The 57671-nt window shown below is 56.9% G+C and carries 50 protein-coding genes (1 of these 50 only partly in view); 27 read left to right on the top strand and 23 right to left on the bottom strand.

Annotation, left to right across the window (positions count from 1 at the left end):
• Positions 1-166 precede the first annotated feature (166 nt).
• The 9 genes from ACEN2T_RS03365 (at position 167) to ACEN2T_RS03405 (ending at position 11619) form a co-directional block, all read left to right on the top strand.
• On the top strand, positions 167-1537 hold the full coding sequence (locus ACEN2T_RS03365) for a UbiA family prenyltransferase (protein ID WP_442116408.1): 1371 nt from the start codon (positions 167-169) through the stop codon (positions 1535-1537).
• The gene (locus ACEN2T_RS03370) at positions 1534-2847 is read left to right on the top strand and encodes an FAD-binding oxidoreductase (protein ID WP_099602969.1); all 1314 of its coding nucleotides are present in this window, start codon (positions 1534-1536) and stop codon (positions 2845-2847) included. The genes ACEN2T_RS03365 and ACEN2T_RS03370 overlap by 4 nt, the downstream gene beginning before the upstream one ends.
• Positions 2844-3584, top strand: a complete 741-nt coding sequence (locus tag ACEN2T_RS03375; RefSeq protein ID WP_122754470.1) for an SDR family oxidoreductase — start codon at positions 2844-2846, stop codon at positions 3582-3584. Before ACEN2T_RS03370 ends, ACEN2T_RS03375 begins: the two co-directional genes overlap by 4 nt.
• A 40-nt stretch (positions 3585-3624) precedes the next feature.
• Positions 3625-5727 carry a hypothetical protein gene (locus tag ACEN2T_RS03380; RefSeq protein ID WP_122754469.1) on the top strand — a complete coding sequence of 701 codons (2103 nt, stop codon included), beginning with the start codon at positions 3625-3627 and terminating at the stop codon, positions 5725-5727.
• A 28-nt stretch (positions 5728-5755) separates the two neighbouring features.
• Entirely contained in the window at positions 5756-6703 is a 948-nt protein-coding gene (locus ACEN2T_RS03385) for an NAD-dependent epimerase/dehydratase family protein (RefSeq protein ID WP_099602972.1), read from the top strand.
• 2 nt (positions 6704-6705) lie between these two features.
• Complete coding sequence (locus ACEN2T_RS03390) at positions 6706-7992, top strand: NAD(P)/FAD-dependent oxidoreductase (RefSeq protein ID WP_122754468.1); 1287 nt, start codon at positions 6706-6708, stop codon at positions 7990-7992.
• Positions 7989-8390: a GtrA family protein gene (locus tag ACEN2T_RS03395; protein WP_099602974.1), complete on the top strand. Its 402-nt coding sequence runs from the start codon at positions 7989-7991 to the stop codon at positions 8388-8390. Before ACEN2T_RS03390 ends, ACEN2T_RS03395 begins: the two co-directional genes overlap by 4 nt.
• A 324-nt stretch (positions 8391-8714) precedes the next feature.
• On the top strand, positions 8715-10889 hold the full coding sequence (locus ACEN2T_RS03400; RefSeq protein ID WP_122754467.1) for a hypothetical protein: 2175 nt from the start codon (positions 8715-8717) through the stop codon (positions 10887-10889).
• 580 nt (positions 10890-11469) lie between these two features.
• The gene (locus ACEN2T_RS03405; RefSeq protein ID WP_158234824.1) at positions 11470-11619 is read left to right on the top strand and encodes a hypothetical protein; all 150 of its coding nucleotides are present in this window, start codon (positions 11470-11472) and stop codon (positions 11617-11619) included.
• On the opposite strand, the gene ACEN2T_RS03410 is transcribed toward ACEN2T_RS03405, so the two are convergent.
• The 3 genes from ACEN2T_RS03410 to ACEN2T_RS03420 form a co-directional block, all read right to left on the bottom strand.
• Positions 11616-13082 carry a hypothetical protein gene (locus tag ACEN2T_RS03410; RefSeq protein WP_442116312.1) on the bottom strand — a complete coding sequence of 489 codons (1467 nt, stop codon included), beginning with the start codon at positions 13080-13082 and terminating at the stop codon, positions 11616-11618. The genes ACEN2T_RS03405 and ACEN2T_RS03410 overlap by 4 nt on opposite strands.
• Positions 13083-13327: 245 nt before the next feature.
• Positions 13328-14224 (bottom strand): DMT family transporter, encoded by an 897-nt coding sequence (locus ACEN2T_RS03415; protein WP_442116313.1) that lies wholly within the window; start codon positions 14222-14224, stop codon positions 13328-13330.
• A gap of 64 nt (positions 14225-14288) precedes the next feature.
• The gene (locus ACEN2T_RS03420) at positions 14289-15914 is read right to left on the bottom strand and encodes a methyl-accepting chemotaxis protein (protein WP_442116314.1); all 1626 of its coding nucleotides are present in this window, start codon (positions 15912-15914) and stop codon (positions 14289-14291) included.
• Positions 15915-16302: 388 nt separating this feature from the next.
• On the opposite strand from ACEN2T_RS03420, the gene aceK reads away from it, so the two are divergent.
• Positions 16303-18024, top strand: coding sequence for a bifunctional isocitrate dehydrogenase kinase/phosphatase (aceK, locus tag ACEN2T_RS03425; protein ID WP_442116315.1), 1722 nt, complete (start codon positions 16303-16305; stop codon positions 18022-18024).
• A gap of 42 nt (positions 18025-18066) precedes the next feature.
• Here the strand turns inward: aceK and ACEN2T_RS03430 are convergent, their stop codons facing one another.
• Complete coding sequence (locus ACEN2T_RS03430; protein WP_442116316.1) at positions 18067-18816, bottom strand: hypothetical protein; 750 nt, start codon at positions 18814-18816, stop codon at positions 18067-18069.
• Between the two features lie 55 nt (positions 18817-18871).
• On the opposite strand from ACEN2T_RS03430, the gene hrpA reads away from it, so the two are divergent.
• The 4 genes from hrpA to ACEN2T_RS03450 all read left to right on the top strand — a co-directional run bounded on the left by hrpA (position 18872) and on the right by ACEN2T_RS03450 (position 25113).
• The gene (gene hrpA, locus ACEN2T_RS03435; RefSeq protein WP_095185390.1) at positions 18872-22783 is read left to right on the top strand and encodes an ATP-dependent RNA helicase HrpA; all 3912 of its coding nucleotides are present in this window, start codon (positions 18872-18874) and stop codon (positions 22781-22783) included.
• A 329-nt stretch (positions 22784-23112) separates the two neighbouring features.
• A complete protein-coding gene (locus ACEN2T_RS03440) occupies positions 23113-24234 on the top strand; it encodes a beta-ketoacyl-ACP synthase III (RefSeq protein WP_032887699.1) in 1122 nt (373 codons plus the stop codon).
• Between the two features lie 37 nt (positions 24235-24271).
• A complete protein-coding gene (locus tag ACEN2T_RS03445) occupies positions 24272-24886 on the top strand; it encodes an RNA polymerase sigma factor (RefSeq protein ID WP_032887701.1) in 615 nt (204 codons plus the stop codon).
• Positions 24880-25113: an anti-sigma factor family protein gene (locus ACEN2T_RS03450; RefSeq protein ID WP_032887702.1), complete on the top strand. Its 234-nt coding sequence runs from the start codon at positions 24880-24882 to the stop codon at positions 25111-25113. Before ACEN2T_RS03445 ends, ACEN2T_RS03450 begins: the two co-directional genes overlap by 7 nt.
• 120 nt (positions 25114-25233) lie before the next feature.
• Here the strand turns inward: ACEN2T_RS03450 and ACEN2T_RS03455 are convergent, their stop codons facing one another.
• Entirely contained in the window at positions 25234-26580 is a 1347-nt protein-coding gene (locus ACEN2T_RS03455; protein WP_032887704.1) for a putative porin, read from the bottom strand.
• Between the two features lie 283 nt (positions 26581-26863).
• Between ACEN2T_RS03455 and ACEN2T_RS03460 the strand changes: the two genes are divergently transcribed.
• Positions 26864-27988 (top strand): GNAT family N-acetyltransferase, encoded by a 1125-nt coding sequence (locus ACEN2T_RS03460; RefSeq protein WP_032887706.1) that lies wholly within the window; start codon positions 26864-26866, stop codon positions 27986-27988.
• Between the two features lie 12 nt (positions 27989-28000).
• Here ACEN2T_RS03460 and aqpZ read toward each other — a convergent pair whose 3' ends face one another.
• The 5 genes from aqpZ to ACEN2T_RS03485 all read right to left on the bottom strand — a co-directional run bounded on the left by aqpZ (position 28001) and on the right by ACEN2T_RS03485 (position 33250).
• A complete protein-coding gene (gene aqpZ, locus ACEN2T_RS03465) occupies positions 28001-28702 on the bottom strand; it encodes an aquaporin Z (RefSeq protein WP_442116317.1) in 702 nt (233 codons plus the stop codon).
• A 325-nt stretch (positions 28703-29027) separates the two neighbouring features.
• Complete coding sequence (locus ACEN2T_RS03470) at positions 29028-30860, bottom strand: ABC transporter ATP-binding protein (RefSeq protein WP_095185393.1); 1833 nt, start codon at positions 30858-30860, stop codon at positions 29028-29030.
• An 81-nt stretch (positions 30861-30941) separates the two neighbouring features.
• A complete protein-coding gene (locus ACEN2T_RS03475; RefSeq protein ID WP_032887711.1) occupies positions 30942-31505 on the bottom strand; it encodes a peptidylprolyl isomerase in 564 nt (187 codons plus the stop codon).
• A 3-nt stretch (positions 31506-31508) separates the two neighbouring features.
• Positions 31509-32312, bottom strand: a complete 804-nt coding sequence (locus ACEN2T_RS03480) for an alpha/beta fold hydrolase (RefSeq protein ID WP_032887712.1) — start codon at positions 32310-32312, stop codon at positions 31509-31511.
• A 14-nt stretch (positions 32313-32326) separates the two neighbouring features.
• Entirely contained in the window at positions 32327-33250 is a 924-nt protein-coding gene (locus tag ACEN2T_RS03485) for a LysR family transcriptional regulator (protein ID WP_442116318.1), read from the bottom strand.
• 49 nt (positions 33251-33299) lie between these two features.
• Between ACEN2T_RS03485 and ACEN2T_RS03490 the strand changes: the two genes are divergently transcribed.
• From ACEN2T_RS03490 to ACEN2T_RS03505, 4 genes are all read left to right on the top strand, one after another.
• A complete protein-coding gene (locus ACEN2T_RS03490) occupies positions 33300-33614 on the top strand; it encodes a hypothetical protein (protein ID WP_032887716.1) in 315 nt (104 codons plus the stop codon).
• 151 nt (positions 33615-33765) lie between these two features.
• The gene (locus tag ACEN2T_RS03495; RefSeq protein ID WP_095185395.1) at positions 33766-34368 is read left to right on the top strand and encodes an FMN-dependent NADH-azoreductase; all 603 of its coding nucleotides are present in this window, start codon (positions 33766-33768) and stop codon (positions 34366-34368) included.
• 211 nt (positions 34369-34579) lie between these two features.
• Positions 34580-35455 (top strand): carboxylate/amino acid/amine transporter, encoded by an 876-nt coding sequence (locus tag ACEN2T_RS03500; protein WP_032887720.1) that lies wholly within the window; start codon positions 34580-34582, stop codon positions 35453-35455.
• 68 nt (positions 35456-35523) lie between these two features.
• Positions 35524-35940 carry an Lrp/AsnC family transcriptional regulator gene (locus tag ACEN2T_RS03505; RefSeq protein WP_032887722.1) on the top strand — a complete coding sequence of 139 codons (417 nt, stop codon included), beginning with the start codon at positions 35524-35526 and terminating at the stop codon, positions 35938-35940.
• 28 nt (positions 35941-35968) lie between these two features.
• On the opposite strand, the gene ACEN2T_RS03510 is transcribed toward ACEN2T_RS03505, so the two are convergent.
• From ACEN2T_RS03510 to ACEN2T_RS03535, 6 genes are all read right to left on the bottom strand, one after another.
• Positions 35969-36646 carry a phenylalanine--tRNA ligase beta subunit-related protein gene (locus tag ACEN2T_RS03510; protein WP_032887724.1) on the bottom strand — a complete coding sequence of 226 codons (678 nt, stop codon included), beginning with the start codon at positions 36644-36646 and terminating at the stop codon, positions 35969-35971.
• Between the two features lie 4 nt (positions 36647-36650).
• Entirely contained in the window at positions 36651-37868 is a 1218-nt protein-coding gene (locus tag ACEN2T_RS03515; RefSeq protein ID WP_032887726.1) for an ATP-grasp domain-containing protein, read from the bottom strand.
• A 12-nt stretch (positions 37869-37880) separates the two neighbouring features.
• Entirely contained in the window at positions 37881-39062 is a 1182-nt protein-coding gene (locus ACEN2T_RS03520; protein WP_442116319.1) for an MFS transporter, read from the bottom strand.
• A 5-nt stretch (positions 39063-39067) separates the two neighbouring features.
• Positions 39068-39385 carry a Rieske 2Fe-2S domain-containing protein gene (locus ACEN2T_RS03525; RefSeq protein ID WP_032887730.1) on the bottom strand — a complete coding sequence of 106 codons (318 nt, stop codon included), beginning with the start codon at positions 39383-39385 and terminating at the stop codon, positions 39068-39070.
• Positions 39386-39397: 12 nt separating this feature from the next.
• Positions 39398-40621 carry an iron-containing redox enzyme family protein gene (locus tag ACEN2T_RS03530; RefSeq protein ID WP_233896885.1) on the bottom strand — a complete coding sequence of 408 codons (1224 nt, stop codon included), beginning with the start codon at positions 40619-40621 and terminating at the stop codon, positions 39398-39400.
• Positions 40622-41012: 391 nt separating this feature from the next.
• On the bottom strand, positions 41013-42299 hold the full coding sequence (locus ACEN2T_RS03535) for a mechanosensitive ion channel family protein (RefSeq protein ID WP_442116320.1): 1287 nt from the start codon (positions 42297-42299) through the stop codon (positions 41013-41015).
• 193 nt (positions 42300-42492) lie between these two features.
• Here ACEN2T_RS03535 and ACEN2T_RS03540 point away from each other — a divergent pair, with 193 nt between their 5' ends.
• Positions 42493-43839: a DEAD/DEAH box helicase gene (locus ACEN2T_RS03540; protein WP_017735367.1), complete on the top strand. Its 1347-nt coding sequence runs from the start codon at positions 42493-42495 to the stop codon at positions 43837-43839.
• A 49-nt stretch (positions 43840-43888) separates the two neighbouring features.
• Here the strand turns inward: ACEN2T_RS03540 and ACEN2T_RS03545 are convergent, their stop codons facing one another.
• Complete coding sequence (locus ACEN2T_RS03545; protein WP_122754460.1) at positions 43889-44164, bottom strand: hypothetical protein; 276 nt, start codon at positions 44162-44164, stop codon at positions 43889-43891.
• A gap of 156 nt (positions 44165-44320) precedes the next feature.
• Between ACEN2T_RS03545 and ACEN2T_RS03550 the strand changes: the two genes are divergently transcribed.
• Positions 44321-44710, top strand: a complete 390-nt coding sequence (locus ACEN2T_RS03550) for a hypothetical protein (RefSeq protein WP_032887737.1) — start codon at positions 44321-44323, stop codon at positions 44708-44710.
• Between the two features lie 42 nt (positions 44711-44752).
• On the opposite strand, the gene ACEN2T_RS03555 is transcribed toward ACEN2T_RS03550, so the two are convergent.
• The 3 genes from ACEN2T_RS03555 to ACEN2T_RS03565 all read right to left on the bottom strand — a co-directional run bounded on the left by ACEN2T_RS03555 (position 44753) and on the right by ACEN2T_RS03565 (position 46794).
• Complete coding sequence (locus ACEN2T_RS03555) at positions 44753-45619, bottom strand: DUF6279 family lipoprotein (protein ID WP_442116321.1); 867 nt, start codon at positions 45617-45619, stop codon at positions 44753-44755.
• Between the two features lie 66 nt (positions 45620-45685).
• The gene (locus tag ACEN2T_RS03560) at positions 45686-46408 is read right to left on the bottom strand and encodes a TorF family putative porin (protein WP_122754458.1); all 723 of its coding nucleotides are present in this window, start codon (positions 46406-46408) and stop codon (positions 45686-45688) included.
• A 206-nt stretch (positions 46409-46614) separates the two neighbouring features.
• A complete protein-coding gene (locus ACEN2T_RS03565; RefSeq protein ID WP_003193095.1) occupies positions 46615-46794 on the bottom strand; it encodes a hypothetical protein in 180 nt (59 codons plus the stop codon).
• A 322-nt stretch (positions 46795-47116) separates the two neighbouring features.
• Here ACEN2T_RS03565 and ACEN2T_RS03570 point away from each other — a divergent pair, with 322 nt between their 5' ends.
• From ACEN2T_RS03570 to ACEN2T_RS03580, 3 genes are all read left to right on the top strand, one after another.
• The gene (locus ACEN2T_RS03570) at positions 47117-47953 is read left to right on the top strand and encodes a CvfB family protein (protein ID WP_032887742.1); all 837 of its coding nucleotides are present in this window, start codon (positions 47117-47119) and stop codon (positions 47951-47953) included.
• Between the two features lie 113 nt (positions 47954-48066).
• Positions 48067-48465 (top strand): DUF2177 family protein, encoded by a 399-nt coding sequence (locus tag ACEN2T_RS03575; RefSeq protein ID WP_032887744.1) that lies wholly within the window; start codon positions 48067-48069, stop codon positions 48463-48465.
• Positions 48466-48664: 199 nt separating this feature from the next.
• Entirely contained in the window at positions 48665-50107 is a 1443-nt protein-coding gene (locus ACEN2T_RS03580; protein WP_442116322.1) for an NCS1 family nucleobase:cation symporter-1, read from the top strand.
• On the opposite strand, the gene ACEN2T_RS03585 is transcribed toward ACEN2T_RS03580, so the two are convergent.
• On the bottom strand, positions 50019-51224 hold the full coding sequence (locus tag ACEN2T_RS03585; protein WP_442116323.1) for an MFS transporter: 1206 nt from the start codon (positions 51222-51224) through the stop codon (positions 50019-50021). The genes ACEN2T_RS03580 and ACEN2T_RS03585 overlap by 89 nt on opposite strands.
• A gap of 104 nt (positions 51225-51328) precedes the next feature.
• On the opposite strand from ACEN2T_RS03585, the gene ptrR reads away from it, so the two are divergent.
• The 3 genes from ptrR to ACEN2T_RS03600 all read left to right on the top strand — a co-directional run bounded on the left by ptrR (position 51329) and on the right by ACEN2T_RS03600 (position 55449).
• Entirely contained in the window at positions 51329-52222 is an 894-nt protein-coding gene (ptrR, locus tag ACEN2T_RS03590) for a putrescine utilization regulator PtrR (RefSeq protein ID WP_122757010.1), read from the top strand.
• A 143-nt stretch (positions 52223-52365) separates the two neighbouring features.
• Positions 52366-52488: a PA1414 family protein gene (locus ACEN2T_RS03595; RefSeq protein WP_003193089.1), complete on the top strand. Its 123-nt coding sequence runs from the start codon at positions 52366-52368 to the stop codon at positions 52486-52488.
• A gap of 903 nt (positions 52489-53391) precedes the next feature.
• A complete protein-coding gene (locus tag ACEN2T_RS03600) occupies positions 53392-55449 on the top strand; it encodes an FAD-dependent oxidoreductase (protein WP_442116324.1) in 2058 nt (685 codons plus the stop codon).
• Between the two features lie 63 nt (positions 55450-55512).
• Here the strand turns inward: ACEN2T_RS03600 and ACEN2T_RS03605 are convergent, their stop codons facing one another.
• Together ACEN2T_RS03605 and ACEN2T_RS03610 are read right to left on the bottom strand one after the other, a co-directional pair.
• Positions 55513-56895, bottom strand: a complete 1383-nt coding sequence (locus tag ACEN2T_RS03605; protein ID WP_442116325.1) for a sodium:solute symporter — start codon at positions 56893-56895, stop codon at positions 55513-55515.
• Between the two features lie 33 nt (positions 56896-56928).
• Positions 56929-57671 carry the 3' portion of a purine-cytosine permease family protein gene (locus ACEN2T_RS03610; RefSeq protein WP_122754453.1) on the bottom strand. Its footprint extends 769 nt past the window's final position, so only the last 743 of its 1512 coding nucleotides appear in the window; the start codon falls outside the window, past its right edge — the gene reads right to left on this strand; it ends in the stop codon at positions 56929-56931.

Raw genomic sequence — 57671 nt, forward strand, 5'->3', positions numbered from 1 at the left:
GGCACTGTGTTTGAGTATGCCTTAGCGTTTGCTTCCCGTTATTTTCATAAGTTTATTTTGTAGTAGGTTACCCAATGTTCAGGGAAGAGTTCTCGTGACTGTCCATATTGCATCTCCCGGCTTTCCGCTAGTTGTCGATCTCGACGGTACGCTGCTGCGCTCCGACATGCTGCTGGAAACAGGTATGGCTTTTGTCCGCCATAAGCCCTTGAGTCTATTCAAGGTTTTTGGATGGCTGACCAAGGGAAAGGCTGTCCTGAAAGAGGAGCTCGCCCTCGCCAACCCTATTGATGTCAGTGTCTTACCTTTCGATCCGGTAGTGATTGAGCTGATCGAGGATGAGCGATGCAAAGGTCGTACCATTGTTCTGGCTACGGCCAGTCATCACAGCCTTGCCGAAAGTATTGCAGAGCACCTCCAATTATTTGACTTGGTGCTGGCGTCGGATGCCAACCGCAACCTGTCAGCTCATCGCAAGAGAGACCTTCTGGTCGAGCAGTACGGCGAGGGTGGCTTCGATTACGTGGGCAACTCCCATGATGACATCCTCGTGTGGGCTTCAGCCCGCAAGGCCTATGTCGTCAACCCGGAGTCAGGCGTTGAGCGTCGAGCTCAGTCCCACGGTAATGTGCAACAAGTCATTCATTCCAATACATCTGGTCTAAAAGACTGGCTGAAGGCTTTTCGGCTTCACCAGTGGATGAAGAATGCGCTGATTTTTGTTCCTCTGATCGCGGCTCACCAACTGACCAGCCCATTGCTCCTATGGCAGGGCATTCTGGCCTTTTTGTTTTTTGGGCTCTGCGCGTCAAGTGTCTATGTGCTCAATGACTTATTAGATCTCGCAGATGATCGACATCATCACTCCAAAAGAAACCGACCATTTGCGTCGGGACGATTGTCGATCAAATACGGAGTGCTCGTCTTTCCACTACTGTTGCTTGGCGCTTTTGCCGGCGCCATATGGCTATTGCCTTGGGCGTTTTCTGGCGCGCTCGTCGTTTATTACATATTGACGCTGGCCTATTCGCTTTTATTGAAGCGACAAATGGCTATCGACGTGATCGCACTGGCCGCTCTCTATACCTTGCGCATAATTGCAGGGGCGGCAGCATTTGGATTGGCGCTGACCTTCTGGATTCTGGCGTTTTCAATGTTCATTTTCTTGAGCCTCGCGCTGGTTAAGCGTTACGCAGAGCTACGCGAAGCGAAGCGAAAGGGCGATACCGGGAAGACTCGTGGTCGAGGCTATTACCCGGCGGATCTGGAAATGATCTCCTCGTTGGGAGCCTCTTCCGGCTATCTGGCGGTCATGGTGTTGGCGTTGTACATCCACGACCAGGCCACCACTGGCCTTTACGCCCATCCGCAAGTCATTTGGTTGGCCTGCCCGTTGCTGCTGTTCTGGATAACCCGAGTGTGGATGCTCACGCATCGCGGACAAATGCATGACGATCCCGTGGTGTTCGCGATCCGCGACCGTATCAGCTTGATTGTCGGCGCATTGTTTGGGCTGGTGTTCTGGGTGGCTGCATGAGCCGTGCGCTTTATTCCTGGGGCTGCTATCCGCGTACGCCTCAAACTGCACACGCGTTTAGCTGGCTTAGCGACGTCGCCGCTCTACGGGATGCAGTGGTCGCGGCGCAGGGCAGCACGCTGCCCTATGGTAACGGACGCAGTTATGGCGACAGTTGCATGGCCGATAGCAATCATGTTTTGCATATGCGAAGCCTTGATCGCTTCATCCAGGCCGACTGGCAGCAAGGCATTGTTACCGCCGAAGCAGGTGTAACCCTCGCCGAGATACTGGCAATCGCTATACCACAAGGCTGGTTCTTGTCCGTCACGCCAGGCACGCAGTTCGCAACACTAGGCGGTGCGATTGCGAACGATGTCCACGGAAAAAACCATCACCTGCGCGGCACTTTCGGCAACCACGTACGTTCCTTCGGTTTGTTGCGACACAACGAAGAACATCTGAGCTGTTCCCCAACTGAAAATACAGAGCTTTACGCTGCGACCATTGGCGGCCTGGGCCTGACGGGGATTATTACCTGGGCGCAAATTCAGTTGATCCCGATTCGCGCGAGCCAGATAGATAGCAAAGTGGTTCGATTCGAGAACCTGGCGGAGTTTTTCAATTTGTCCGCTGAACTGGATCATCAGCATGAATACAGTGTTGCCTGGATCGATTGCCTGGCGAAGGGCCCCCAGACTGGGCGCGGTGTATTCATCGTGGGTGACCATGCCCGTTATGGCTCACTGGAAGTGGACGCGCGGACAAAGTTGAGTGTTCCGCTGACACCGCCAATTTCCCTGATAAACAATCTGTCCTTGCGTGCCTTCAATGATTTGTATTGGCGGGTACATCCTGCGCAGAGCACACGCAAACGTAGCAGCTACGAACCGTTTTTTTATCCATTGGACCGCATCCTGCATTGGAACCGTATTTATGGCCGCCGTGGGTTCCAGCAGTACCAGTGTGTGATTCCTGACGCAGTCGCTGACGTGGTCATGCGCGACCTGCTGGGCGCTATTGCCGAGTCAGGGCAGGGCTCGTTTCTAGCCGTGCTCAAACGCTGTGGAGACATCGCTTCTCCGGGCCTGCTTTCGTTTCCGCTGCCTGGAACTTCCCTGGCCCTCGACTTTCCCCACAAGGCGGATCTGGCGCGTCTGTTCACCCGGTTGGATGCCATCGTTCGCGAAGGAGGAGGGCGTCTGTACCCGGCCAAGGATGCTCACATGAGCGGCGCCGATTTTCGCCAGGCCTATCCTGGCTGGGAGCGACTGGAAGCGTTGCGTGATCCCTCGCTGAATTCCCACTTTTGGAAACGAGTTACTCAATGAAACGAATTTTGATTATTGGCGCTACATCGGCCATCGCCACTGCTTGCGCTCGCCTTTGGGCAGAACAAGGCAGCGAGTTCTTTCTCGTCGCTCGCAGTGCCGACAAGCTCGCACAAGTCTCGGCGGATCTCACCGCGCGCGGTGCAAAAACAGTGACTGTTCACTGCATGGATGCCACCGATTTTGCTGCCCATGGCCCGATGCTCGAAAGCTGTGCCGCTACGCTGCAACAAATTGATGTTGCGCTCATAGCACACGGTACTTTGCCAGATCAAAAAGCGTGTGAGCGGGATGTCTCTGTTGCATTGGCAGAGCTCAGCAACAACGGAACGTCGGTGATTGGTCTGCTCTCGCTTCTTGCCAATCAATTTGAGACCCAGCGCTGTGGCACGTTAGCGGTGATCTCATCTGTGGCAGGCGACCGCGGCAGGCCTTCGAACTACCTTTATGGTACGGCGAAAGCGGCGGTGTCGACCTTCTGTGAGGGGTTACGCGCGAGGATGTTCAAGGTCGGCGTGCATGTGATGACAATCAAGCCGGGGTTCGTTGACACGCCTATGACTCGTGGTCTGGCCTTGCCGGCTGCGCTGCTGGCGACGCCAGAACAAGTGGCGGCTCTTATCATCAAAGGCGTTGAAAAGCAAAAAGACACACTGTATGTGCCGGGGTTTTGGCGCCTAATCATGCTGATTATAAAAAGTGTACCAAGTGTAATTTTTAAAAGGCTCAACCTTTAATTTTATCTTGTTGCGTTGGGCTTTATTGGGGAGGGATATTTTGAAATCTAATAGTATTCGTAATTTTACGGTCGCCGCGTTGCTTCTATGCATTGCCATCGTAATAACTTCACTCATAGGCGGTGTAATTTCATTTTCCCCCGTGCCCTATTGGGACATGTGGGACGGCTATATCGATTTCTACACAAAAGTGTCTGAGGGTAATTATGCCGCTTGGTGGGCGTCGCATAACGAGCATCGAATTGTACTATCCAGACTTTTCTTCTGGAATGACATCCGCTGGTTTGGTGGGTTAAGTTACTCACTTATCCTTATAAACTACCTGCTTGCAGCGGCGGGCTGCCTGGTGTTTGTCAAGTTTCTAAGTGAGGCGTTTAAACACCTTCCGAACAAAGCCACTCGCCCTTTCTTCATGTGTGTACTGGTAAGTTGGTTGTTTTGCTGGAGCCAATACGAGAACTTCACGGTCGGCTTTCAAAGCCAATTTTTTATGGCGCAGTTGTTGCCGCTGTGTGCTTTCTATTTTATTTATAAAATGTCCAGCGTTCCGCAAAAATCCACGCGTTACTTTGTCTGTGCTGTGCTGTTTGGGGTGCTCGCGGTCGGTACCATGGCGAATGGTGTTATAACCATGCCTCTTTTGTTGCTGTATGGCGTGTTCTGCAGGATCGGCTGGCGTAGAAATGCGATTGTAGGTGTCCTTGCGGTCGTTTGCATAAGCTTTTACTTTTATAAGGCACCGGTGAAAGAAGGTTCTTTGCTGCGTACCTTGTTGAACGATCCATTGGGGATTGCACACTACATATTTGTCTACGTAGGCAGCCCGTTTTATTATATTGCACCTTTTTCAGAAAATTCGCTGAAGGTTGCTGTTGCGGCTGTTGCTGGCTTTTTACTTATTGTTGTCATCGCTGCCCAGGCTTATTTGACTATTCGCTCCAGCCAGAAAAACTACCTTCATCTCAGTCTGCTGTTATTTGTTCTTTATATCGGTGGGACGGCGCTGGGGACTGCGAGCGGACGCCTGGAGCTGGGCGTCGAGCAAGCGTCGAGTAGTCGATATACTACTCCGGCGCTCATGTTATGGGCCGCCCTGTTTGTCATGATGATGCCGATTTTGTCTCGTTGGGCCGAAAAATATCGCGTTATACTCCCAATTTTCTTAATGCTCTCAATTGCTTTGTTGCTGGGACAGTCACGCGCGCTTGGGGCGAAGAGCGATGAGCATTTCGAGCGGCTCGTTGCGGCTTTGGCACTCGAACTCAATGTCAGTGATAAAGCCCAGATCAATTATGTTTATCCGAGAGTTGATCGGGCTCTTCATGTTGCCCAAAGCGCATCTGAACATAATATCTCTATCTTTGGTATTAAACCTATTCTTGGTGCTCAGCGAAAAATCGGTACCTTGAGTAATCGCACTGATGGAAAACAGTGTTTGGGAAGTGTCGAGCAAATCACCCCTATTGTGGGGGAGGAACGTTGGGCCGCGATCAGTGGTTGGATCTATGATGAAGCCTCTGAAACGGTTCCGCGCTCAGTTGTTATCCTCGATCAAAAAAATATTGTTGTGGGTTACGCGGTGACTGGTGGTAGCCGAAGTGATATAGCCGAAATTGAGGGGGCCAGCGCTGCTAACGCTAAGCTCAAGGGCTATGTACTCAAAGGTAGCCTTGGTGGTCAGTTGAAGATCATCTCCAGCGGTTCGTGTTACTTCAATGTATTGTCTACCCCCATTCTGTACAGCTTCAGTCTGGTCAACCCAGGTGTGAATGCCACTGCTGTGACAACTTCGGATGTCGTACAGGGAACAGAATGGAGTGGCACTGACTCGTGGCACTCCAAGATTGATGGGCTGACGGTGATGGGGAGCTGGCGGCAATCAGATGCTGATACAGGGTCGATTGTGCTACGCCTCAAGCGAGGCGATAAGTTGCTGTATAGATCAGGTCCCACAAGCGGTCGCCAGACACTTCAGGTGAACGACGAGCCGAATAGCTTCTCTGTTCTTCCAATTGCCACTGAATGGGCAGCATTGGATTTTTCCGATAAGCGATTCCCTGAAAGTTTCACCATAAAGATTTCAGATAACGGCGATGCTTGGGGCGAGTGGTCTGCGATAGCGCTTAAGACTGATCACAACTAAATTTTCGCCCACGAGTGAGGCAGATTCAATGCAAGCAACACTGAACAAAAAAATTATTCTTCCCGGCGGTGCCGGCCTCGTGGGCCAAAATCTGGTTGCCCGGTTCAAGGCAAAGGGCTACACCGATATTGTGGTGCTGGATAAGCACCGCGCGAACCTTAAGGTGCTGAAGCAGGTTCAACCCGATGTAACTGTTGAGTATGCCGACCTTGCTGAGCCAGGCGAATGGCAGCGCCACTTCGTAGGTGCCGACGTCGTCGTGATGCTTCAGGCGCAGATTGGTGGTCTCGATTATCAGGATTTTGTGCGCAATAACGTCGATGCCACTGCGTTGATTCTTGAAGCCATCAAGTTGAACGATGTTCCTTGCCTGGTGCACATCAGTTCGTCTGTTGTGGAGTCCCTGGCAGATGACTTTTATACGAGGACTAAAAAAGATCAGGAAAAGATGGTGCTCGACAGCGGTATCCCATGCCCTATCCTGCGTCCGACCCTGATGTTTGGCTGGTTTGACCGTAAGCATTTGGGTTGGCTGTCGCGCTTCATGAAGAAAGTCCCGGTTTTTCCGATTCCAGGACATGGCCGCTATATGCGTCAACCCCTGTATGTGGGTGACTTCAGTAATGTAATCATCAGTTGCATAGAAAATAATATTAAAGACGGCATCTACAATATTTCAGGGCATGAAAAAATCGATTATATCGATATGATTTGTGTCATCAAAACGGCCATAAAAGCCAAAACCCCGATTGTGCGCATTCCGTACACATTGTTCTACGGCTTGATCTGGATGTGGGGGTTGTTTGATAAAAACCCGCCCTTCACGACTCAGCAGTTAGCAGCGTTGAGTACCAAAGACGAGTTCGAAGTAATCGATTGGCCGGGTATTTTCGGAGTTCCGTACACACCCTTTGCCGAAGCGGTGGAAGAAACATTTAACGATCCAACTTACGGCAAAGTGGTTCTGGAGTTTTGAGTATGGGGCAGCGAATTGCGGTATTGGGTGCGGGTCCTATGGGGCTTGCCGTAGCGTACCAATTGGCACGTGACGGGCACACGCCAGTTATTTTTGAGGCGGATGATCGTGTCGGTGGTATGACGGCAGCGTTTGATTTTTCCGGTTTGACCATTGAACGTTATTACCACTTTCATTGCATTTCCGACCATGCGTTCCTCACCATGCTGGATGAGTTGAGCCTGGCGGATCAGATGCGCTGGGTGGAAACCAAGATGGGTTATTGGTATCAAAACCGCCTTCAGCCATGGGGTAATCCCATAGCGCTGCTCAAGTTCAAGGGGTTGAGTCTGGTTGCCAAGGTTCGCTACGGCCTGCACGCTTTTCTTTGCACAAAGCGTAATGACTGGAAGCCACTGGACGATGTTGAGGCCACAGGCTGGATCCGTCGCTGGGTAGGTGAAGAGGCCTGGGAAGTCTTGTGGCGTCGGTTGTTCGATTACAAGTTCTATGGCTACGCCAGCAACCTTTCTGCCGCCTGGATCTGGAGCCGTATTCGCCGCATAGGTCGTTCCAGATACAGTCTGTTCCGCGAGAAACTCGGTTATCTGGAAGGCGGCTCAGAGACACTGTTGCAGGCCATTAAGCGGGACATCGAAGCCCATGGCGGCGATATCCGTTTGAAGGCGCCTGTCACCAAAGTGCTGATGGAAGGTGGGAAGGTTCATGGGGTCGAGGTAAATGGCGTAATTGAGCACTTCGACAAAGTGATCAGTACCATTCCATTGCCTTACGTCCCAAAGGTGATGCCGGATCTGCCCGATGACATTCTCGAGCGCTTCAAGGCACTGAAGAATGTGGCCGTGGTTTGCGTGATTGCAAAGCTGCGTAAACCACTGACCGAAAACTTTTGGCTGAACACCAACGATCCGGATATGGATATTCCCGGCCTAGTCGAGTACAGCAATCTGCGACCTCTGGATCAGCACATTGTCTATGTGCCGTTCTATGTACCCGGCGAGCATCCGAAATTCGCTGAGCCGGATGAGGTTTTTCTCGACAAGGTTCGCCGGTATTTCAAAAAGATCAATCCAGCGCTGACGGACGATGACTTTATCGACCTGCGTGCCAGTCGTTATCGGTACGCACAGCCGATTTGTGATCCTAGTTATCTGGACCGGCTGCCTCCCGTATCGCTGCCGGTGGTTGGGCTATGGGTGGCGGATACGTCGTATTACTATCCTGAGGATCGCGGTATCTCTGAGAGTATTGATTTTGGTCGGAAGATGGCACGGGATGCAGTCAAGTGATTCAGCAATTCATGTCCCGGCAGTTCTTGACGTTTCTGTTCACCGGTGGAACCGCAGCAGTTGTGAACTTCGGCTCACGAATCATTTATAGCCATTGGGTTGGTTTTTCGACTGCGGTAATCCTGGCTTATATCACCGGCATGATTACTGCGTTCGTGCTGGCGAAACTTTTTGTTTTCAAAGAAAGCGAACAGTCGGTGCAACGATCAGCCGTAATTTTCGTTCTTGTCAATATCGTTGCTGCGCTGCAAACATGGTTGATTAGTATGGGGCTGGCGTTTTATATCTTGCCAGCGTTGGGCGTACAGGCGTTTATAGATGAGATTGCTCACGCGGTCGGTGTTGCTGTGCCAGTATTCACCAGCTATTTGGGGCATAAACGCTGGTCATTTCGTTGAAGTACTGAAGTGTTGCCACTCATCGCTACTGCCAGCGTTACTTAAAACCTGGCAGTTATTAGCGATATGTGTGAGACGGCGCTGTTCAAATGGCGTGATATACCTATGCCCGGTTGTTTGGAAAGTAAGACGGTTCGATTGCCGCATGCAATCTAAGATTTGGAGAGATAGTCAATGAGCAGTGCCGGGACAGCCCCCATAATGTCATCACGGAAAATATGGATAGCGTCATGCGTACTTTTGCTTATTTCTGTGCTGATAACCTTCGTTTCGTTCGCCCCGCATATGCCTGAAAATGCTCTCGACCCTTCATGGATGTGGGGTATGAGCTATGCAGTTGATAACGGTATCAGCCTCGGTAATGATATGGTTTTCACATATGGTCCGCTGGCTAATGTGTACACTTGGGTATATTCCTTAAAGTACGGGAATTTTTATTTTATATTGTCTCTGTATCTCGCTGTTGCTATGTATTTTGGTATTTGGTCAATCTTTGTTGATCGACGTCGCGTTATTCCAGTCATCATGTTGGTTTTGGTTTTTGCGTGGTTCGGAGATCGCAAGGACGCTTTTTTCATGGTGATGCCCATTATCGTACTGTTCAATGTAATTGGATCGAACTTAGAAGGGGAGAGGTGGAAGGGGCGTCGTCTATATGTGTTTATAGCTTTACTTCCTGTCTTTGGGATACTGCCTCTGATCAAGCTCAGTTTTTCGGTGATTTGTGGCTTCAGTGCATTAATCGCAATTTTGCTTTTTGTGCTTCAGCGTGAGTACAAGGCGATAGCTGCAGTCTTACTGATTCCTGTGATCACACTTATTAGCTTGTGGGTAGTAGTTGGGCAGAAGCTAAGTGATCTTCCCATGTATGTTTTTAATGCTCTTCCAATTATTTCAGGATACACCGAGGCTATGGCTATCTACGGGAGCCTGGTAATTCCTGCTGTCGCATTAGTTGGGTCCGTGGTTGTTCTATTCGGTATCTTGAACTCTGCGCGATTGTCCAAGTTGCTCGTAGCTACTGTGGCAGTACTGGGCGGCACTTACCTATTCCTGCTATTCAAGGCTGGCTTCGTTCGGCAGGACACGCACCCTGCGATGATGGGTATTGGGATTATGACTCTCGCCTTACTGGCTTGGCCCCTGATCCACTCATTACGCACTCTCGGTACAACGGTTATCGCGATTGTCTTGGGCTCTGCAGTGGCTTTCGTGAGCCTGTCCACCCATCCTGTTGGAGTCACCAATTACTTTTTATCGCGCGCTGAATCGAGCTTGAACGGCGCTTTGATTCGAGTATTGGACCCGGATGTGTTAGCTGCAAATTTCAAGGCGGCCAAGCAGGAAATTGCGGTAAGTGATCCCATTCCTAAATTGAATGGCTCTACCGACGTCTACTCTTACGGACAGGCTGCTTTACTCGCGTCTGATAACGAGTGGTCCCCCAGGCCGATTTTCCAAAGCTACTCGGCGTATACGCCTGCACTACTTGAAAAAAATGCCAATTTTCTTCAAAGCAACCGAGCGCCGAAAAATATAATTTTCAATATAGAGCCCATCGACGGGCGCCTCGCTTCTCTAGAGGATGGCGCAAGTTGGCCTGCACTGTTTCAGCAGTATGAGCCCCAAGCGTTGGCTGGTAAAAGAATCATCCTCTCTCGCAATAACAATCCTGCGCCAACGCTCGTTGATCTTGGGCAGGCTGATACTCGAATGGGGCAACCGGTCAAGATTCCTGACTTTGACGGGCAGGTGTACATGACGGTTAAAGTCAGGCCGAGTATGCTGGGTAAACTCAAATCCTTACTGTTCAAGCCCAGCTATCTTTTAGGTCGGGTGACATTGAAAAGCGGCCAAATTCTGGAGTACCGTGTTATTTCAGGAATGATGCAAACACCGTTCCTGGTATCACCACTGGTCGAGAGTTCGAAAGAGTTTTTGTCCATGTATGTGAGTGCTGAGTTTATTGATATCAAGAAGGTCGACAGTATCGCGATATACAGTACAAAAGATAATGACCGTGGTTGGCTGGATGCGGTAGGTGTGAAGTTCTATGGCATGAAAAACCCGCACAGTAGACGCGCCAGTGAGTTGTTGAATATTGCTAAGCTCAAAGCGGCTACCCAACCAGTATTAGCGGAGTGTGTTGGCTCATTGGACGCTATCAATGGTAGTCCGGTGGTGAAGGGAGCTGCCAAGGTCAATAATTTCATTTCCGTCCGAGGTTGGAACGCCGAGAAAGCCGATTCGAACATGGACAATGTTCAGCGTGTTGTCTTTTTAAGTGGGGATAAGGGCTTGCTCATGGCGAATATTAACAGTGAGCCGCGCGTGGACGTGGCCGATCACTTCAAAGCACCGCAAATGCTGATGGCGGGGTATTCCGGCTATGTTGATGTGACCGACCTGCAAGGCCGTTATGAGCTGACCACTGGGATTGAGCGCAATGGACAGGTCATCCGCTGTCCCCAGCCGCCGGTTGAGATCTTCGTCAAGTAAAGCTCACCGTAACCGGGTCGCGATCGAGGACAAGTATGACGGGAAGGCCTATCTTGGGCTCCAGCTTTATACTCCCCGAACTAATACACTGTAGGGGGGAACGCCCTACAGTGCCGTGACTGAGTAAACGATCCATCACCCACGCATTCAAAACCTCAACTTGAAATCTGATGCTCTGCTCCGATCCTTTTCTGGAGCCAGCCCCTCATGAGGCGACCCGGCGCCAAAGTCAAAAAGTGTACCTCTATCCCTAGCCCGTCGACGTCCAAAAGTCTATCGATGGCCTCGCTGCTTTGGTCGTGCTGTTATCAAAGTAGCGGTGTTCGGCCCTGTGCTTTTCGTCTTTCTCAACAAGCCATGCAACTGGTCGAAGATATTGTATTAGGAGCGCAACTGCTTCTGCCTTTGGCTCAAGCGCCTCGAATCCGAACGTTTTAAAACATCGCCTAGGCCTGCGAAGAGGTGATCGTCCTGGCTGTTCTGGAACTTAACTGGTTACTCGACGGTTTTTACCTTTGGCGTAATCGCCCTCATCAGGTTTTGAACACACGCTAAGTAGGCTGACGGTGCAGTCCGGGCCATGATTTCGCTGCCCGACGACATTCCGGATAATCCTGTTTTGCCCAAGCAACTGTTGCTTGAGGCGCTCAGCCGTCAGGAAGAAGTGCCCGGGCTTATCAAACCCACATCGTCGTTGGCTCCTCGCAACTCGAATGCCCGTGCGCTTTAGAAGCACGCTATCACTGGTTTGTCTAATGATATTGTGGAGCTGCTGCCGGTTGTTTCAATGTAGAGGTCGATCGGCCTTTTACTTTTTTTGAATGCAATTTGCACGCGCGCCTCACCAGCATTGTAATACCGGCTGATGCTTTCAAACTTGGAGCGTCCCTCACGCCGCCACTTTAACGTAACATACTCCCCCTTAGGGAGCGTAAGGCTTACGGCGTAACCTACGTTACGGCTGTTCTCGCAAATGTGTTCGACCAATTTTGTTATTCCGGCTGCAATAGCTGGGCCATCAGCTGATATACCCGGTATTTGGCCAGATTTAGTAATTTGTATTGAGTACCCTACGTCATCCGCTCCGAGTGGAGCGGTGGGGATTTTCAAGTCTTTTTCGAATTTAGAGAACTTCGCATAACCTCGATAATTGGTGTCGGTCTGCTTGATAGTATGCAGGGAGAATATAAGTACATATCCCAAGGCTATAAAGGTAGTTCCATTTAAAACGGTAATAGTCCTAATGTTGTTAAACGTGGCGATTATGATTAGGGCGTAAGGTACTACAAAATATCGACCGCCATTCAACAGCGGACTCAATGCCTGAGGCATGCCCTTCAGTGAGTAGAGTGCTGCGATAAAGGTAGCGAGGCCGCAAGCAACTAACGGCCATGAACCTCGGGCGGGGCGAATCATGGTTGCTAAAAATCCAACCCAAAATACTGAGGATGCTATGCGAGTTAAGAGGTTGTCCGATCCAAACGTTAAGAACGTGATCAGACTCGAAACCCAATGATCGATGATGGGATCAAGCTCTTGCGCGTTCCTAGGGTTGTTAAAAAGGACTACTGTTTGTAATGCTGCACCGATTGTGATGGTGGCCAGGAGCGCATATCGCTTATGGCGCACGCATTGAATGGCGGCGATAGGTAAAAAAAGTATTGAAAAAGGCCCGGTTAACGAAAGAACGGCGACGACTGGGATGGATCGATTTCCGAACGCCCAAGGCATTGATGCGATGACAGCCAGGACACAGCCAAGCCACCACTGAGAATTGGTAAGATTTAGAAAGGTTTCTCCTGAGTGAGGTTGTAGCAACGCAGCAAGCGGGACCATAAAGCTGATTAGTGCAAAATGTGGCCGGTCAGCCATTACTCTTCTTACTGACCAATACAACATAAGGGTGGAGAGCAGCCATCCACTGAAAAATATTATTGGTATCAGTGGAGCATTCACGACTGTTGCTAGAAACGCAAAAAGCCGTGGAAATAGGTGCAAGTACCCTGAGTAAGGATGAAACAGAGAGTAGAGCCCTAAGTGAACGGCCTTTGGATAAAATTCGGCACCGTCCTCCGCCCAGAGCGAGTTGCTGGCAAAATCAAGCATCCCGTAGCGTAACGACATCAGGGCCAGCACAGCCACGGCGAATAGGAGGAACTGCGTGCTGGCACGGTGTTTTTTGAAGATTTCCATATCAGTTATCCATTAACTTATAAGCCTGCCTATCGGGTATTGATGTTGCTGTGGGGGCCGGCCGTTGATCATCGGTGATTGCCACTGCGCCATCTTCCTGCGCCGTTGAAGTTTGGCCTGTGCCGGCGGGCTCGGCACCATACCTCCTGCGATACGGGGAAGCAACGGTCATTGAGCATGTAGGTTCGAGCACCGCAGATTGACTGGAAACCCAGTAAATTTGTCATTAAAAGTCGTGGCAAAAATTACCGGGCCTTAGCCACCTTCCCCACCCGCAACACCAACCCCAACGCCCCCCCAATCAACACCCCGCCGTATAGATGCGCCATCGATAACGGTTCGTCGAGCAACAACGCCCCCCACAGCACCCCAAACGGCGGAATCAGGAAGGTAGTGGTCATCGACCTCACCGGTCCAATAGCCGTCAGCAACCGGAAGTACAAAACGTACGCCAACGCCGTACACCCCAACCCCAACCCGAGCAACGATGCCCACACCTCCCAGCCACCCCAGCTCGCGGGCGGATGCAGGGCGGCGCTGTAGGCGAAGAGCGGCAACAGAAACAACGTCGCGCCGAGCATGCTGCCCAAGGCGGACAGGCGACTGTCCAACCCGCCACGCTGGTCCAGCCAACGCCGCGCGAGGAAGCCGGCGAAGCCGTAACAGGTGGTCGCCACCAGGCAGGCCACTGCGCCCATCAACAGCTCAAGGTCAAAGGCCACCGGCCCGGCGCGCGTGAGTACGCCTACACCAAGCAGGCCAAGGCTCACCCCGGCGATTTTTGAAGCGGTGAGCCGTTCGCTGAAGAACAGCCCGCCGATCAATACGCCCATCAGCGGCGTAGTGGCATTGAAGATCGCCGAGTAACCGGCCGGCAGCACTTGGGCGGCCACGGAGTACATGGTCGCCGGGATCCCGGAGTTGATCACGCCGAGCAACAGGACTGTCTTGAACTTGCCCTGGAAATCCCAGCGCACTCGCATTACTGCCAGCATCACCAGCAGGCCGACAGCGGCAATCGATACGCGGAAAAACGCGGTCGGCACGGGGCCGATTTCCGGGGCGATGATGCGCATGAACAAAAAGCTCGCGCCCCAAATGGCAGCCAGCCCCAACAGGTACAGGGTGTCGACAGGTCTCACGGAATATTCCTACATCAATAAGGCCGCGAGTGTTGCCCAGTCACCTGTCCGACACAATCACTGTTTACACGACAAACCGCGTCACCAAACCGTTGAGGTCCACTGCCAGGCGCGACAATTCCTGGCTGGCGGCCGAGGTCTGGGTAGCGCCGGCGGCGGTCTGGGTGGACAGGTCGCGGATATTCACCAGGCTGCGGTCCACTTCGCGGGCCACCAGCGCCTGTTGCTCGGCGGCGCTGGCAATCACCAGGTTGCGCTGGCTGATCTGCGAGATGGCGGCGGTGATTTTCTCAAGGGCGCTGCCGGCGCTGTTGGCCCGTTGCAGGGTCTGGCCAGCGTGCTCTGCGCTGCTGTTCAACGCTTCGACGGTGTCCTGCGTGCCTTGCTGGATACCGCTGATCATCTGCTCGATTTCTTCGGTGGAATCCTGTGTGCGCTGCGCGAGGGAACGCACCTCGTCGGCAACCACCGCAAAACCGCGCCCGGCTTCACCTGCGCGCGCCGCTTCAATCGCAGCGTTGAGGGCCAGCAGGTTGGTTTGCCCGGCAATCCCACGGATGACTTCCAGCACCTTGCTGATGTCCTGGGCCTGTACCGCCAGGCCTTCGGCTTTGTTCGAGGCGCCGAGTACTTCATCCACCAGGTTCTGGATCGAGCTGATGGTTTCGCTGATCTGGTAGTGGCCGTGCTTGCTGTCTTCATCCGAGGCCTGGGACGCTTCGGCGCTAGACACCGCATTGCCCGCCACTTCGTCCACGGCCGCGCTCATCTGGGTAACGGCGGTGGCGGCCTGTTCGATTTCATCGTTTTGCGCTTGCAGGCCGCGCGTGCTCTGTTCCATCACCGAGCTCATTTCTTCGGCGGCCGAGGCCAGTTGTTGCGCCGATTCGCTGATCCCACGGATGGTGGTCTGCAACTGCGTCTGCATGGTGACCAGGGCGCCAAGCAGTTGGGCCGGCTCATCATTGCCGCTGACGTTGATCGGTTGGCTCAAGTCGCCGGCGGCGATGGTGCGCGCCACGGACAGCGCCTGGCTGAGCGGCGCGGTGATGCTGCGGGTCAGCAGCCACGCCAGCAGCAAAGTGGCGATCAGTGCAATCACGATGATCAGGCCGACCACCCATTGCGCGCTCGAATACATCTGTGCGGCGGAGTCCGCGGCGGCTTCGACACCGTTCTGATTGAAGACGATCAGCTTTTCCAAACTCTGGGTGAGGAGGGTGCCTTGAGTCGCAAGGCGGTTGTTGAGCAGGTCAATAGCGTCTTGTTGCTGATCCTTATCGATCAAATCAACCATTTGGCCGACGATCGCCAGGTAGCCGGCCACGTCGGTTTTGACCTGCTTGAGCATCTCGCGCTCTTCGTCATTGGTCAGCAGGGTTTCATGGCGGGCCAGCAGGGTTTGCAGTTCGTTGCGCTGCAGGGTGATCAGGTTTCTGCTGTTGTCACGCACCCGGGACTCATCGGTGGTCACCAGGCGCAAAGCCTCCAGGCGGATACTGGCCGCGAAGGCCGCGCTGTCGTGGATATTCTCGATGCTCGGCATCCACGACTGCTCGATGACCAGCGCGCTTTCGCGCAGCTTGGCCATCTGCCCCAGGCCGAACAGGCCAACAATCACCAGCAAGCTGGCCAACACCCCAAAACTCAGACTGGCACGCAGACCGATCCTCATGTTCCTCAATGACATCTCAATGCTCCTTGGGCAATTAGAACCTGCTCCCGGATCGGTCTTTTGACCTTGTTAGGGTGGGAGAGGGCGCGCTGTATATCAAAGTGCCATCAAGGTGGTAATCGGGGTTTCCCTTAGTTGGATCCAACGCTTGAGGCGGGATCAAAATTGGAATTGGCACCGCTATTTCTGGCACCAAGTGCCAAGCCCCGCCGTTAGCGGCTATTGGTCAAACGGATGACGACTAATAGGTGTTTTTATTGACCGTATGGTCGAATTAAAAAAATTGAAAACAAATGTACGATGTGAACGAAGTTGTACAACGCAGCGCAAAAAATCAGCCTTCTCCTGCTTACATACACTGGCTAAGCTCAGGGCTTCCCGATGCTCGTTCGAGGTTTTCCGCATGTCGCAACCCACGCCCGCCCTCGCTATCGCCCGCACGATCCTCGACGGCTTCGACGATTACCGTGAGCACTTTCGCCAGATCACCGATGGCGCCCGCGAGCGTTTCGAAAAGGCGCAGTGGCAGCAGGGCCAGGCGGCGTCCGCGGCGCGGATCAACCTGTACGAAGAGAAGGTCTCTGAGGTGATCGCTGGCCTGCGCGCCCGTTTCGAAGACACGGACTTACTGGATGTCGACCTGTGGCCCTTGGTCAAAAGCGCCTACATCGACTTGATCGACCTGCGTTTCGACGATGAGCTGTCCGAGACTTGGTACAACTCGATCTTCTGCGGCCTGTTCAGCCACGACCTGATCAGCGACGGCTGCATGTTTATCCACACCACTCGGCCCAGCCTGCGTCGGGCGCGGGCAGCGCAGACCCGCACCTATACGCCCGCCGGTAAAATCGGCGAGATGCTTGCGCAGATCTTTGCGGACTACCGTTTCAGCGAGCCCTACGCCGATCTGAACGCAGACCTGCAGCGCCTCGAAGCGCAATTACGGGAAAACCTGCCCGATTGGGTGTGCAAGGACCCGGACCTCAAGGTCGAGTTGTTTTCTTCGGTGCTCTACCGCAACAAAGGCGCCTATCTTGTAGGTCGCCTCTACACCCGAGAGGAACAATGGCCCCTGGTGATTCCGTTGTTGCACCGCGAAGGGCAGGGCATCCAGATCGATGCGTTGATCACCGACGAAGCCGATGTGTCGATCATCTTTTCGTTTACGCGTTCCTACTTCATGGTCGACGTACCGGTGCCCGCGGAGTTCATCGGTTTCCTCAAGCGCATCCTGCCGGGCAAGCACGTTGCCGAGCTGTACACCTCTATCGGCTTCTATAAGCATGGCAAGTCGGAGTTCTATCGCGCGCTGATCAATCACCTGGCCACCACCGACGACCAATTCATCATGGCGCCGGGCGTGCGTGGCATGGTCATGAGTGTGTTCACGCTGCCGGGCTTCAACACCGTGTTCAAGATCATCAAGGACCGCTTTTCACCGTCGAAAAACGTCAACCGCGCCACGGTCATCGAGAAGTACCGGCTGGTCAAAAGCGTCGACCGTGTGGGGCGCATGGCCGATACCCAGGAGTTTGCCGACTTCCGTTTCCCCTTGAGCAAGTTCGAGCCCGAGTGCCTGGCCGAGTTGCTGGAAGTCGCCGCCGGCACCGTCGAAGTAGAGGGCGACACCGTGCTCATTCGTCACTGCTGGACCGAGCGGCGCATGACCCCGCTCAACCTGTACCTCGAAAACGCCAACCCCGCCCAGGTGCGCGAAGCCCTGGAGGACTACGGCTTGGCCATCAAGCAACTGGCGGCGGCGAATATCTTCCCCGGCGACATGCTGCTGAAGAACTTCGGCGTCACCCGCCACGGCCGCGTGGTGTTTTATGACTACGACGAAATCTGCTTTCTCACCGAGGCCAATTTCCGCCACATCCCCGAGCCACGCACGCCCGAGGATGAAATGGCGTCGGAACCCTGGTACTCCATCGGTCCGCTGGACGTGTTTCCAGAAGAATTCCCGCCGTTCCTGTTCGCCGACGCCGGGCAGCGCAAGCTATTTGATGAATTGCATGGCGAGTTGTACAACGCCGACTACTGGAAGGGGCTGCAAGAAGCGATTCGCGCGGGGAAGGTGATTGATGTGTTTCCGTACCGACGCAAGGAGCGCGGTTACTCCTGAAGGGCGAGGTATGCTGGAACCCCCGCCCTGAGTCGGCTGGCGTCAGACGATGACACATACGCCCTTGGTTGCCTCCACGCCCATGCTCCTTAAATGTTGCAGCGCGGGCCTCAAGTCACTTTGCTTGGGTAAGTAATGGCCTGACGTATTGGATAGACAGACTTTCCCCAGCAGGTTTTTTTTCATGTACCCGGCACTGACGATCTTCTGCGACTGACCGGGGCCAGCGCCGATTTCGGCAATGGCGGGGTGAGACATCCACTTGGGTGGCACGTTTTTGTCGATGTTGCCGACTACCAATTGGCCGCCTTGGGTAAGCACAAACTTATTCAACGAAGTTGGTTTATCCAGGATGTTCAGGTCTTTTGGCTGATTGACGTTCACCAACTGACCTCTGGGGTTTTTGGGGTTCAGCGCCGCGCCTGCCAGGTGCAGCTCCGCATTCAGGTCCCGCGCTTTTGTATTGTTCAGCAGCGCATAGCCAACGGAAGTGCAGCAGGGTAACGGCGAGCCTTTATAAGGCGTGACGTCGTGATGTGTGTTGGCGTGTGAATGCGAGAAACTGCCGCTGGTAGAGCGATGGGGATCAATAGGCATACGAAATCCTCTTGGGGGGGGGCAGATTTGAACCCCGCGTCGCTCGCTCAATACATCGGATTTCAGCTTTAACGCGTGGGAACGGTGGTCGGATTTTTGTAGGAACCGTCCTTGTGATGGGGCTGCCAGCGCCGTTACCCGATGACGCAACGTCTCCCGTCCTGTCGAAATCTGCGACAATCGCGTCCATTCCATCGACTGATGCTGCGCAGGCCTCACCTGCCTCACCCAAAAGACCCTTGCCGCCCTGATGACTGACCAAGCGCCCGCTATTGACCAACTGCTGAAAAACCTCGATCACGCCATGCTCGCCGACCGCCACCGCTTGCGGCGGCAGTTGCTTGAGCTGCGCAAGAAGCCCGACGAGGAAAAACTGGCGCAGTGGGTCACGCGCATGCAGGCGTCCTGCGCCCAGGTCACGGCACGGCGCGCCAGCCTGCCGGTGATTCGCTACGACGACAGCCTGCCGATTGCCGCCAAGCGCGACGAGATCAAGGACGCGCTGAACAAACATCAGGTGCTGATCATTGCCGGCGAAACCGGTTCGGGTAAAACCACCCAGTTGCCGAAAATCTGCCTGGAAATCGGTCGCGGCCAGTACGGTTTGATCGGCCACACCCAGCCACGCCGGATTGCCGCGCGCAGCGTTGCCAGCCGGGTTGCCGAAGAGTTGGCCACGCCTTTGGGCGCGTTGGTGGGCTATCAGGTCCGGTTCGAGGATCAGAGCGATTCCAACACCCTGATCAAGCTGATGACTGACGGCATCCTGCTGGCGGAAACCCAGAACGACCGTTACCTGGAACGCTACGACACGATCATCGTCGACGAAGCCCACGAACGCAGCCTGAACATCGACTTCCTGCTCGGTTACCTGAAAACCCTGCTACCGCGTCGCCCGGACCTCAAAGTCATCATCACCTCGGCCACCATCGACCTGGAGCGCTTTTCCAAGCACTTCGACGATGCACCGATTGTCGAGGTTTCGGGTCGCACGTTCCCGGTAGACACGTGGTACCGCCCGCTGACCCTGGAGCAGGACGAAGAGGGCAACCGCGTCGAGGATGACTTGACCGTCGACCAGGCGATTCTCGCGACCCTCGATGAAATTGCCGCTTACGAGCGCAGCGAACGGCGCAGCCCCGGCGATGTGCTGGTGTTTTTGCCGGGCGAGCGCGAGATTCGTGACGCCGCCGAGATGCTGCGCAAGGCCCAGCTCAAGCACACGGAAATCCTGCCACTGTACGCGCGCCTGTCACCGGCCGAGCAGCAGCGGATTTTCCAATCCCACCCGGGCCGGCGCGTGGTGCTGGCGACCAACGTCGCGGAAACCTCGCTGACCGTGCCTGGCATTCGTTATGTGATCGACAGCGGCACCGCACGCATCAGCCGCTACAGCTACCGCGCCAAGGTGCAGCGCCTGCCGATCGAGGCGATTTCCCAGGCCAGTGCCAACCAGCGTAAAGGTCGGTGCGGCCGGGTCGAGCCGGGTATCTGCATCCGTCTGTTCAGCGAAGAAGATTTTATCGGGCGGCCGGAATTTACCGATCCGGAGATCCTGCGTACCAACCTCGCCGCCGTGATCCTGCAGATGCTGCACCTGCGCTTGGGTGAAATCACCGACTTCCCGTTTATCGAACCGCCGGATGGCAAGGCGATCAGCGACGGTTTCAACCTGTTGCAAGAACTCTCGGCCGTGGACCGCAACAGCCAACTCACCCCGCTGGGCCGCCAACTGGCGCGCCTGCCGGTGGACCCGCGCATGGGGCGCATGTTGCTGGAAGCCGCCAAGCTCGGCAGTTTGCAGGAAGTGCTGATCGTCGCCAGCGCCATGTCGATCCAGGACCCGCGCGAGCGTCCGCCGGAGCGCCAACAGGCCGCCGACCAGGCCCATGCACAGTGGAAAGATCCCGATTCGGACTTCGCCGGGCTGGTCAATTTGTGGCGCGGCTTTGAAGAACAGCGCCAGGAGCTCACGGCCAGCCCGTTACGCAACTGGTGCCGCAAGAACTTCCTCAACTACCTGCGCCTGCGCGAGTGGCGTGATTCCCATCGCCAGTTGAGCCTGATCTGTCGTGACATGCAGCTGACCATCAACAAAGAACCGGCTGACTTCCCGAAACTGCACAAAGCGGTGCTCTCCGGCCTGCTCAGCCAGATCGGGCAGAAGACCGAAGACGGTGACTACCTCGGTGCGCGCCAGCGGCGCTTTTGGATTCACCCTTCGTCGGGTATTGGCAAGAAGCGTCCGCAATGGCTGATGACCGCCGAACTGGTGGAAACCACCAAGTTGTACGCGCGCATGGTCGCCAAGATCGACGCTGACTGGATCGAACCGCTGGCCGGGCACCTGATCAAGAAAAACCACTTCGAGCCGCATTGGGAGAAGAAGCGCGGCCAAGTGGTGGCGTTTGAGCAGATCACCTTGTTCGGGTTGATTGTGGTCGGGCGCCGGCCGGTGCATTACGGGCCGATTGACCCGGTGGTGTCCCGCGAGCTGTTTATCCGCGAAGGCCTGGTGCGCGGCGAGATTCAATCCCGCGCCAAGTGCCTCACGGCCAACCAGCAACTGCTGGAACAACTCGACGAACTGGAAGCCAAGGCCCGCCGTCGCGACATCCTGGCCGATGAAGAAACCCTGTACGCCTTCTACGACGCGCGCTTGCCGGCGGAGATCCACCAGACCGCCACCTTTGACAGCTGGTACAAGGTCAACAGCCAGAAAGACCCGCAACTGCTGATCATGCGCGAAGAAGACGTGCTCGCCCGTGAGGCCAGTGAAGTCACCGCCGCGCATTACCCGGACACCCTGCACTTGGGCGATCTGGAACTGGCCCTGAGTTACCACTTCGAACCCAACCACCCGCGCGACGGCGTGACCCTGCGCGTACCGGCGCCGCTGTTGCCGGCCTTGCCGCCGGAACGTTTGGAATGGCTGGTGCCGGGGGTGATTGAAGCCAAGTGCATCGCCCTGGTGCGCAACCTGCCCAAAGCGCTGCGCAAGAATTTCGTGCCGGTGCCGGACTTCGTAAAGGCCGCACTGCAACGCATCGAGTTCGGTCAGGGCTCGCTGCCCCAGGCGCTGGGGCGTGAACTGTTGCGCATGACCGGCGCGCGGGTCAGCGATGAAGCTTGGGCCGAGTCGGCGCAGCAGGTGGAAAGCCACCTGAAGATGAACCTGGAAGTGGTCGACGGCCAAGGTAAGTTCCTCGGCGAAGGTCGCGACTTGGCTGAGCTGACCGCACGCTTTGCCGAAGCCAGCCAAGCCGCGTTGGCCGTGCCGCAAACGGCGAAAAGCCAGCAGCCGGTGGAAGCCAAGGTGTTCGCCGCTGTGGCCGAGAAAACCCAGCAAAAGATCGCTGGGCTGTCGATGACGGTGTACCCGGCGCTGGTGGAAGAAAACGGTACGGTCAAGGAAGGTCGCTTTTCCACCGCCGCCGAGGCTGAGTTCCAGCATCGCCGCGCGTTGCAGCGTCTGCTCATGCAGCAACTGGCGGAACCGGCGAAGTTCCTGCGCGGCAAGTTACCCGGCCTCACCGAGTTGGGGCTGATGTACCGTGAATTGGGGCGTATCGATGCGCTGGTGGAAGACATCCTGCTGGCGAGCCTAGACACCTGCGTGCTCGAAGGCGAAGCCAGCCTGCCGCGTGATGGCGCTGGTTTGGCCGCTTTGGCCGAACGCAAGCGCGGCAGTTGGACCGAACACGCCGAACGCCAGGCGCGCTTGACCCTGGAGGTGCTGAAACTCTGGCACGGCTTGCAAAAGCGCTTCAAAGGCAAGATCGACCTGGCGCAGGCGGTGGCCTTGAATGACATCAAGCAGCAACTGAGTAATTTGGTCTATCCAGGTTTTGTGCGGGAAACCCCGGCGCAGTGGTTCAAGGAGCTGCCGCGTTACCTCAAGGCCATTGAGTTGCGTCTGGAAAAACTGCCGAGCCAGGTGCAAAAAGATCGGGTGTGGAGCAGCGAGCTCAGCGGGCTGTGGGCGCAATACCAGAACCGCCTGAACAAGCATGCCCAGGAAGGTAAGCGTGATCCTCAGTTGGAGCTTTATCGCTGGTGGCTGGAGGAATATCGGGTGTCGTTGTTTGCCCAGCAGTTGGGCACCAAAGTGCCAATTTCCGACAAGCGCTTGAGCAAGCAGTGGACGCTGGTCGAGGCCTGATCCCTTCACGATTTCCAGCATCGACAAGGTTTCAATGTGGGAAGGGGGGGGGCTCCCGATGGCGGTCTATCAGAAACAAATTCTGTAACTGACACACCGCTATCGGGAGCAAGCCCCTCCCACACATTAAAAAGGTGTTTGTCTGGGAAGTGGCGCCAAACCCCAGCGTTTGTGGCAAACTTCGCGCCCATAAATGCCGGGATCGTCGTAGCAGCGACGCGATGGAATAAAGCGATGCCAGTTTGATGTCCGCTGGGCGGAATAGAACTACTCACAGTTTGGTACGACGGTACCAATATCTTCTGCCTGACAGATTTAGAGGAACGACCGTGCATAACGTCGTCATCAGCGGCACTGGCCTTTACACCCCTGCCAACAGCATCTCTAACGAAGAGCTGGTGCAGTCTTTCAATACCTACGTGCAGCAGTTCAATGCTGACAACGCCGCTGCCATCGAGCGTGGCGAGGTGCAGGCGCTGACTGAGTCCAGCGCGGCCTTTATCGAAAAGGCGTCGGGCATCAAGAGCCGCTTCGTGATGGACAAAGACGGCATTCTCGATCCGCAGCGCATGGCCCCACGCCTGCCTGAGCGCAGCAACGACGAATGGTCGGTGCTCTGCCAGATGGCCATCGGCGCCGCCGAACAAGCCCTGCAGCGTGCAGGCAAGACCGCCGCCGACATCGACGGCGTGATCGTCGCCTGCTCCAACCTGCAGCGCGCCTACCCGGCCATTGCCATCGAAGTCCAGGAAGCCCTGGGTATCGCCGGGTTCGGTTTTGACATGAATGTGGCGTGCTCCTCGGCGACCTTCGGCATCCAGAACGCCGCCAACAGCATCCAACTCGGCCAGGCCCGGGCGATCCTGATGGTCAACCCGGAGGTCTGCACCGGCCACCTGAACTTCCGCGATCGCGATAGCCACTTCATCTTTGGTGACGCCGCTACTGCTGTGGTCCTGGAACGTGCCGACCTGGCAACGTCCGAGCACCAGTTCGATGTGGTGAGCACCAAGCTGCTGACCAAGTTTTCCAACAACATCCGCAACAACTTCGGCTTCCTCAACCGTGCGGCGGAAGAGGGCATCGGCGCGCCCGACAAGCTGTTCGTGCAGGAAGGCCGCAAAGTCTTCCGCGACGTGTGCCCGATGGTGGCCGAGCTGATCGGCGTGCACCTCGAAGAAAACCAGTTGAACGTGGCCGATGTGAAACGCTTCTGGCTGCACCAGGCCAACCTGAGCATGAACCACCTGATTGTGAAGAAACTGCTGGGCCGCGAAGCCACGGTAGAAGAGGCCCCGGTGATTCTCGATACTTACGCCAATACCAGCTCCGCTGGCTCGGTGATTGCGTTTCACACCTACCAGGATGACCTGCCCAAAGGGTCGGTTGCGGTGCTCAGTTCGTTCGGTGCAGGTTATTCCATCGGCAGCGTGATCCTGCGCAAGCGTTGATCCTGCGACAGGCCTTGCAGTGAAATCGAGGTAGACAATGGCAGCAGCGGACGACGCGCATCTGCTTGAACGCCTGCTCAAGGGTGATCAACGGGCTTACAAGGAGTTGGTCACCACCTACCAGAGCGCCATGCGGGCGGTGGCATATGCCATCGTCGGCCAGCGCCATGCCGATGAAATCGTCCAGGACGCCTGGCTGTCGGTAGTGCGCAACCTGTCCAAGTTCGAAGGCCGGTCCAGCCTCAAGACCTGGCTGCTGACCATCACCGCTAACGCCGCCAAGGGGCGCTACAAGCAGAATCGTCGTGAGGTGTTGCTCGACGATTTGCCTTCGCCCCACGGCACCATCGGCGATGACCGCTTTACCCCCGACGATGGCCACTGGGCGGTCGCCCCCTTTGCCTGGCATCAGGACACGCCGGAAGCCTTGCTGACCGAGGATGAGCTGCGTGATTGCCTGGAGCATACGCTGCTGAGTTTGTCGCAGTTGCAAAGCAGCGTCCTGGTGCTGCGTGAACGCCAGGGCCTGGAGTTGGAGGAGATTTGTAATCTCCTGACGCTCTCACTCTCCAATGTCCGTGTGCTGTTACATCGAGCACGGCTTAAAGTCTTTGCCACGGTGGAGCATTTTGAGGAAACGGGCGAATGTTGACCTGTAAAGAACAAGTGGCACGTTCCAGTGACTATCTCGATGGGCAATTGACCTTTCGCGAGCGCTTGCTGGTGCGTCATCACTTGATGTTCTGCCCGAACTGCCGCCGGTTTATCCGTCAGATGCGCCTGATGCAGGCGACTCTGAAGATCATGCCGGATGAGCCGGTGAAGGATGTGGATGCCTTGGCGCAACGGCTGGCTGCCGAGCGGCTCAAGGATCAATAAAGGCGGGGTAGAAGCAGACTCGCGTGGCGCGATCGAACGGATGATGGGGATCGATCTCGCCACGCAAGGCTGTTGCAACCACCTCGGGCCGTCCTGGCCCAAGGCTTATTACACGTACTGTTAGAACTTGGCTTCTGCGTCCAACTGCAGGGTATTGGCATTGGCGTCGCGGTAACCTGCGACGCTGGCGTAGTCTGCCTTGGTCAGGAAGTAAGTCGCGCCGATGGCGAAGTTCTTGTCGATGTCGTAACCGACCTTGAACTTGTGACCCCGTGCACCGGTGAAGCCGCCGGCGAAGTCCGAGTCGGTGAGGGCACCCACCACCGCGTAACGCTGCACATCGCGGTAGTTGTAGTCCAGGTTCAGGCCAAACACCTTGGACTTGGCACCCAGCAACCAGGCTGTGTCCTTGTCTTTATCAGTGGCTTTGGTGTTTTGCACGTACTGGCCGTAGAACGACAACGGTACGGCCAGGCCGCCGATATCGATTTGGCTGAAGCCTTCGTACAGGCGGTATTCGCTGGCATTGCCGGCCGTGGTGTTCGCCACGGTTTCAGCCGGGGTCAGGCACTGGAAGGAACCGGCGGTCGGGCAGCGGCTGTCTTCGTCATTCTGGAACGCATAGACACTGCCGCCCAGCGTCAGCTTCAGGTTGTCGGTCAGGGTGAAACGCGAGCCCAACTGGCCGGCGGTCATGCGCAGGTCATTGCGAAATTGCACGCCGTCGCCATTGACGTTGTCTTTGAGGTTGTAGTTACCCAGGCTGCCGAACAGCTCGGCGCTGCTCCCCAGTGGGTATTTGTAGGTCAGGGCCAGACCTTCCGGGTTGATATCGCTATCCCAGATCACGTCGCCCATGCTGACCCACGGTTGCAGCATCTTGCCGCCGATCACGTGCAGGTTTTTGATCTGGTCCGGGTGGTAGTCGATGTAGCCCAGGTCCAGCCAGATCGACTTCTTGTTGAAGTAGCCATCCAGGTCCTGGTTGGTGGAACGGGCGTCGTCGCTGCTACCGGTAGCAATGCGGATGCCGGTATCCACTTGTGGGTTGATTTCGGTGTAGGCGCCCAGACGCGCGCGGATGCGCTCACGGTCCTTGTCCTTGCCGCCATTATTGGGGGTGCCATCGATCTTGATGGTCTCGTGGCGGAAACGTACATCACCCTTGAACTGTGTCTTGGCTGCCCAAGCCAGCTTCTGGTCGAAGCTGCTCAGCTCATTGGTTTTTTTCGCGGTGGCCGCGATCTGTTCGTTGCTCTCTTGCTGAGCTTGCCGGGCGATCTGCTGTTCTTTCTGGTCTTTGGCCAACTCGTTTTGCAGTTCGGTGTACTGCGAAGCGGTGATCTGGCCGTTGGCCTTGAGCATGTCGAGCAGTTTAGCGTCGACTGCAGCGCTGGCCGGAACGCTCAGGGCCAGTAACAGGCCGCCGCACAGGGCCGCCGCAGTTTTAGTGGAAGCAAGACGCATATCAATCTCCGAAAGTGAGGAGGGATGGCAAACCATCCAGGACACAACCGACCGATGACGGACGGAAAAATAGCCGACTGGTAGAACCAGGCGCTCTAAAAACAGGCGTCAGTATCGCGATGGTTTATGACGCAGCAGTGGCGAAGTGATGTCATCTGTGTGACAAATTCTTTTGCTTCGGAACTATTGTTTTAGAGCCTTGTCGGGCGATTTGAGGGTGTGTGAAACCTAGCGATAAGCGATACTCGCGGAGCTTTTACGCCCTGATGTAGTGAGGATGCCGATGCCGTTGCAACGCCTGCAAAGCTTGTCCGAAATAGCCCCGCAGACCTGGGATGCCTTGGTGCCTCAGGCCCAACCGTTCGTGCGGCACGCGTTCCTGAGCGCCCTCGAAGACAGCGGCAGCGTCGGCCCGCACTCCGGCTGGCAGCCGGAGCATTTACTGCACTGGGAAGGTGATCGGCTGGTGGCGGCACTGCCGGGTTATCGCAAGTGGCATTCTTATGGCGAATACGTGTTCGATCACGGTTGGGCCGATGCCTGCGAGCGGGCCGGTATCGAGTACTACCCCAAATTGCTGACAGCTGTACCGTTCAGTCCGGTCAGTGGCCCGCGCCTGTTGGCGGCCAACGCACAGGACGGTTTCGAATTGCTCAACAGCCTGCCGGGCTACCTGGAAATCGAAGGGCTCTCCAGTGCGCATATCAACTTTACCGATGCCTTGGCCGATGAGGCCTTAGCCCTGCAACCGGGTTGGATGCAGCGCCTGGGCTGCCAGTTTCATTGGCAGAACCGTGGCTACCGTGACTTCCAGGATTTCCTCGACGCCCTGAGTTCACGCAAGCGCAAGCAGATGCGCAAAGAGCGTGAGCAAGTGGCGGGGCAGGGTATCGACTTCGAATGGTTGCAAGGCCATGAGTTGAGCGAGGCGCAGTGGGATTTTGTTTACGCCTGCTACGCCAACACCTACGCGGTGCGCCGCCAATCGCCCTACCTGACCCGCGCGTTTTTCAGCCTGCTGGCCGAACGTATGCCCGAGGCAATCCGGGTGGTGCTGGCCAAACAAGGCGCGCGGCCGGTGGCCATGGCCTTCAGCCTGATCGGCGGTGATAGCTTCTACGGCCGCTACTGGGGTTGCCTGGCGGAGTTCGACCGCCTGCATTTCGAAACCTGTTTCTACCAGGGCATGGACTACGCCATTGCCCACGGCGTGCAACGCTTCGACGCTGGCGCCCAGGGCGAGCATAAATTGATTCGCGGGTTTGAGCCGGTGATCACCCACTCCTGGCATTACCTGCGCCATCCAGGGTTGAAGAATGCCGTGGAGGATTTTCTTGAGCGTGAGCGGGTAGGGATTCTGGCGTATGCCGAAGAGGCGAGGGCGGCCCTGCCTTATCGGCAGGGCTGACCCCCGCTGGTTTCAGGCTGAGTCCTCCCTGCCCAGCCATCGATAGGTAACACCGCCGATGACCGCACCGAGGATCGGCGCGAGCCAGAACATCCACAATTGCTGGATCGCCCACCCGCCCACGATCAGTGCCGGCCCGGTACTGCGAGCCGGGTTGACTGAGGTGTTGGTGACAGGGATGGAGATCAAGTGGATCAAGGTGAGCGCCAGGCCAATGGCGATGGGCGCGAGGCCCTTCGGGACGCGGTGGTCGGTGGCGCCGAGGATGATCAGCACGAACATGGCCGTCATCACCAGCTCGCACACCAACCCCGCCGCCATCGAATAACCGCCCGGCGAATGCTCGCCATAGCCGTTGGAGGCCAGTCCGCCGGCCAGTTCAAAGCCCGGCTTGCCGCTGGCGATGAAGTACAACAATGCGGCGGCGACTACCCCGCCAATGACTTGGGCCACGATGTACGCCGGTAACTCCCTGGCCGGAAACCTCCCGCCCACTACCAGCCCCACCGATACCGCCGGGTTGAGGTGACAACCGCTGATATGCCCAATGGCAAACGCCATGGTCAGCACCGTGAGCCCGAACGCCAGGGACACGCCCAACAACCCGATCCCGACAGCAGGAAACGCGGCGGCCAACACTGCACTCCCGCAACCGCCCAACACCAGCCAAAACGTACCCAGCCCCTCTGTGACTGAACGCTTGAACAAAGACATGCAGCACGTCCTTGATAGATCACTCTACCGAATCAGTAAATCAATGATGCTCCCTGCAGATTTACTTCAGCGCCCGTCTGGGCACTGCACTGAGTACAGCACGGTTTTTACACAAATCCAGGCGGTGAAAAAGTGCCAGAGGGCTGTGGGCGTTGGCGCGAACTGCACATTCTACTGAGGGGCTGGCTACTGAATGGCTGTGAGCAAATGTGGGAGAGGGCTTGCCCCCGATAGCCGTGTGTCAGTCACCGATGCAGCAACTGACACACCCTCATCGGGGGCAAGCCCCCTCCCACATTTTGAACGGTGTATAGGATTGAAATCCTCAGTCGATTCCGACAAACCCGCCCGTCTGGTGCTGCCACAACCGCGCATACAAGCCCTTATGGGCCAGCAACTCGGCATGGCTGCCGCTTTCGGCAATCTGGCCTTTCTCCAGCACCACCAAGCGATCCATCCGCGCAATCGTAGACAAGCGGTGTGCAATCGCAATCACGGTCTTGCCTTTCATCAGGGTTTCCAGGCTTTCCTGAATCGCCGCTTCCACTTCCGAGTCCAGGGCCGAAGTGGCTTCGTCCATGATCAGGATCGGCGCATCTTTGAGAAGCACGCGTGCGATGGCAATACGCTGACGTTGGCCACCGGAGAGTTTCACCCCGCGTTCGCCCACGTGTGCATCCAGCCCGGTGCGGCCTTCGGAGTCTGACAGCAGTGGGATGAACTCATCGGCGCGAGCCTTGTGCACGGCGGCCCAGAGCTCTTCGTCGGTGGCGTCGGGCTTGCCGTACAGCAGGTTGTCGCGGATCGAACGGTGCAGCAGCGAGGTGTCCTGCGTGATCATGCCGATTTGGGCGCGCAGGGATTCCTGGGCGACCTCGGCTATGTTCTGGCCATCGATCAGGATGCGCCCGCCTTGCAGGTCGTACAGACGCAGCAGCAGGTTGACCAGGGTCGATTTGCCCGCCCCGGACGGGCCGATCAGGCCGATCTTTTCACCGGCCTTGATCTCAAGGTTCAGGCCGCCAATGATCCCGCTCTGTTTGCCGTAGTGGAAATCCACCTGCTCAAAGCGTACTTCGCCACGGGGCACCGTCAGGCGCGGCGCGTTGTCGCGGTCAATCACCGCCAATGGCTGAGCGATGGTCTTGAGACCGTCCTGCACCATGCCGATGTTTTCGAAGATGCCGTTGACCACCCACATGATCCAGCCGGACATGTTGACGATGCGGATCACCAGACCGGTGGCCAGGGCAATCGCGCCCACGGAAATCAGCGACTGGGTCCATAGCCACAGGGCGAGGCCGGTGGTGGTGACAATCAGCAGGCCGTTCATGGTGGTGATCACGATGTCCATGCTGGTCACCACGCGGCTGGCCAACTGGGTTTTTTCGGTCTGCTCGATGATCGCTTCCTTGGCGTACTCCTGTTCGGATTGGGTGTGCGCGAACAGCTTCAAGGTGGTGATGTTGGTGTAACCGTCGACGATGCGGCCCATCAGTTTGGAGCGCGCCTCGGAGGAAATCACCGAGCGCTCCTTTACCCGTGGCACGAAGTAACGCAGTGCCAGGCTGTAGGCGATGATCCAGGTCACCAGCGGGATCATCAGGCGCCAGTCGGCCTCAGCGAACAGCACCAGCGAACTGATGGCGTAGATCGCCACGTGCCAGATCGCATCCACCGCCGCCACGGCGGAGTCGCGCAGGGAGTTGCCGGTCTGCATGATGCGTTGGGCGATACGACCGGCGAAGTCATTCTGGAAGAAGTTGAGGCTCTGTTTGAGCACATAGCTGTGGTTCTGCCAGCGAATCAGGCTGGTCATCCCGGGGCTGATGGTCTGATGCACCAGCAAGTCATGCAGTGCGCCGAAGATCGGGCGCAGCAACAGGGCGACCACGGCCATCCAGATCAGCTCGGTGCTGTGGACCTGGAAGAAGTCAGCGGGCGGGGTGCCTTGGGCGAGGTCGATGATGCGGCTCAGGTAGCTGAACAGCGCGACTTCGATCAGCGCACCGATCAGTCCCACTACCAGCAAGGCGGCAAAGTGCGGCCACACCTGGCGCAGGTAGTAGAGGTAGAAGGGCAGGACTTTATCGGGAGGGGCTTCGCTGGGTGCGTCGCGGAAAATATCGATCAGTTGTTCAAAACGACGATAGAGCATTGAGTATGACGCCCGCTGTGCGGGCTCTCCTTTCAAATGCGCGCGCCGCCTTGTGGGCCGCGCGCGGAACTACCTGCTACCTCAGTCGATGCGCTTGGCCGACTTGATGTACACAGGATCGATTGGCACGTTCTGCATGCCCTGCTTGGTAGTGGTTTGCGAGTTGACGATCACATCAACCACGTCCATGCCCTTGACCACTTTGGCGAACACGGCATAACCGGCATCGCGACCCGGATCGAGGAAGGCGTTGTCAGCCACGTTGATGAAGAACTGGCTGGTCGCCGAGTTCGGGTCATTGGTGCGCGCCATGGACAAGGTGCCACGCACGTTATGCAGGCCGTTGCTGGCTTCGTTCTTGATCGGTGCTTCGGTCGGCTTTTGCGACATCGACTGGGTAAAACCGCCACCCTGGACCATGAAGCCCGGGATCACACGGTGGAAAATCGTGTTGGTGTAGAAACCCTTGTCGACATAGGCCAGGAAGTTCTTGGTACTGATCGGCGCCTTGACCGGGTCCAATTCGATTTCAATGTCGCCGTTGGTGGTGGAGATCAATACGTGTGGCGCCTTGGCGGGTTCGGCCGCCATCAGGTTGGCAGCGAACAGAACGGAACCGGCAAAGAAGGCGATTTTTTTCAGCATGGGTCAGTGATCCTGGGTAGTGGTTTCGACTGTCTCTAGAAAATCGAGCAGGGTGGTATTAAAGACTTCGGGTTGGTCCAAGGGCGTGGCGTGGCGGGAATCCTTGATCACCACCAGCCGCGCATCGGGCAGCAGTTTTACATAGTTTTCTTTCTGGGCCACGGGGGTGTAGTCGTGGTCGGCGCTGATGACCAGGGTTGGACAGGTAATCCTCGAAAGTCGTTCCTGCACGCCCCAGCCCACAATCGCATCGAAGCTGGCGAGATAAGCACGTTTGTCGTTTTTTGCCCAGCGTTCGGCCATCTTGCGGCGCAGGTCGGCCTGCGCAGGTTTGGGGAACAGCCGGTCGCCAAGGGCCTTGCCGATGGTGGCCAGGCTGAGCACGCGGGCCAGCGTCCAGCGCTTGGCCCACTGCCAATAGTCATCGGCACTGCGCACCTTGACCTCGGGTGCGCTGTTGACGATGCACAGGCTTCTGACCAACGTAGGTTCATCCACGGCTAACTGGAAAGCGATCATGCCGCCCATGGACAGGCCCACCACATGAGCGGCAGGCAGGTTCAGGTGCTCGAACAGCGCCACCACGTCATGGGTGAACCCTGGGATGCTGTAACGCTCACGCGGTTTGTCGGAGCGACCATGACCGCGTACGTCCACCACGATCACCCGGTAGTGCCTGGACAGTACCGGAATCTGCAATTCCCAATCCTGGCTGCTGGAGCCCAGGCCGTGGATCAGCACCAGCGGTGTGCCGTGGCCGTATTCCTCGTAGTGCAGGCTGCATCCTTCGTGGTCGAACCAGGCCATGGATGAACTCCGTTTCAGGCTTGTTGGGGGGCGGCGAAAGGTGCGTCCAGGGGCGCCGTGTCAAACGTGCGCAGTAACTCCACGAGGATCTGCGTCGCTGGCCCCAGGGGTTTGTCCTTGTTCGAGTACAGGTAGAACGCGGGGTGACGGCTGCCGCCCTGTTCCAAGGGTAGTTGCTTGAGCACGCCCTCGGCGAGTTCGCGTTCGATCATGTGCCGCGGCAGCCAGGCGAAGCCCAGGCTGCTGCCGACAAAGGCGGCCGCGGTGGCCAGGCTGCCGACGGTCCAGCGTTGTTCGGCGCCGAGCCAGCCCACATCCCGTGGCTGCTGGCGGCCGGAGTCGCGGATCACCACTTGCATCTGGCTTTCCAGGTCCTGGAAGCTCAGCTCGCGATTCATACGGTGCAGCGGATGCTCGGGGTGGGCCACGGCGACGAATTCCACGTCGCTCATTTCCGTGCCCAGGTAACCGGGGATGCTGAAGCCGCAGATCGCCAGGTCGGCCACGCCTTCGATCAACAACTCTTCAACGCCGGACAACACCTCTTCACGCAGGCGCACGCGGCAACCACGGCTTTGCGGCATAAAGGCCGTGAGAGCGCGCACCAGGCGGGCGTTGGGGTAGGCAGCGTCCACGACCAGCCGCACTTCGGCTTCCCAGCCCTGTTCCATATGGTGGGCGAGGTCTTCCAGCTGACTGGCGTTTTTCACCAGTTGCCGGGAGCGGCGCAACAGCACTTCACCGGCGTCAGTGAGCACGGCTTTGCGCCCGTCGATGCGCAGCAGCGGCACGCCAAGCTGGTCTTGCATACGGGCCACGGTGTAGCTCACCGAAGACTGCGAACGGTGCAGCGCTTCGGCCGCCTGGGCGAAGCCGCCATGGTCGACCACGGCTTGCAGCGTGCGCCATTGATCGAGGGTAACGCGGGGCGCTTTCAAGATAGGTTCCTCTTGTCCTAAGCTGGCGGTCCTTATTGGAGACTGCCGAATGAGAAAATTTTGTTATGTGCTATTGGCGCTGCTGCCGATGAGCGCGTTTGCGTACCCCATCGACGTGACAAAAAAGATCAGTGGCGTGAGCGTGGACTACACCGCCTCAGACGTGGACGGCGACATCAGTTCGATTCAACTAAACAACTACGGCACCAACGATGCCCTGTGCTCGGTAGTCTTCACCAATGGCCCGGAGGCACCACGCCGACGCACGGTCTCGGTGCCGGCAGGCAAAAGCACCAACACCACGGTCAAGTTCAACCGCGCCATTATCAAGATGCGGATTGCCTTGGACTGCGCGCCAAAATAAAGGGGTAGCGGAGCATGTCTACAGGAATACTCCGCATATCAACAAACTTATAGATGGGTTATAGCAGTTTTTTGCGCTTTTTTATCGAATGAGCCATGGTTAATCTTTTCTCCATCGACTTACAGCATTTACAGATGGAGCCTACGAAGCCATGTCCAACGTTCTGATCATCGAAAGCAGCGCCCGCCAACAGGACTCGATCTCCCGTCAACTGACCCAGCAGTTCATCAGCCAATGGCAGGCCGCCCACCCGGCAGACCAGATCACCGTGCGCGACGTGGCCCTCAACCCGGTGCCGCACTTGGACGCCAACCTCCTTGGCGGCTGGATGAAACCTGCGGATCAGCGCAACGACAGCGAGCAGGTGTCCCTTAACCGCTCCAACGAATTGACCGACGAACTGCTCGCCGCCGACGTACTGGTGATGGCCGCGCCGATGTACAACTTCGCCATCCCCAGCACCCTCAAGGCCTGGCTGGATCACGTGTTACGCGCTGGTGTGACCTTCAAGTACACCCCCACCGGCCCACAGGGTCTGTTGACCGGCAAGCGTGCCATTGTCCTGACCGCGCGCGGCGGCATCCACACCGGCGCCAGCTCCGATCACCAGGAACCGTACCTGCGCCAGGTCATGGGGTTTATCGGGATTCATGACGTCACCTTCATCCACGCCGAAGGGGTGAACCTGAGCGGTGACTTCCAGGAAAAGGGCATCAACCACGCCAAGGCCCTGCTGGTGCAACTCGTGGCATGAGCCGCTTGATCCTTTAATCGTCAGATAATCGCGCGGTGTTTATATCGCTCCACGCAAACCCTTCAAGTACGCGTACGAACCTCCCTTTGCACTTGTTGCTCCTAAGTGCTCCTGCCCGACTGACGCTTTAGCGAGGTCGGGTTTTTTTTGCCCTGAGTTTCTTCAAACCCTGAAAACCTTTAATGTCGCGCCCATTCGAAGCGAGGCACACATGGGCTATCTACTGGTTGTCACCCTGATTCAGGCATTTTCCTTCAGTCTGATCGGCGAATACCTCGCCGGTCATGTCGACAGTTACTTCGCCGTGCTGGTACGCGTCGTGCTGGCCGGGCTGGTATTTATCCCGCTGACCCGCTGGCGCTCGGTAGAGCCGGCCTTCATGCGAGGCATGCTGGTGATCGGCGCGCTGCAGTTTGGCGTGACCTACGTGTGCCTGTACCTGAGTTTTCGCGTGCTCACGGTGCCGGAGGTGTTGCTGTTCACCATCCTCACGCCGTTGCACGTGACGCTTATCGAAGATGCACTTAACCGGCGCTTCAACCCGTGGGCCTTGGTCGCCGCCTTGGTGGCAGTGGCGGGGGCGGCGGTGATTCGTTTCGATCAGATCACGCCTCACTTCCTGATGGGCTTCCTGCTGCTGCAACTGGCCAACTTCACCTACGCCGCCGGGCAAGTGATGTACAAGCACCTGGTAGCGCGTTATCCGAGTGACCTGCCGCACTACCGGCGCTTCGGTTACTTCTACCTCGGTGCGTTGCTGGTGGTGTTGCCGGCGTTCCTGCTGTTCGCCAAGGCCGACTTTCTCCCGCAAGCGCCGCTGCAATGGGGTGTGTTGGTGTTCCTCGGGCTGGTCAGCACGGCGCTGGGCATGTACTGGTGGAACAAGGGCGCGTGTTTGGTGCATGGCGGCACGCTGGCGGTGATGAACAATCTGCATGTACCAGTGGGGTTGTTGCTGAACCTGCTGATCTGGAACCAACACGAACCCCTGGGCCGCCTGGCGTTGGGTGGGTTGGTGATTCTCGGGGCGGTGTGGATCAGTCGGTTGGGCATAAAGCCTGCGCCTGGCGTAAAGTCTGCGACGTGATGGCCCCAAGGCATGCGTGAGCGGCAATGAAAGTCTGTTATAGAAAAGAACGGTGTGGGGGCGGCAGAGTGGACAAGATTGATGAACTGATCATTGCAGCCTTGAAGGACGACTCCCGGGTCAGCCTGGCGCAATTGGCGCGGCAAGTTCATAAGTCGCGAACAGCGGTGGAGTCGCGTGTCCAGAAGTTGATTGAAAAGGGCATCATCCTAGGCTTCACCATCAACGTAGCCGAGGGCGATGAGACCCTGCAAGCGGCGTTCTTGATGCTGACGCTCAATGGCAGCAACTGCCACCTGGTGTTTCCGAAGATCCAGCAGTTCAGCCAAGTGGTGCACGCCTACTCACTGTTTGGCGACGTGGACATGATGCTCGACGTTCGCTACAGGAGCTTTGAAGAACTGATGGTCTTCAAGGAAAGCCTGCTGAACATCGAACATGTGAAGGAAGTCGTGGTCAACCCCGTGCTGAAGGCCTGGCGCTAGGCGCCGGCCGTTTCTTCAACGCGTGGCTTCAGGCGTGATCGCGAACCGTTTCAAGGAAGTGATGGCTCAGGTTCGGCATTTTCTGACGAAGCGTGTCCACCAGCTCTTCGATGACGCCCTGGTTGAATTGAAGCGACGTGTCGTCATGCCCCAGGATCACCACCAGAAGCCTTGACGAGTCCTTCGTCAGCCGGAAGTCATGGGCGTCGGCGTCAACCTTGCCGATGCTCGCCAACGGCACATCCCCGCAGGTATAGACAATATCGCCAACGGGAATGGTGATGGCCTTCTTGGCGAACAGTGGGCGTAGAACCCTTGGTTTGTCCGAGCGCATCACGTAGATGTCATCTTTCTGATGATAGGTGTGCACACCGATGCTGACCCCATGGCGGATCGAGACTGCGTTATAGGCGTCAACGATGTTGTTGATGGGGTACACGCCTTTGGCGATGAAACGCCGCAGCAGCTTTTCGTTGGCGCTGACGGTGTTTTCGTAGCCGAGTTTTTTGAGCTGCTTGGCAAACCCTTCATACACGATGTTCGAGTCCAGCTCATTGAGGCGGGATGCGACGTGGTTCAGGTTGCTCTGCAACACCCCGACGAAGCTTTGGTCGTCTGAAACGGTGATGTCTTCGATAACCGCGGCGCACGCATTATTGATGCCCAGCTCACAGGCTGATTTTTTGATGATCAAGCGACTTTGCATAACCTTAGCCCCAGAGTAGTTTTCGAAGGTTCGCGGTACTGGTGTCCAGTTGCAGCGCCGAAGGACTCTGTAGCCAGAACAGCCCCGGACAGGTGGCGAAGTCAATCGTGACCGGCGTGGTATGACCGGGAGCGATGAAGTACCGGTGGCCGCAATAGGCCTCGTCCGCTTGGGCACTCTGGAGGGCCTGGGGAGAGGGAGGATCGAAGGTGCGTTGTGCATCGGAGCAGAAGAAACCGATCCGGCCATGGCTGATCTGGCTCGCTGCATCAGCTTGCGGGCGTGGGTGGCCGAGGTAGCTGTCGATCGACAGCGACAGCAAGTCGGGGTGATAGACCTGTTGAAACAGAAGGGGCGCGATGCCGCCGTGCAAGCGACCTCCGGCTTCAATCATCACCGGCCCGGCATCGGACCAAATGATCTCCATATGAATCGGCCCGACCCGCACGCCGAGCGCCGCGGCTGCCTGGCGGGCGTAATCGGTCAGCGGTTGCAGGTGCGCAGCCTGGGGATCAAGCGTGTCCAGGCTTTCGTAGACAAACATGCTGCCGTTCTTCTGGATCTTGGTGTACTTGCAGACACTGGCAATGATGTACGTGCCGTTGAAGGCGACCATATCCACCACGTACTCCGGCCCCGCGATAAACGACTGCACGATAAACCCCAGGTTGACCTCACCCAGGTCATTCTTCTGCTGCCAGGCCGCGTTTCTCAACGCGGTTTCTGCTTCGCCTTTGCCCTGGGCAAACACCACGCCTTCGGTGGCGGCCGAATTCAGCGGCTTGACCACATAGGTGGCCGACTCTTCCAGCTTGGCCACCACTTCGCCAATGCGGCTTGGCGAGCTCAACAGGTGCGAGTCGATGTGCGCCAACTGGTGTTTTTTCAGCGCCTGCTGCATGGAGAATTTGTTGCGCCGCAGGTCGCTGGTGATACGGCTGTTCCCCGGAATGCTGAGCAACTCCGTCAGGTAGTCCGTGAGGTAGATGGCGGTTTCGCAACCGGCGATCACTGCGCTCAAAGACAACGTTTCCAGGGTGATCAGCAGGCTCTCTTCCCAGTGATACACCTCATGGAAATTCTCAGCGACCAGGTCGTTGGTGAAGTGTTCGGGCAAGGCGCGTGTGGAGATCACGGCGATGCACCGTATGCCCTGCGCGTTGAGCAGGGGCGCATAGAGCTTGCCCGTGGAGAATGGGTCAACAATCAGTACGGTTTTCACGTCGTGCAATCCTTATTCCGTGGTGGCGGCAGGCGAGGCTGCGGGGGTCAGGTTCCACGCCAGTACGGCAGTGGCCAACAGGCCGGCGGAGACGATCATCAACAGCCGTGCGCCTTCGAGTCCGAGAAAGCCCGAGGTGGTAAAGAACGTCAGGATCATCGGTGCCGAGCCACTGACCAGCAGGTAGTAGAGCGAGCTTTTCGCGGCGATGACGTCGGCTACCCGGTCGTTGGGCGCCGATTCAATCAGGGTTTTACGCAGTTGGATCCGCAGGCTGTTGATACAAAAGCCCAGCAGGAACGCAGCGGCCATCATCACGTAGAGATTCTGGAAGTAGACGATTGCCACGTCCGCCAGAATCACCAGTGCGATGGCCCCATAGCTGTTGAGCTTGATACGCGGAAGCACGGCGGCGCTGAAGGCCCCCAGGCCGGCCAGGCCACTGGCGACGCCAAACAGGGTGGCGTTCCACTCATTGAGCTTTTGAAAAACGATAGGCACCAGGCTGTTGAACGCGCCGATATGGAAGCCGATCATGCTCAACACAATGATCAGAATGTAGAGGTTGCGCGGCAGGTCCAGCGGCGCGGCGGAGTTGGAGGCTGCGGTCTGATCGGTGCCGTGTGCGCTGGGGCTGTCGGCCACCAGGTAGACGCCCGCCAGTGACACAATCGCCGCGAGGCTGATGATTTGCAGCGTCTCGTTGACCGAGAACACATCCACGATCAAACCGCCCAGGAGCGCACCGCCGAAGGCACCGATCTGGATGGAGGTTTGCATCAACCGCGCGCAGGTATCGCTGTCGGTGAGGCCTGCCAGCACCAGCTTGGTGTTTTTCGATTCCAGGGTACTGATGGTGAAGTAGTCGGTGACGCCCACCACAAATGCGATCGCCAGGAAGCCGATCGGCAGCAAGGCGGCCTGGGTAAACGACAATCCCAGGACGGCGGCGAACGCAGCCAGGCGTATGTACAGCAGCCGTTTCAGGCTGAGTTCAATCGTGAAGAACTTGCCGATGTACTGTTCGCATAAATAGGGCACCACGGTCGCTACACACAAGGTGGCGCCTACCAGGAATGTGGACCCGGTGGTCTCAAGGCCAAACCAGACCATCGCGATCACAATCGCCATGTCGAGGCCGGTGAAGAGGGTCACGATTGAATAGAACGCGGTCAGTGTCGAATTAGTCTTCATGGGCTTCATCCGTCGTAACGGGAGAGTTTAAGTAGCGGCACGCACCGTTCGGTGTCGCCGACCACGGTGCTGATCTGGTTTCTGACGCGCACGGTGGGCAGCGCCTTCTTTTCCAGGTTGCAGACCTTGTAGGCGTTGTCGTGCCAGGGACAGATCACGCTTTGGCCGTCGCCCGTCACTTCGCCCATGTGCAGTGGGCCGCCACGATGGGGGCACGAGGTGGGCAGCAATTGCGTCGAATACGCGTGACGCTTCAGAAAATAGGTTCTGTCCTCCACGGCCACGTAATGGGCGTGGGTGATATTCAGGCTGATGGCTTTCATTGGGTGGCCCATTCAGATGGCGGTGACGGTGTACGTGCAGGACGGACTGACGATGCGCGTGCCATGGAGCATTCCCTTGGGAATCACGACGCCTTCGCCGGCGATGAGGCGCACAGTCAATTCGGGGCTGGCGATAAACTCCAGCTCGCCGGATTCGACCCAGAACAGTTCGTCATTGGGGTGGGTGTGCAGCACCGAGAGCTCGTGTTCAGCCTCGGTGATTCGCAGGTCCACCGGCTTTTGGCCCTGAAGCTGCGAAGCCTTGGCGCGATGTTCATCCAGCTCGTCGTGCCATTTGATATGGGCATACAGTTCTTCGTCGGCGATGTCCTGAAGGAGCTTGAACTCTTCAAAGCCGCGGATAAGGTCGGGGATGATCTTGGTGCCGAACTGCTTGATCATGGGAATGATCAGGCGCTGAAGTGCCATTCTGCCGTGGTGCACATCGATATGAGCATGCTCATCGAAGTAGGCAGTGGAGACCTGGCCATCGAAGATGGTCTTGATCGCACGGGACTGGTGCTTGGTCGTCAGCGCCAGCGTGGCTTCGGTGTAGTACATGGCGCCGATGTAGCGGAACAGTTCGCCGTGGTTGGCCGACACATAGTGGAAATAGTTGGTCAGCGACAGCGACGCCGGCGTGTAGAACTGCCAGTAATGGTGCACGTGGTGTGACATGTCCATGTCCTGGAGCATGTCTTCAAAGATGGTGCTGTGCTTCTTTTTGTCGACGCCGTAGCCATACTCGTCGATCAGGATCTTGAATAACTCGCTGGTGTACACACCGCAGTTACCCAGAACATTGCGCGCCATGGCCGAGGCTTCACTGAGGAAATCCCCTGCGCATTGGGTCATGAAAAAACGCGCGGCACGCTGGGGGTTGCGGCTGGTGGTCAGCACCTCATGCAGTTTGGAGTCGGCTTGGGCTACATCATCCAAGACTTTATCGGTGTGGGCGACAAAAGAGTCCAGGCACCAAGGACCATTGATGTGCACTTCTTCCTTAAGCCAGTTGTATAAGTAGTGTTCCAGTAACGGGCGGATCTTTTTGCCACTGGCGGCATGTTGGGGGTCATAGAACTGTTTGAAAGCCTTTAAGTCGAGTTCTAATGGCGGCTTGGGCAAGAAGACTAAGTCTTGCTCGTAGATATTCAATAACAAGCGTTGTGCCAACAAATGCTGACTGTCTGAAAGTTGGTCGCTGGTCAGGCTGGTGGTGATGATCGAGTCGGTCACGTCCTGCGGCCTGGAAGGTCGCTGATAGGGACTAGTGGTATAAAAATCGCGAGGTTGAGCAAAGGCACTAGCACCACAATAGTGGGTCAACGCTTCGGCATTCGAAGTTAATACAAAGTCTGCCGCATTATCAGAAAGCTGAGTTGTCCATAACATGAGGGATGGCCTTTATCTGGCGTTGTTTGATGGCCAAATGCTAAGGCGTTGGTTTTTTTAAAAACAGATTAGAAATAGTGCGCACAAGTAGTGAAAATCACTAAAGGCGTAGGAGAAATTTTCTTTATTGTTTGCGTCAGTTGATTATTCGGTCGCAGCGGCTACACATAGTTGCCGGCGCTTAGGGGGATATTGCGCCGGCGAGGCGCGTATTTTCACCTCGCCGGCTTCGGGCTCACTGCAGGACTGGCGTGCTCTGGGGGCTGGGGGTCAGCGCCAGAATTCCTGCCCGTAGATCGGTGCCACTCGGTTGCTGGTACAGACTCAGTCCAAACTCCGGCAACACCGCCAGCAGGTAATCGAAGATGTCCCCCTGGATGCGCTCGTAATCGGCCCACGCCGTGGTGCGGGTGAAGCAGTAGATCTCCAGTGGCACGCCCTGAGCCGTGGTTTGCATCTGGCGCACCATGCAGGTCATGTTCGGCTGGATGTCCGGATGGCTTTTCAGGTAGGCCAGGGCATAGGCGCGGAAGGTGCCGAGGTTGGTCATTCGGCGACGGTTGGCCAGCAGTTGTGCGCTGTGTCCTTGGGCTTCATTCCAGGCCTTGAGCTCTGCCTGCTTGCGCCCGATGTAGTCGGTGAGCAGGTGCACCTGGGTCATGCGCACCTCTTCGTCATCGCGCAGGAAACGCACGCCGCTGGCGTCGATGAACAGGCTGCGCTTGATCCGACGCCCGCCGGAGGCTTGCATGCCGCGCCAGTTCTTGAACGACTCGGACATCAGGCGCCAGGTAGGAATGGAGACGATGGTCTTGTCGAAATTCTGCACCTTGACCGTGTGCAGAGTGATGTCCACCACGTCGCCGTCGGCGCCGACCTGGGGCATTTCGATCCAGTCACCGACCCGCAGCATGTCGTTGCTGGTGAGCTGCACGCTGGCGACGAACGACAGTAGCGTGTCCTTGTACACCAACAGAATCACCGCCGACATCGCACCCAAACCCGACAGCAGCAACAGCGGCGAGCGGTCAATCAGGGTGGCGACGATGATGATCGCGCCGAACACGAACAGCACCATCTTCGCCAACTGCACGTAACCCTTGATTGAGCGGGTGCGTGCGTGTTCGGTGCGAGCATAGATGTCCAGCAGGGCATTGAGCAGGGCGCTCATGGCCAGGACCAGGAACAGGATGGAGATGGCCAGTGCCACGTTGCCGATGAACAGAATTGCGGTTTTGCTCAAATCCGGCACCAGGTACAGGCCGAACTGGATCACCAGGGACGGCGTCATTTGCGCCAGGCGGTGGAAGACTTTGTTGTGCCGCAGATCATTGAGCCAGTGCAGCGACGGTTGGCGGCCGAGCAATTTGACGGCGTGCAGGGTGAGGTATCGCGCTACCCGTCCGAGCAGCAGGGCCACCACCAGCAACACCATAAAACCAAGGCTGGCATGCAGCACCGGGTGTTGGTCGAGGGCGCCCCATAGGTCTTGGACGTTGAGCCAAAGCTGTTTGATATCCATGGGTGAAACCGATTCCTCTGTAAGACAAGACGGCGCGATTAGAGCATCTAAGTGCGACAAAGTTGACGTTGTAGACAAATGCCCTGACAAAAAAGCACCTGATTCGCACCGTTCGCGTAAAGAAACTCGGTTTGGGCGCCCGAAACCGTTACCCTATGCAGCTGATATTTTGTATTTCTTCGAGGTAGCACCCGTGTTTTCCCAATTCGCCCTGCACGAACGCCTGCTCAAAGCCGTGGCCGAGCTAAAATTTGTCGAGCCTACGCCTGTGCAAGCAGCGGCCATCCCGCTCGCGCTCGAAGGGCGTGACCTGCGGGTGACGGCTCAAACTGGCAGCGGCAAAACCGCCGCTTTCGTCTTGCCGGTTCTGAATCGTCTGATCGGCCCGGCCAAAGTCCGCGTGAGCATCAAGACCCTGATCCTGCTGCCGACCCGTGAGCTCGCCCAGCAGACTTTGAAGGAAGTGGAGCGCTTCTCGCAGTTCACCTTCATCAAGTCCGGCATTATTACTGGCGGCGAAGACTTCAAGGTCCAGGCCGCCATGCTGCGCAAGGTGCCGGACATCTTGATCGGCACCCCAGGCCGTATGATCGAGCAACTCAACGCCGGCAACCTCGACCTCAAGGAAGTCGAAGTGCTGGTGCTCGACGAAGCCGACCGCATGCTCGACATGGGCTTTGCCGACGACGTTCAGCGTCTGGTTGCCGAATGTGTCAATCGCCAGCAGACCATGCTGTTCTCCGCCACTACCGGTGGCTCGACCCTGCGCGAAATGGTCGCCAAGGTGCTGAACAACCCTGAGCACTTGCAGGTCAACAATGTCAGCGACCTGAACGCCACCACGCGCCAGCAGATCGTCACCGCTGACCACAACGTGCACAAAGAACAGATCCTCAACTGGCTGTTGGCCAACGAGACCTACCAGAAGGCCATCGTGTTCACCAACACCCGCGCTGCCGCCGACCGCATCTACGGTCGCTTGGTTGCCCAGGAATACAAGGCGTTCGTGCTGCACGGCGAGAAAGACCAGAAGGACCGCAAGCTGGCCATCGATCGCCTCAAGGCGGGCGGCGTGAAGATCCTGGTGGCTACCGACGTGGCTGCCCGTGGCCTGGACGTTGATGGCCTGGACCTGGTGATCAACTTCGACATGCCACGAAGCGGCGACGAGTACGTGCACCGTATCGGCCGTACCGGGCGTGCCGGCAACGATGGCCTGGCCATCTCGCTGATCTGCCATGGCGACTGGAACCTGATGTCGAGCATCGAGCGCTACCTCAAGCAGTCGTTCGAGCGCCGCACCATCAAGGAAGTCAAAGGCACCTACACCGGGCCGAAGAAGGTCAAGGCGTCGGGCAAGGCTGTTGGCGTGAAGAAGAAAAAGACTGACGCCAAGGGCGACAAGAAGAAAACCGGTGCCAAGTCGCCGACCAAGCGCAAGATCGCCAACCGTCCGAAGACCGATAACCTGTCGTTGGTCAGCAAAGACGGCATGGCCCCGCTTAAACGCCGCAAGCCCGAAGCACCGGCTGCTGAATAAGCCAGCGCTGATGTGAAAAAACCGGACATCGTCCGGTTTTTTTATGCCTTCAGTTTTTGGCTTTTGCCGCAGCTTCTTTCAATTCTTTAAGGCGGGCGTCGATGAGCTGGCACTTGTCAGGGAATTCCGCGCTTTCAGTGTCCAGGTCCATCTTCTGCAGCTCGTCATTCATCTCTTTGGCTTTGGTGGGGTTCTGCTCGGTGAGCTTGGTCACTTCCGTCGCCAACTGCTCTCGTTTCGCCGTGGCCTCTTCGGGCGTGCAGGCCCAGGCGGGCAGGGCCGTGAGCAGGGCGGCGGCGACGGCCAGGTTTCTCAAGGTGTTCATGGTACGTACCTCCTTGGTGATGATGTGCGGTTGAGGGGGCGAACGTCTGGAAAGTTCAGAGAAATGACGTCCGTCTGGCGGGCTGAACGGTGGCAGGTGTGGCATGTCACACCTTTTGACGGGCTACTTTTTCTTAGGCCTGCAGGAGGAATCAGGATGACGACTTACAACTGGGATCTAATCGAACGTCTGCTGCACGAAGTGCAGAACGGCGAAGGCAGCTTTGCCCCGCGCAAATACGCCGAGCAGGAAGCGGCCGAGAAGGCCACGGCGGGTGAGAATACCGGCAATCTGGATGCGCTGAAAAAGACCGCAGCGGATTATGAAGCGCTGCTGTTCAAGCGCGGTTTTATTGAATCGCGCCCCGAGGCAGAGGGCGGAAATGGTGAGAACTTCATTTTGACGCAATTGGGTGCCCAACTGCTGGCGCTGATCGACAGTTCCATTCCCGGCAACGATCACCCGCGCCAAGTGCTGGATGAGCAGCCGGATGCACTGGACCCGGCAACCTTCGCTGAAGTGGCGTCCAAAGCGCAGATTGCCTGACGGGTATGCGCGGACCCAGTGTGGGTGGCAGCCCCTCCCACATTAAATCCCGGCGGCCTTGAGGCATTTGAGTGCCTTGAAGTCGCTGCGTACGCCGTCGATTTTCTGCGTGAGTTTAAGGCGTTGCTGCGGCGTACTTTCGGCCATCACGTCGACAATCAGGCTGCGCGCCGCAGCTTCGGTCTGGGCGTAAGCCGCGCGATATTGCGGGGTCCATAGGCTTTCGCGGTCCACCAGCAGTTGCTGCATCTTTTGTGGGAATTCGGCGCTGTGGCGTTGCTGCACCGCTTCGATAAATTGCGCCTGCCAATGGGCGCGATTGCCGATCCATTCCTGATTCTGTTCGCCCAGCGCGACGGACCACGCGGTGACGCGATTTTGCTGGCTAGCGCTCAGTGGGCCCATCCAGGTGTCCAGGCGTTTGTTCATGCGCTCGGCGCGGTCCTTGATTTGTTGGGTGAGGGGCGGCTTAAGGTAGTCGTCCTGGCGTTTACGCAGATCCTTGGCCAGGGCGTCGTTCATTTCTTTGACCTGCTGATCATTCAGTCCCTGGAGCAATTCTATGGCTGAGGGGGTGATTTCGCGGGCGACGTCAGCGATTGCCTGTTCGGCTTCGGCAGTGCGCGTTTTCAATGCAGCATCGGTGACCTGGTTTTCGTCGACCATCTGTTGCAGGCGATCGAGCCAATCGAGATAACCCGGCAACTGCGTGGTGCAATGCCAGGCCAAGTGTTCCTTGAGCTTATCGTTGAACCAACTCTTCTGCCCGGCGTTCATGTCCAGGTAGTCATTGAGGGTCCAGGGGATGATCACGTCCAGGTTGCGGTAGGCCAGGCCCACGCGGTTGCAGCCGGCGAGTGCCAGGCTTAGGGTCAGCAGGGCCACCAACAGTTTGAGCCGACGCAGCATGGGCGTTTCCTTGGGCAGAGGGATTCAATGCATGTGAACCCGCGCCAGGCGCTACAGTTCAGCCCATCAATAAAACGACCGCGCGGCCTTTAACGTCAACAGCCCGTCGCATTGCGAATTGTGTCCGGAGTACGCCGAGCAGTCGCCGCCGCTAAGGCTGGAGTCGCTGTAAATCAGGTCCAAGTCGATGCCCTTCCAGGCGCGGGAGAACTGAACCGACCAGTCGCTGAAGCTGCTGATGGTGCCGCCGTCCACCGAAGCTGGAGTGCCCAATTGGTGGGTGGTGTACTTCATGCTGACGCCGATGCCGAAGGGTTGGGTGCCGCCGAGGTCGGCGAAAATCGTGCTGTCCTGGCGGTCCGGGTCGTTGCTGAAGGAGGCACCGAAACGATTGCCCAACAGGTTCAAGCCACCGTAGAACTCTTGGCTGTCGAGGGGGCTGAGCTTGGGGTAGCTGTAGTGGATCAAGCCGACTTCGTAGCCGAGCGTCTGGTCGAAGGGGTGTTTGAAGCCCATGTAGGAGTCGACTTCGAGGGTGCTTGCCGAAGACAGGCCCATGTTTGGCGAGAACTGGCCGAAGTACAGGCCGCTGTTGTGGCTGAGGTCCAACCCCCCGTGGAAAGAGTCGCTGCCCGGCGAGGTCGGCTTGACCAGGCCCTGTGCCATGCTGCGGCTGGGGGTGGTGCCTAATTTCAGGTCGAAGTCGCCCAATTCGCGCTGGAAGATCTGCGCTTCGGCAAGGGGGCAAGCCACTAATGTGCTGACCAGAAAAATGCAGGATTTGAGCATGCTTCACTCCATGAAAAGCGAGGAGCAGTAACGGAGAAAATCGGGCAGATGCCCGTGCTAGACGTGTGCAAGGATACCGGCGAATGCCAGGCGATGAGGCCCGTTCGTCGATTAACGCAATATTGAATGTAGAAGGAGGGTGTTTCGGGCTCTAGTCCTAGCGCCTTGGAGGCAAGACGCTTAGGGACCAGGTATTTTGCGCGGTGTTACTTTTTACCCAGGCTGATCTGCTTGGACGGGCCGAAAGTCTGGCCGCTCACGCCTTTTGCAATTTGCTGGATTTCGCCACCGGACTTGAGGAAAGCAGCGATTTGGCTGTTGATCGATTCGCTGGTTTCAACGGCTGGAGCTGGCTTTGCTTTGCTGTTGGATGCTTTTACGCGCATGGCGGCCACTAACCTGTAGAAAATTAACTTGGCCAGGCATCGTACAGGAAATACTTGACAATTGCTTGGCAAATATCCCCTGGGAATAAGTAGCGCGGCTGGAAATAAACGAAGTTCATCGTTGAAATTAGGCCCTAACTTACTGTTTTGACTCGAAACCACCTAGCAAAGCAGTGCTGGTGGAAGGGCAAAACTCAGTCGAATGATCGGACGAGCGGAGCGATGCCATCGTAGGGCCATGCCAGGCCGCGATTTTTCAGGCGTGCGCGCGTCGCGGGCGCAACTCGGGTAGAATGCCGCCCACGCAATGAGGGTATTGGAAATGGCTCTAGTCGGGCGCTACAACAGCTTACAAGTGGTTAAACACACTAACTTCGGTTTGTACCTTGATGGTGCGCAAGATGGCGAAATCCTCTTGCCTAATCGGTATATCCCAAAAGATATTCCCAGTGAAGATGAAGACTGGCTTAACGTTTTTATTTACCTGGACAGCGATGACAAACTTATCGCCACCACCGAAAAACCCAAAGTTCAAGTCGGCGAATTTGCCAGTTTGAAAGTGGTGGAAGTCAACAGTATTGGCGTGTTCCTCGATTGGGGTCTGCCAAAGGACCTTTTGCTTCCGTACTCGGAAGAAAAACGTCAGATGACCGCCGGTGAATACTGCGTGGTGCACGTCTATCTCGACAAGCACACCAAGCGTATTACCGCCACCGCGCGCCTTGACCGCTACCTGGACAAGACGCCGGCCAACTACGTTGTGGGCCAGGAAGTCGACCTCTTGGTGGCCGAAGCCACTGATATGGGCTTCAAGGCGATCATCAACAACAAACACTGGGGGCTGATCCACAAGAACGAAGTGTTCAAGTTCCTGCGTCCCGGCAAGGAAGAGAAAGGCTTCATCAAAGAGATCCGCGCCGATGGCAACATCAGCCTGAGCCTGCAACCGGTCGGCCAGGAAGCGGCCTCCAGTCTCAACTCGAAGATCCTCGCCAAGTTGCGCGAAAACAACGGCACGTTGCCGGTCAGCGATAAAAGCGACCCGGCAGTAATCAGCAACTTGTTCGGCGTGAGCAAGGGTAACTTCAAGAAGGCTATTGGTGCGCTCTACAAGCAGGGTCAGATCGTGATTCACGCGGATCGCATTGAACTAAGCTGAGTAGGGTTTGCTCTTCTGTAGGAGCGAGCTTGCTCGCGAAAAGGGTACATCCGAAACCGCGATGGGCCTGAGATATTTTCGCGAGCAAGCTCGCTCCTACAGAGGTCCGCTTGATGTCTAAAAAATCGTTGTTCGCCTACCTCGGCACCTTGCTTGCTTTTCTGGTGCTCGACGGCCTCTGGCTCGGCGTCCTCATGGGCCCTACCTACAAATCCTTGCTGGGCCCGCTGATGCTTGATCAGCCCCGCCTATTGCCCGCAGTGCTGTTCTACCTCCTGTATGTCCTCGGTTGTGTGGTGTTCGTGGTCTTGCCAAGCATCAACTGGCAACGCGCAGCGCGTCTGGGTGCCTTGCTGGGTCTGGTGGCCTATGGCACCTATGACCTGAGCAACTGGGCCACACTGCAAGGCTGGTCTGCGAGCTTGGCCCTGATGGACATGGCCTGGGGCACCTTCCTGACAGCGGTGTGTTGCACGGTTGGACACGTGTGTGCACATCGGGTGCACCGATGATTGTGTACAGGATTTATGTGCACCGTTGCTGAGCGCGGTCCCCGCTACTAAACCGTCATAAGCGCCTTTGGAGCACCGTCGTAGAGGGATTGTGTGCCATTGGCACGCATTCTGCTGACTGTCTCGTATACAAACCTGGCCGCCTCCCGTATGCATCCCCGTGACGGAAGCGCAGGCCGGTATTACGAGGAGCCCAGCGATGACCGAACAATTGCCTAAAGGCTATAGCCCGCGCCTGTACAACCAGGATCTGGGCCCACTGCCGCAGAAGTGGAACTGGTACAACATTTTTGCCTTCTGGATGAGTGACGTGCACAGCGTCGGCGGTTATGTATTCGCTGCCAGTCTGTTCGCCTTGGGGCTAGCCAGTTGGCAGGTGTTGATCGCCTTGCTCGCGGGTATTTGCATCGTGCAATTGATCGCCAATCTGGTGGCTAAGCCTAGCCAGCAGGCCGCCGTTCCTTATCCAGTCATCTGCCGGCTCGCATTTGGTGTGTTTGGCGCGAATATTCCTGCGGTGATTCGTGGCCTGATTGCCGTGGCCTGGTACGGGATTCAGACTTATCTGGCGTCCAGCGCTTTGATCATCGTGGTGTTGCGCTTTTTCCCACAGATGGCGGTGTATGCAGAACCGCATTTCGCCGGTCTGTCCTACCTGGGCTGGTTTGGTTTCCTCAGCCTGTGGGTACTGCAAGCTGCAGTTTTCTGGGCCGGCATGGAGTCTATCCGCCGCTTTATCGATTGGGCGGGGCCGGTGGTATATGCGGTGATGTTTGCCCTGGCTGGCTGGATTGTGTGGAAGGCTGGCTGGTCGAACATCAGCTTTACTCTGTCGGAAAAGTCCCTGTCGGGCTGGCAAGCGTTCGGCCAAGTGATCGTAGCCACGGCGCTGGTGGTGTCGTACTTCTCTGGGCCAACCCTGAATTTCGGCGATTTCAGCCGCTACTGCCGCAGCATGCAGGATGTGCGACGCGGAAACTTTTGGGGCCTGCCGGTGAATTTCCTGGCCTTTTCCCTGGTGACGGTAGTGATCGTCTCTGGCACCTTGCCGGTGTTTGGCGAAATGCTCCACGACCCGATCGCCACGGTTTCGCGTATCGACAACAACATGGCCGTGCTGCTTGGCGCATTTGCCTTTGTGACCGCGACCATCGGTATCAATATCGTCGCCAACTTTGTGTCCCCTGCGTTTGACTTCGCCAACGTCGCGCCAAGCAAAATCAGCTGGCGTGCCGGGGGCATGATCGCAGCAGTAGCCTCGATCTTTATCACTCCATGGAACCTGTTCAATAACCCGCTGATGATCCACTACACCCTGGATATCCTCGCGGCGTTTATCGGGCCGCTGTTTGGGATTCTGTTGGTAGATTTCTACCTGATCAAAAAACAGAAAATCGATGTAGATGCGCTGTTCGATGACAGCCCAAGCGGGCGCTATTACTTCGACGGCGGCGTGAACTGGACAGCGGTCAAGGCGCTGGTGCCCGCGACACTGGTGGGCGTCGCGATCACCTTCACACCGGCGTTGCAGGGCATGGCCAACTTCGCCTGGTTTACCGGCTGCTTCCTGGGAGGGCTGTTTTTCCTGGCGCTGTCACGGCGCGAACAGGTGCGCACGCAAACGCCTTTGGTTGCTGGCTGACCAATATCCCCCCCGCCAAGAACAGGCCTGTACCGGCAATCACCAATGCCGGTTGCAGGCCGCCGCTTAGATGGCTGCTCGCCGACGCCAATAAGGGCCCGCTCAATTGGCCGATGGCAAAGCTGGCGGTCAGCAGACCGGTGCTGCGCTGGTAGCCGTGGGGCGCCACATCCCGCAAGCGCGCCATCACCAATTGCATACAGGCCAGGAACGGACCGCCGCAAAGCAGAACGCCCAGTGCCAACCCCCAGCCATTGCCCAGCAAGCACGTGAACACTCCGGCCGCTTGCAGCCACAGGGTTGTCATCAGCCAGCGGCGAGTAGCGTCTGGATCTTTGCGACGCAGAGTCGCCACGCCCACGCCAATCGCTGCCAGCAGGCCAAAGCACGGCCAGAACAGATCGGCCTGCCAGGCCCCTTTGAACTGGGCGCTGGCCATCTGTGACAGGAAGGTCGCTGGAATGATGTAACCCAGTCCGAATAGCACATAAACCCAGCACAGGTGCGTGATGCTGCCGTTGCTGCCCGCGTCGCTATGACCGGCGCCAGGGGCGCTGGCACAAGGTTGCGGCAAAAACGGCAGGATCGCCAGCAGCATGAGCAGCGCCACAGCGCCATAGATCAACCATAACGTGGCGGAGTTTTGCCCCAGCAGGTTTGAGCCGAGCGCCAATAGCCCGCTCAAGAGAATCCCCAGGCCGGGTCCGGCAAATACCAGAGCACCCAGACGCGGGCGTCCGGCGGCGAGCGCCAGCGGCTGGCTCAAGCTAGTGATCATCACCAATGCCCAGGCACTTGCCACGCCAGTGCCAAAGCGCAACAGCAGATGGGGCCAGAACCCATGGGCCCAGGAGGACGCAAAGGTCAGCAGCACACATAACCAGAGCCCACCGTACAGCCGACCGCGTACATGACGGTGACCGCGGGCGAAAATCGAATCCACCGCGCCCACGAAGTAGCCGAGGTAATTGGCGGCGGCGATCAGGCCGGCGTCGGTCAGGTCGATCTGCCCTTCGCTAAGCATGTGGGGCATTTGTGGGGTGAGGGCGAAGCGGCCAATGCCCATGGCCATCATCAGGGCGATGGAGCTGGCGAGTAAGCGAATCAGGGGTGACATGGTCAGGTGTCCTGCTGAGAAACGAATGACCCTCAGCCTAAGGTGTGTTGACTTTCTGTAAAATTGAATAATATTGAGTAACTTATTCAGTTTTGGAGAAAGTCGTGGAGTTCAGTCAATTGCGCATTTTCCAGGCCGTGGCGGAAGAGGGGTCCATCACCCGCGCGGCTGAGCGCCTGCACCGCGTGCCGTCAAACCTATCGACCCGACTCAAACAGATGGAGGAACAGCTCGGTGTAGAGCTGTTCCTGCGCGAACGTCAGCGCTTGCAGCTGTCTCCGGCGGGCAAGATATTGCTGGACTACAGCACCCGTCTGCTGGCACTGCACGATGAGGCCCATGGCGCCGTGCAAGGTGGGCAACCGGCCGGCGACTTTGTTCTGGGCAGCATGTACAGCACTGGAGCAGTGCATTTGCCCAAGCTGCTGGCGCGTTATCACAAGGCCTACCCAATGGTGAATCTGCAGGTGCAGTCAGCGCCCAGTGGTGAGTTGCTGGAAGGTCTGATCACGGGGCGTCTGGACGCAGCGTTTGTGGACGGCCCGCTGACCATCGCCAGCCTGGACGGCGTGCAGTTATGCGAGGAAAAACTGGTGCTGATCTGTGAAGCCGACCACCCACCCGTGCGTGGCCCCCAGGATGTTGCCGGCCGCTCGGTGTTTACGTTCCGACGCAGTTGCGCTTATCGCACACGCCTGGAAAGCTGGTTTTCCTACGAGCGCGTAGCCATGGGACGGGCGATTGAGATCGAGTCATATCAAGGCATGCTCGCTTGCGTGATTGCCGGTTCAGGGGTGGCGTTGATGTCCCAAGCCATGCTCGACAGCCTGCCAGGCAAGGACAGCGTGTCCGTTCATCCCCTGACAGGGCATTTTGCCACTGCGACCACCTGGTTGATGTGGCGAAAGGGTATGCTCGGCGCTAACCTCAATGCGTGGATCGACTTGCAGCAAGAGGGCCAGGCGACGGTAATGAAAGACACCCGCGCCATTGCCTGACCGGTCCGTCAGAATTCGGATGAATTCAGTAATAGTTCGTTGTGGTTTCGTTCAAGCAATATGTAGGACTTAGGGCTACTATCAGTGTAGGAAAAGGCGACACAGCTTGCGCCTACAAGCATTACCCTCAAAGGGGGCAAACCATGAAAGAGAAAATCCAAAACTGGCTCCATGATCTGGGCGTTGCACTGGGCTTGATCGAGCCTCCGCTGCAGCCGGTGCCGATTCGTACGGATGACGAGCAGCGTCGCCCACGTCGCAGATGAGGCCCGGGGAGCGCTCGCGCGATGAATACCTCTCTATGTCGTGGGAGCGCTGCCAGGTAAATCGGATGGCTGTACGACGTGTGAGTTGCGTCATTCGCTTTTACTGACTTCGGTAAACCCGGAGCTATGTATGTGCTCCTCGTCAGTGGCGCAATCGTGATAATGGCCCTTCACCTCCATCTCACCATTGAACTTCCGTGAACTTCAAAGCCGAACCAGTCTTTAAATGCTCGTTCTATGGGCAGTGTGGCAAATGAAGTCCCGTTTTTATAAAACATGAGCTTGTATATTCCAGTGCAGACGCCTGCGTGGGGGCCGTTCATATGCACGCGGTCGCCTGTCTTAAGTTGCGGTGGAACTGTTGACGCAGCGGGGTAGCTAGGATCGCGCTGTTTCATTTCATCACCTCACGGGTTATCGGGTAGCCAAGCCAACTTCTTCAGATTTGAAATGGCCATGTCAGGCTATTACGGTCCTCAGCGGTCCTTCTACTGTGATAACCACCAGTTTCGACCAATGGCAGCTGGGTAAACTCAGGGAAAACAGGTGCAGCATCCGCGTGCATCTGATGCAGTAAATTCCTCCCGAACATATTCGTTGGGTAACGCCTCGTAGACACGGGTTGCAGTCCGTAAGTGAGCGTGCCATTCAGGCTGTGCTTTTTTAAGACCGGAATTGGACTACCCGTTTATCAGAAGCGGTTGGGTTAGTTAGTTTGAAATATCGGAGTAGTTTGAGTTTCGTTAAGTAATGATTTGTACCGCTTACTGATATAAAGCTTCCTGAAGAAAACGGGTTTATGAAGAGTGAGTTTTAGGGCTTTAAGTATTTAAAGTGTTGGCCCCAACTTATTTAACTCCTATCTCCAGGCATTAGTCAGCCAAAATTGTTGGAGACGAAACTATGCTGCTCTCTCACGTTCCGCCAGTTGCCGCGTCACTCATCGCCACTACCGAAAATATTTTACATATCGCGCCTACGTCGAGCCGTTGGAAGGCTGATGCACCCAGCAACGTAGTGTTTTTCCCCCCGAACTCAACCAAGCAAGCGCTGCTGCTACAGATCGGGCTCGTGCGCCCATCAACGATCATTATTGGAGATCAGGTTATCGATGGGGAGGTCATTGACCTATGGCGTTTAAGCCACCCATTTGGAGATCTCTGTCTGATTCGCCGAGGCACAAGTCTGGATAAGGTGCGGTTGGATTTATGCGAGTCAAACGGCATTCGAGTGGTCAACACACCTGGGGTCAACGCGCCGCACGTTGCGGTTTATATCGCGCACTGGCTGACACTTGCCGATGGCTCTACACCCCAAGACATCTGTGTCCTGGGTTACGGAAATGTGGGGAAAGAGCTGGTCAAGTTGTTACTTGATCGAGATCCGCATGTTCGGATCAAAGTGTTGAGTCCACGCAGCCAGGCGTGTCCAGATAGCCGAGTCTCATTTGTGTCGGACTGGTCCGAGGCACTGCAAGGGGCTCGTTCTATCGCCATTTGTTTATCCCTGAATGATGATTCTGCCCATCGCATTGATCGGGCCCTGATTCAATGTATGCACAGGCAGGCGCGTCTGATCTGCGTCGCCAAACCAGATGTGTTCAGCGACGATGCGTTGCAATCCCTTTCACTGGCTGAAGACGTCCAACTTGTCTTGGATTACGGGCCTGCGACATTGGAGGCGTTTCGGATGCGTACACAAGCGCTCGGTTGCAGTGTCGCCACCTGGCGCAGACCGGCGACGCTGACTGCACAGGCGGCAACCACCGAAGCCTGCCATTGCGACCTTGATTATGCCGCCGCTGTTCAATTGAGCTTGATGGCCCTGCGTGGCCTTGTCAGGCGCAAACTTGCACGCTCACTGACGATCCCCACACTGCATGCACATGCCGATGCGCCCCGTGTATCAATCATCGGCAGAGGGATCAACGGCCTGCTCCAGGCCGTGATGTTTCGCTTGGCGAATTATCAGGTAACAGTCTATGGAGGCAATCGGGACAGTGATGGTGCCAGCCATAAGCGTATGAATATGCGCCATCTTTCAGCAACTGAGACGACTGCAAAGCCGCCACATAACGACTCTTTACTTCCAGGAAATCAGTATCTGGCCATTGAGTGCAACCGCGCCGGCATTGAGTTGTTTGAAAAATTTCTGGCTGACAACCCATCACTGGAGCAATTTGCGCGAGCGCGGGTTGTGCGCGCTTATACGGAGACAACCAGTGAAGTAGATGCCGCAATACGCGAGCAGCGCGAGATCGAAAGCAGACCGTGGCCTAGTGGCAAACCTGGAGGTGAGCTCAGAGAAATCAGCCCACAGCAACTCCAAGCGCTTTGTGGCATCCATGGAGTCGGAAGGGCTATTGAAGTATCAGGCTACGATGTGGAATTTGTTCACCTAATGGATGAGATTGAGGTGCTGTTGCAGTGCTCTGGGGTTCAGTTCCAGCCTCAGCATCTGAGCCGTGTCCAAATTGCTGAGCTGAGCAAAGAACATTTCGTCGTCAGTGCCATGGGCGTAGAGGAGCCAGAGGTTATCGCGATCATCGGCTGGTTTTTCAAGCTGCCTGCTGTGGGTAATGAAGGCGCTGAAATGCGGGGGCTCAAGCTTCAATACGATCTGCCAATTGGTGTCATGAATTGCCGCTTGGACGGGCACTGCATTCTCGTCTCCGGTGGACAGGTCCCGCCCGATTCGGCGCCGGAGCACAAAGAGCAGATCCTGGCAGCTTGTCTGGCCGCTGTTTCTCTTCACTTTCCAATGTCTTATTGCAGTGCAATCGAAAGTGGCGACTTGCATATTGTCGAATGTGCCAGGCCCGGCACCTCAGATGGACTTTCGATCGTTTATTGGGCCGCCCATCATCAAATCGCCGCCGGAGGCACAACCCAAGGATTGGTATGGGCCTCCCTGGTCCAGGAAATCATCCAGGCAAACCAAAACCTGTCAGTTGGACGATAAAAAAACGGGCGCGACATCCGACGTCGCGCCCGCTGAAGAAACCGCTCTTGATTCTGTGAGGCGTCAAACCACCCGAGTCGCCATCGCCTCCGGCCGCCGGGACAACAAACTGACCAGCACAAAACTCACCAGCCCAACCGCCAGGCTGTAGTAAATCGGCGTGTTCGCATCCAGCCCATCCTTGAACATGAACACCAGCGCCGTCACAAAGCCCAGCGTCATGGACGTAATCGCCCCCGACGTGGTCGCGCGCTTCCAGAAGATCGCGCCAATCAACGGGACCAACATCCCGCCGACCAAAAGGTTATAGGCCAGGGTCAGCGCGCTGATTACATCGCTGACCACCAGCGCGATACCCAGCACGGCGATACCGGTCAGCATCGTGAACAGGCGGTTGATGTTGAGGCTCGACTGCTTACCACCACGCAAACGCGGCAGCAGGTCCTCGGTCAGTACGGTGGAGGCGGCCAGCAAGCCGGCGCTGGCCGTCGACATCATCGCCGCCAGTGCTGCCGCGATCACCAGCCCACGGATGCCGTCCGGCAGCGACAGTTTGACGATGGCCGCAAACGCGTTGTTGACGTTGTCCAGGTCCGGAATCAGTACATGGGCCGCCATGCCGATCAGCGCACAGGCCAGGCCGTAGAGGATGCAGTAGAAACCGGCGAAGGTGCCCGCGTACTTGGCGACTTTTTCATCACGGGCGGTGAACACCCGTTGCCAGATGTCCTGGCCGATCAGGATGCCGAAGAAGTAGATCATGAAGTAGGTAATGATCGTGTCCCAGCCGATCGCGGTGAAGCTGAAGCTCGACGCCGGCAGCTTGGCTACCAGTTCATCCCAGCCGCCTACGCGGTACAGGCAAATCGGCAGCAGGATAAACATCAGGCCAACGGTCTTGATCACGAACTGCACAATGTCGGTGAGGGTCAGCGACCACATGCCGCCGATGGTCGAGTACACCACCACCACGCCGCCGCCCAGCAGTACCGAGATCCAGAACGGCAGGCCGAACAGCACTTGCAGCACGGTGCCGATGGCCAGGATCGAAGTTACGCCGATCATCAGCGCGTAGGCCAGCATGATCACCGCACTCGCTTGGCGAGCCATGGGGTTGTAGCGTTTTTCCAGGACCTGGGTGACGGTGAAGATCTTCAGTTTGAGCAGCGGCTTGGCCAGGAACAGGTTCAGCGCGATGATTCCCATCCCCAGCGCGGCGCACAGCCAGAAGCCGGAGATGCCATGCACATAACCCAGGCGCACGGTGCCGACGGTGGACGCGCCGCCCAATACCGTCGCGGCCATGGTGCCCATGTACAGCGACGGGCCCAGGTTGCGCCCGGCCACCAGGTAGTCTTCGTGGGTCTTGGCGCGGCGCATGCCGTAATAGCCGAGCACGAGCATGCCGGCGGCGTAGATGAGTACGACGAATAAATCCAAAGCCATGACGGCGAGTCTCCGATTATCTTTTTTATGAGGTCAGGCGGCGGGTTGCATCGCCGGTTTAGCGAGCGAATCCATGCTCTTGCTGCGTGGATCAGTCGGTCCATAAACAGAGGCCGGCTCCGGGAACACTCGCAACAACGTCAGGTAAACCACTGACGCCAACCCCAGCGTTACCGGCAGGCTGATATCGATGCCATCGGCCAAATTGCCCAGCGGCCCGACAAACTGCCCCGGCAGGTTGACGAAGCACAGGCCCACCAACGCGCTCGGAATCCAGGCTCCCAGCCCGCGCCAGTTCCAGCCATGGCTGAACCAGTAGCGCCCGCCGGTTTCACCGCGGGTGAACACTTGCAGGTCATCCGGGCAGTAGAAGCCGCGGCGCACGATCAGGCCGATGATCATCATCACCATCCACGGCGTGGTGCAGGTGATGATCAGCACGGCGAAGGTCGACACGCTCTGCACCAGGTTGGCGGCGAAACGTCCGATAAAGATGAAGGCAATCGACATCACCCCAATCAGCAGCGTGGCCTTGACCCGCGACAGCAGGCGCGGGAATACGCTGGACATGTCCAGCCCCGTGCCATAAAGCGAGGTCGTGCCGGTGGACATGCCGCCGATCACCGCGATCAGGCACACCGGCAGGAAGAACCACGTGGGTGCAACCGCCAGCAGGCCACCGACATAGTTGTTGGCTGCGATGTAATCCGGTGCCTTGATCGCCACGATGGTCGCGGTGGCGAGGCCAAACAGGAACGGGATCAAAGTAGCGATTT

Source organism: Pseudomonas sp. W22_MBD1_FP4, assembly GCF_052113765.1.
Classification (GTDB): domain Bacteria; phylum Pseudomonadota; class Gammaproteobacteria; order Pseudomonadales; family Pseudomonadaceae; genus Aquipseudomonas; species Aquipseudomonas sivasensis.

Coding starts and splice junctions, on each gene's coding strand:
- ACEN2T_RS03555 (WP_442116321.1), bottom strand. CDS start 45,619: ATGCTGCGTCGGCTCAAACTGTTGGTGGCCCTGCTGACCCTAAGCCTG.
- ACEN2T_RS03520 (WP_442116319.1), bottom strand. CDS start 39,062: ATGAAGACTAATTCGACACTGACCGCGTTCTATTCAATCGTGACCCTC.
- aqpZ (WP_442116317.1), bottom strand. CDS start 28,702: ATGTCTTTGTTCAAGCGTTCAGTCACAGAGGGGCTGGGTACGTTTTGG.
- ACEN2T_RS03470 (WP_095185393.1), bottom strand. CDS start 30,860: ATGCTCTATCGTCGTTTTGAACAACTGATCGATATTTTCCGCGACGCA.
- ACEN2T_RS03575 (WP_032887744.1), top strand. CDS start 48,067: ATGTCTAAAAAATCGTTGTTCGCCTACCTCGGCACCTTGCTTGCTTTT.
- ACEN2T_RS03545 (WP_122754460.1), bottom strand. CDS start 44,164: ATGAACACCTTGAGAAACCTGGCCGTCGCCGCCGCCCTGCTCACGGCC.
- ACEN2T_RS03595 (WP_003193089.1), top strand. CDS start 52,366: ATGAAAGAGAAAATCCAAAACTGGCTCCATGATCTGGGCGTTGCACTG.
- ACEN2T_RS03420 (WP_442116314.1), bottom strand. CDS start 15,914: ATGTCATTGAGGAACATGAGGATCGGTCTGCGTGCCAGTCTGAGTTTT.
- ACEN2T_RS03525 (WP_032887730.1), bottom strand. CDS start 39,385: ATGAAAGCCATCAGCCTGAATATCACCCACGCCCATTACGTGGCCGTG.
- ACEN2T_RS03495 (WP_095185395.1), top strand. CDS start 33,766: ATGTCCAACGTTCTGATCATCGAAAGCAGCGCCCGCCAACAGGACTCG.
- ACEN2T_RS03570 (WP_032887742.1), top strand. CDS start 47,117: ATGGCTCTAGTCGGGCGCTACAACAGCTTACAAGTGGTTAAACACACT.
- hrpA (WP_095185390.1), top strand. CDS start 18,872: ATGACTGACCAAGCGCCCGCTATTGACCAACTGCTGAAAAACCTCGAT.
- ACEN2T_RS03390 (WP_122754468.1), top strand. CDS start 6,706: ATGGGGCAGCGAATTGCGGTATTGGGTGCGGGTCCTATGGGGCTTGCC.
- ACEN2T_RS03480 (WP_032887712.1), bottom strand. CDS start 32,312: ATGGCCTGGTTCGACCACGAAGGATGCAGCCTGCACTACGAGGAATAC.
- ACEN2T_RS03490 (WP_032887716.1), top strand. CDS start 33,300: ATGAGAAAATTTTGTTATGTGCTATTGGCGCTGCTGCCGATGAGCGCG.
- ACEN2T_RS03445 (WP_032887701.1), top strand. CDS start 24,272: ATGGCAGCAGCGGACGACGCGCATCTGCTTGAACGCCTGCTCAAGGGT.
- ACEN2T_RS03385 (WP_099602972.1), top strand. CDS start 5,756: ATGCAAGCAACACTGAACAAAAAAATTATTCTTCCCGGCGGTGCCGGC.
- ACEN2T_RS03535 (WP_442116320.1), bottom strand. CDS start 42,299: ATGGATATCAAACAGCTTTGGCTCAACGTCCAAGACCTATGGGGCGCC.
- ACEN2T_RS03500 (WP_032887720.1), top strand. CDS start 34,580: ATGGGCTATCTACTGGTTGTCACCCTGATTCAGGCATTTTCCTTCAGT.
- ACEN2T_RS03430 (WP_442116316.1), bottom strand. CDS start 18,816: ATGGAATGGACGCGATTGTCGCAGATTTCGACAGGACGGGAGACGTTG.
- ACEN2T_RS03565 (WP_003193095.1), bottom strand. CDS start 46,794: ATGCGCGTAAAAGCATCCAACAGCAAAGCAAAGCCAGCTCCAGCCGTT.
- aceK (WP_442116315.1), top strand. CDS start 16,303: ATGTCGCAACCCACGCCCGCCCTCGCTATCGCCCGCACGATCCTCGAC.
- ACEN2T_RS03475 (WP_032887711.1), bottom strand. CDS start 31,505: ATGCTGAAAAAAATCGCCTTCTTTGCCGGTTCCGTTCTGTTCGCTGCC.
- ACEN2T_RS03580 (WP_442116322.1), top strand. CDS start 48,665: ATGACCGAACAATTGCCTAAAGGCTATAGCCCGCGCCTGTACAACCAG.
- ACEN2T_RS03370 (WP_099602969.1), top strand. CDS start 1,534: ATGAGCCGTGCGCTTTATTCCTGGGGCTGCTATCCGCGTACGCCTCAA.
- ACEN2T_RS03550 (WP_032887737.1), top strand. CDS start 44,321: ATGACGACTTACAACTGGGATCTAATCGAACGTCTGCTGCACGAAGTG.
- ACEN2T_RS03455 (WP_032887704.1), bottom strand. CDS start 26,580: ATGCGTCTTGCTTCCACTAAAACTGCGGCGGCCCTGTGCGGCGGCCTG.
- ACEN2T_RS03410 (WP_442116312.1), bottom strand. CDS start 13,082: ATGGAAATCTTCAAAAAACACCGTGCCAGCACGCAGTTCCTCCTATTC.
- ACEN2T_RS03585 (WP_442116323.1), bottom strand. CDS start 51,224: ATGTCACCCCTGATTCGCTTACTCGCCAGCTCCATCGCCCTGATGATG.
- ACEN2T_RS03460 (WP_032887706.1), top strand. CDS start 26,864: ATGCCGTTGCAACGCCTGCAAAGCTTGTCCGAAATAGCCCCGCAGACC.
- ACEN2T_RS03400 (WP_122754467.1), top strand. CDS start 8,715: ATGAGCTATGCAGTTGATAACGGTATCAGCCTCGGTAATGATATGGTT.
- ACEN2T_RS03605 (WP_442116325.1), bottom strand. CDS start 56,895: ATGGCTTTGGATTTATTCGTCGTACTCATCTACGCCGCCGGCATGCTC.
- ACEN2T_RS03450 (WP_032887702.1), top strand. CDS start 24,880: ATGTTGACCTGTAAAGAACAAGTGGCACGTTCCAGTGACTATCTCGAT.
- ACEN2T_RS03510 (WP_032887724.1), bottom strand. CDS start 36,646: ATGCAAAGTCGCTTGATCATCAAAAAATCAGCCTGTGAGCTGGGCATC.
- ACEN2T_RS03365 (WP_442116408.1), top strand. CDS start 167: ATGCTGCTGGAAACAGGTATGGCTTTTGTCCGCCATAAGCCCTTGAGT.
- ACEN2T_RS03560 (WP_122754458.1), bottom strand. CDS start 46,408: ATGCTCAAATCCTGCATTTTTCTGGTCAGCACATTAGTGGCTTGCCCC.
- ACEN2T_RS03375 (WP_122754470.1), top strand. CDS start 2,844: ATGAAACGAATTTTGATTATTGGCGCTACATCGGCCATCGCCACTGCT.
- ACEN2T_RS03405 (WP_158234824.1), top strand. CDS start 11,470: ATGATTTCGCTGCCCGACGACATTCCGGATAATCCTGTTTTGCCCAAG.
- ACEN2T_RS03600 (WP_442116324.1), top strand. CDS start 53,392: ATGCTGCTCTCTCACGTTCCGCCAGTTGCCGCGTCACTCATCGCCACT.